We start from the raw sequence: 56,687 nt of genomic DNA, 5'->3' as shown, positions 1-56,687 counted from the left end.
CAAGTCCACCACGGCGTCGCAGGTCGCCGAGTGCGTGGACAGCAATCCCACGCCCGACGGGGACGGGGCCTCGGACTGCGCCCATACGCCGTCGTAGCCGAGCAGTTCCGCCACCGCGTCGCAGGTCGACGGGTGCGCCGTGAGGAGCGCGGCGCCACGGCGGACGTCGGGTGCGGGCTTCGGCCGTGCCGTGGCGAACGGATCCGACTGCGGTATCCGCCACGGCGGTACCCATGTGTCCAGTGCCGCCAGCCGGCCCGGGAAGATGCGACCGGCCTCGCGGATCAGCAGGGGGGCGAGGTCGGACGCGCCCGAGCGCAGGGTGGTGATCAGGAGCGGCAGCCACGGCAGCAGCACCGTGTCCGGCAGCCGCCCGAACGCGTTCGACACCGCCTCCACGACCACGTCCGCCAGCCCCGGCACGGGCTCCAGCGCGTGTACGAAGCCGCTCAGATAGCGCGGATAGGCGGGCACGACCAGCGGATTGTCCAGCAGCTCGTCGCACCGCGCCCGCAGCTCGGCCCGGGACAGTGTGCCGAGCTGCACCTGCGCCGCCCACAGCAGTGCAGTCTTCGACGGCTCGTCGGGGTGCGACTGGGCGACCGCCAGCTCCAGCTGGGTCCGGTCGCAGCCCAGTGAGAGGGCCAGGCTCTCCATGCTGAACAGGAAGCCGAGCATCGCCGCGACCTGCCCGACCGTCGCGTCCTCGTCCCGGAACGCCGTCGGCAGCAGCGTGCAGTAGTGGGCGTAACCCGTCTTGACGAAGGACTCGATCCACGACGGCAGCACCGGCTCGCTGGTGCGGTAGTACGCCAGCAGCGCCCGCACCCGGCGCAGCACCTCCGGCGCGCCGTCCACGCTCCGCTCGGTGGCGAGCAGCTTCAGCGCGTGCGTGCCGAGCTCGTCGGAGAGACGGCGGCTGTTCAAGTACAGGGTCGCGTCCTCGATCGCGGCCAGCACCGTCGCTGTCGTCGCCTGCGCCCCGTACACCTCGCGCCGCAGCCGCTGTTCCAGGACCTGCTCAAGGCTGACACCCTCGTAGCCCAGCTCGATCAATGCCCGCTGATGCGTGCCGAGCGCCAGGTCCCATGACTCCTGGATCGACCGCTCACCGAGCCTGCGCTCACCCATGATCGGCCGTGCCGCACCCTGCGGCATCAGCCTCCGCAGCATCCACAGCACATCGGAACACGCCCGCAGTTCCGGCCGGGACGCCATGTCCAGCAGCGCCCGGCGCACTCCGCGCTGTTCGAGCTTCAGCTCCAGCGGTGCGAGCCGGTCGTACACATCGCGTGCGAGCGGCGGCAGCGAGTCGTAGCCGACCTGGCCGATCCGGTCGCCGCCCATCATGATCTCGACGAGACGCCGCACGTCCCGCCGCCCCGGCACGCTGTCCTTCTCGATGCAGGTGACGGCCGCGTCCTGGAAGTCGTACGGCGTCGGCTTGGCCCGGTCCCGCATGCCGGCGAGCAGGATCGACGTCTCGAAGACGGCGATGGCGTCGGCGGTGGAGGCCAGATAGCCGTTGCGCCGGGCCGCGCGCACGATGTCGACCGACCAGCCGAGCAGTTCGGCCTCGTCCAGAGTGTCGAGCACCGGCGGTCTGCGCAGGAAGCCGGTCAGCTTGTCGGCGGCGACCGCGGACCGCGGCGCCGGGGCAAGGGCGGCGACCGCCGTCTTCTTGGCCGACTTCTTCTTCCCTGCCTGGCCCTCCAGCCGGAACGGCTTCACCCGGGTCCGCTTCAGACTCTTCGCCCACTCGGTCGCCGCGATCGACACCGAGCCCGCGGCGAGCCCGAACTGCGCCTCGATCGCCGCGTGACTGGACGGGATCAGCCCGTACTGCCAGGTGGTGGCGGTCCGTGGACTGATCGTGAACGTGTCCGTGCTGCCGTGCACGCCGAACTCCTCCACGCGGCTCGCCGCGTGGAACGCCCCGCACACATACAGACAGTCGCTCGGATCGGTGCCGCTTGCCGCCAGGTGCTCGCGCATCCGGGTCCACATGTACCGCTCGCGGTCCTCGTCCACCTTGACGCGGGACCCGTCGCCGGGGGCGAGCCGCCGGAACAGGCTGCCGATGAGGAACATGACCTGACGGTAGGTGTCGTGATCGCTGTCCCCGAGCGGGACTTCGACGTACTGGTGCCACCACTCCGACCAGTGCCGCACCTTCCCGTGGCGGAGCAGATGCTCTTCCAACTCCGTGAAGCGCGGCCGCAGGTCGCCGATCTCGACGCCGACGGCCTCGCCGTGCAGCGCAGCCTCGGCGTCTTCCGGAGGGGCGGCCTCCTCCTGCGTGTGCTCGGCTCTCCTGTCCCACTGGAAGACGTGGTCCGAGGACCGGTCGACGAGCACCAGCTCGACGCCCGGGGTGTCCAGGGCGTACGCGATCGCCTGGTACTCGGCGGACGCCTCCGTGACCGGCGCGACGACCGACAGCGGGGCCCAGTCGGCGGGAAAGCCGTCGACGTCGCCTGCGAACGCCTGCACCGCCACCGGCAGTCGGCAGTTGCGCAGCTCGGTCAGGAGCGGGGCCATGTCCTCGCACAACTCCAGGTACACCACCTTGGGCTGCTTCTCGCGCAGCCGGCGGGCCATGGCAAGAGCCGAGGCGGGGGAGTGGTGACAGACGGGGAAGATCTCCAGTGGCTCGCGCACCGCGCGGTCGACGTCGTCGACCATGCCGAGGAGGATGCCCTCCAGGGCGTCGGGCCCGCCCGCGAACGTGGCTGCCGCTTCCTGCAGTTGCCCGCGGAGCGCGGTGAACGACGTGCTCTCCTGGGGGCCGCTCATGACAGAGTGGCGATCGCGTCGCGGCCGCCCTCAAGGAACTCGGGCCAGGAGCCGCCCTCCTCCTTGCTGCGCGGCTCGACGACACCGTGCAGGTACTTGTTGAGAATGGCCAGGTCCTCGGGCTCACGCCGGGTGAGGGAGCCGACGAGGGAGGACGCCAGGGTGCGGGCGGTCAGGGCGCGCTCACCGAAGAAGTTGCTGTGCAGGACGGCGTCCTCCAGCACGCCGATCTGCTCGGCCGTCGACAGCGCGGACTCCAGCTTCTCGTCGTCGCTGCCGGCCGCGGCGGCGGACGCCCGCAGATCGGCGAAGCTCTGGAGCAGCACATCGAGGAGGGTCGGCGGCACGTCGAGGTCGATCGAGTGCCGGCGCAGCAGCTCCTCGGTGCGGAAGCGGACGATCTCCGCCTCGCTCTTCCTGTTCGTCACGACCGGAATGCGGACGAAGTTGAACCGTCGCTTCAGCGCGGACGACAGGTCGTTGACACCCCGGTCGCGGCTGTTGGCGGTGGCGATGATCGAGAAGCCGGGCTTGGCGAAGACGATGTTGTCGTCACCGCCGCCGCTCTCCAGCTCGGGGACGGAGATGTACTTCTCGGAGAGGATCGAGATCAGCGCGTCCTGGACATCGCTCGTGGACCGGGTCAGCTCCTCGAAGCGGCCGATCGAGCCGCCCTCCATCGCGGTCATGATCGGCGAGGGGATCATCGACTCCCGTGACTGGCCCTTGGCGATGACCATCGACACGTTCCAGGAGTACTTGATGTGGTCCTCGGTGGTCCCGGCCGTGCCCTGCACCACCAGCGTCGAATTGCGGGAGATCGCGGCGGACAGCAGCTCCGCCAGCCAGCTCTTGCCGGTGCCGGGGTCACCGATGAGCAGCAGACCGCGGTCGGAGGCAAGGGTGACGATGGACCGCTCGACGAAGCTGCGGTCGCCGAACCACTTCTGCGACACCTCCCGGTCCAGTCCGTCGGCACGCTCGGAACCGAGGATGAACAGGCGGACCATCTTCGGGGACAGCCGCCACGAGAACGGCTTGGGGTTGTCGTCGATCGACTCCAGCCAGTCGAGCTCCTCGGCGTACTTGATCTCGGCAGGGGCGCGCAGCAGGTCTGACATGAAGGGAAAGCCTTTCCGTACGGTGATCACAACGGGACGTGGACGTACGCCGGTTGATCAGGTCAGAAACGTCTTGAGCTCGTGCACGAGCTTCTTGATGTGGCCGGAGATCACCGGCGTACCGAGGTCCTTGAACTTCTCCCGGAACCACGGGTTGACGCTGCCGCGCCCCGAACTGGTCACCGAACCCACCGGGATGAACTTCGCCCCCGAGCGGTGGACGGCGGCCATGCTCTCGAACAGCTCGTCCGTGCGCCATTCGTAGAAGTCGGAGATCCACACCACGACGGTGTTGCGCGGCTCGGCGATCTTCGGCTGGGCGAGTGCCATGGCGACGGTGCCGTCGGTGCCGCCGCCGAGCTTGGTCCGCAGCAGCGTCTCGAACGGGTCGTGCGCCCAGGGCGTCAGATCCAGCGCCTGTGTGTCGTACGCGATGAGGTGGACGTCCACCTTCGGCAGCCCGGCGAAGATGGACGCCAGGATGGTGCAGTTGACCATCGAGTCGACCATCGAACCCGACTGGTCCACGACCACGATGAGCCGCTGAGGTGTCGTCTTGCGGCTGGTGTGCCGGTAGTAGAGGCGGTCGACGTAGAGCCGTTCCCCCTCCGGGTCCCAGTTGGTGAGGTTCTTCCAGATGGTCCGGTCGAGGTCGAGGTTGCGGAAGACCCGCTTGGGCGGCACGGACCGGTCGATGTCACCGACCGTGGCCTTCTCCACCTGGGTGCGCAGCACCTGGGCGACCTCGTCGACGTAACGGCGGATCAGCGACTTGGCGTTGGCGAGGGCGACACCGGAGAGGTTGTCCTTGTCGCGCAGCAACTGCTCGATCAGGGACATGCTCGGCGTCAGCCGCGAGGCGAGCGCGGGGTCGGCCAGCACCTCGCGCAGATGCATGCGCTTGACGAGACCGGCCTCGAGGGAACCGAGCTCCGGCCCGATCTCGGGGATCAGACGGCTCAGGTCGGGCGTGGGTCCGCCGAAGCCGGTTCCGGTGGGGCTGACGCCCGGCCCGCCTCCCGCACGGCCGGCACCGCCACGTCCGCCGCGCAGCTCGCCGGGCCGGCAGCCCAGTGCCCGCTCCAGCCATCCCGCGTCGGACTGCCAGCGCGCCAGCTGCTCGGCGGTGACGGTGCCGGAGCCGGTCGCGAAGACGTTCAGCAGCACCTTCGACACGAGCGCCGCGCGTCGCACCTCGGCGGCCCGGTCACGCTCACCGTCCTCGTCCGGCGCGGGTGCCATCAGTCCGTCGAACTCGGCGGCCAGCTCGGGATGCCGCTGCACGACGGAGTCGACGGACGCCCCCGGGTCGAGCAGCGCGGACGGCAGGCCGATGTCCTCGACCACGGCGAGACTCGCCGACTCCAGTCCTGCCTGCTCCTCGGGGTCGAACAGCCGGGCCAGCAGACGCCAGTACAGCACCTGCCGGCGGTTCTCCTCCGCATCGGGCGCGGGCGCCCCTTCGATGGTCTGCTCGCTCATTTCCGCAGCAGCCTCCCCGCCCGTTCGCGCAGCACGGTGACGGCGTCGGTGGCGGCCTTCTCGGCCCGGACGCCGGCCTTGTCGGTCGTCCCTCCGGCCCAGGCCCCGGCGTGCACGGCGACGGACTTCTTCCGTACGCTCCGCTCGACGGCGAGCGGCTGGACCAGAAACTCCCCGGCGTCCCAGCGGAGCAGCCCGACACACGCGGCGGACGAGGCGACCACCTCGGGCGTGAGCGGTCCGGCGGCCGGAACCCGGTCGGTGTCGACGGCGAGACGCTGCCCTGCCACCTGGAACGCCACCCCGTCCTCGCCCTCCTCCACGGCATACCCCTCCAGCAGGACGGGCACGGCGATACGCGCCGGATGCCGGTCGAGCGGCGCGGTCGGGAAGGCGGCGGCGGTGGGCAGCGCCACCCGCGCGGTGGCGAACACCTCGGCGGGCTCACCCGTACGGGCCCGGGCGTCGTCCCAGATCAGATCGCCCTCACAGGTGACGGGCATCGCGTCGAGCTCCATCGCCCGCCCCTCACTCACCGCGGCCAGCAGGGACATGTGCGGCCGCAAGAGCTGCCACAGCCCGGCGCCGACGACGGTGTCGGGCTTCGGCGCGGACACCGAGGCCCGCACCAGCCGCGGTGTGCCACCGCCCGCCGGTTCGAACACGGCATGGACCTGCGCCTGTACGGCGGTGGCATGCTCCTGCACGTCGACACCGAGCGGCAGCAGACGGCCGGTCGCCTCGGTGACGCCGGGAGCGGAGGCCGCCGCTCCGGGCACCGTCAGCAGCATGGCGCGCGACCACAGATCGGCCCACCGCCGCACCGGAACCCGCTCCAGGGTCGCTCCCGGGCAGGAGGCGGCCAGCTCGGCGGCGAAACCGTCCAGCAGTGTGGCCAGGCGGCGCAGCGCGGCGTCGGGCAGCATCGCGGACACGACGGGCGCCGCCCCGCCGACGAGTTCATGATCGATGCCCTGCCATCCGGCCCGTGCGACGTCGCACAGCCAACTACGCGCTGCGGTCAGCAGATTGACCGCGTGCTCGGCATCGCCGGCCGTGGCGGCGCTCTGTTCGTCCCGGGGCCGCCCGACCGCCTCCTCGACGCGCAGGACCAGCGCGTCGTGCACGGAACCGAGCAGGGCCGTGCGAGCGGCGGCGAGCGCGACGAAGTGATCCTCGCCGGCGGCCCCGGCAGCGGTCTTCTCGGCGGCCTCGGCGACCCGCGCCGCCAGCGGGGAGCCGGCGACGGCCTCGGCGAGCACGGCCAGCCCGTGGGCCTGGGCGGGCTGCGGACGCAGCAGACCGGCGACCAGCACTTCGTCGAAACCGTCCACAGCGGCGAGGACTTCATCGAGCCCGTCGACGGGGTCGGTCAGCAGATCGGCACGCATCAGGCCACCGCCCTCGTCGTCGGGAACCACTGCATCTCGGGCAACGGGGGGGTGCTCGGGGCGAGTTCGAGATACGCCAGATGCCGCAAGAACCGGCTGAACACCTGAGCCGCGGCCGAACTGTCCCCCTGCCCCGGCCGAACGGCGGTCATCGCATCGGTGAGGGAGCCCGCGTCGGCGGACGCGCCGTCGGAGACCTCGACCTTCAGATAGCGGGCCACACGCTCGACGCCGTACTGAAGCACCGCCTCACTGATCAGCGCACGTATGTGGTTGCAGAACCACCCGCGCGCCCCGCCACAGGGACGGTTGTTGTTGGTGCTGCACGCGAAGGCGTACGTCCCCGCCTCGACCGACGACACATACACCCGCCCGATGTCCGACCCACTGGACACCACACCCTGCAACCGTCCGTCGGCCAGCTCCACGAAGGGCACCTTCGCGAGCTTCCGAGGCCGCGCGGACGGCACGACCCGCGCTGTACTCGACTTCTCCCAGACCGACAACGCACCATCTCCCATGCATGCGAAAGGGGATGTCAACGCCAGAGCGGCGCAACGAGATCAAGGTATCGGCACCCACTGACAACGCCGCCGGCACGGGACGACGGCCGTGGACCGACTGAGGGGTCCTGGAAAAATGTGTATGCCTGGGGATCGTGGCCTGGCACGATGAGGCGCCGCACCAATGCGCCTTGCCGCGGGCCGAGGGCCCTGACCGAAGGGGATCCCATGGCGGACTGGATCTACATCCTCAATCCGCGCAAGGACTCGTTGGACGGGGAGCCGTCCGACAAGGAGACGATGCGGCAAGTGGCGGAGGAGGAGCCGGAACTGGAGCTCTGGCTCAGCCGTCGCTACCGAATGCAGCCCGGCGACCGCCTCTGGTTCTTCTTCGCCCAGCCGGAATCGGCGGTCGCCGCGGTGGCCGAGGTCGATGAGGAACCCCGGGCGGACGACGAGGACCCCGACGTTCCCTACCTGGTCGCGGTGACCATGATCACCGAGGCGACGAAGGCGCTGTACCGCGAGCCGGTCAGCCGTGAGGAACTCGGCCTGGGCCAGGTGCGGTCGGTCCAGAAGGTCAAGCCGGAGGCGTTGCCGGTGCTGCTGGCACGGGCGGGGCTGTGAGACAGCCGGGATGAGAGCCGGTGACCGGGATGTGCGTCAGGGCATCTCGGGACGGACGAGTGCCCGTGCGAAGGGTTCACCGGTACGACGCGCGTGGGCCATCCGCTCACGCACCTCCCGCAGAGTGCGCGGGCGGTAACCGGGCCCGCCGCAGCAACTCTTGTGGAACCGGACGCCTGCGTGCAGCAGCACGGACAGGGTCCGCCAGGCCGCGCGGTCACGGAGGGGTGGCGCGGCGAAGGCGGAGCCGACGTGGATCAGCGGCTCCGCACAACGGGGGCAGATCCGCTCCCTGTCCTTGCCGTACGGCTGCTTGTACGAGGCCCGGCAGGGCAGGCAGACGTACGAGGTCTTCGCGTGGGCCATACCGCCAGAGTAGGCGGCCGCCGGCCCGAACTCGACGGAATTTCGGGCCGGGCATCCCGCACGCTTCCCCGTGGCCGTGGCCGTGGCCGTGGCCGTGGCCGTGTCGTGGCCCCGCCGGCCCTCAGGAGCGGCTCGCGCCCTTGACCGCTCGGTCCCGCCAGAGGCAGTAAACGGCGGCCGGGTCGTCCCAGTTACCGCCATGGGATGGCGGCCACGTGGCCATCGACCAGCCGGAACTGCTGCAATGCGACGGACCTGCCCGTCATGCAGCGCGGCCTTCAGCCCCCTGCCGGGGCTGCCGCAGTCGAGGGCCGCCGGGGACCGGGCAGCTCGGCTGACCTGCCGCGTGGTGATCGGACGGTTCGGCTGAGGCGCTACCGTCTTGGCGGCCGGGTCAGCGTGACCGTGATGTCTCGATCTTGAACATCGGGTGCTCCACGCTGTCGCTGAACTCCAGAGCCCCGGGCTGTGTGTCGGGCACCATCAGCACGGTGGTGCCCCGGACGAACTCGCCGGGACGGGGATCCGGTTCGTTGAGCAGGTTCTCCTTCACGAAGCCGAGTTCCGCGCAGTCTCCGCCGATCTCGTGGTCGATCTGCTTGGTCTCTCCGTCCTTTCCGGTCCAGCGTGCCCGCGTCAGCGGCGCGGTGTCGAACTCCTCGATGCTGGTGTTCTTCACCTTGAACTCAAGGCATACGAATGTGTTCTGCGGATCCGCGGTCTCCGGTGACAGGTACTCGCCCTGGGGCAGGACGTCGGCCTGCCGGTAGTCGGTGAGCGTCACTTCGGCCGAGCTGGCCGGGATGTCGAGGATCTCGTTCGGGGCGATCGCGACAGGGAGCGTCTGCCCCTTCTCCAAGGTGCGGACGTGATTCCCGGACGGGGTCGCGACCGTTGCCTCTGTGGCCGCGGATGCCGACGTGGATGTGGTCTGTGCGGATGGCTCCCGCTGCCGCTTCTGGCTCTCGGAGCCATCACCGCCGCAATTCGTCAGAATGCTCGTGACGGCGATACTCGCCACCACGAGAAGAGTCCGGTGACGAAGGGCCTCCAGCCTTCCTCCCATGACGACGCCTCCTTCCGACGTGCGCCCGTCTTGCCACCAGCTTGCGCCCAGCGGCGAGGAACCGCAGGTCGGAGGGCTGGTGATCAGTCCTGGGGAGCTCGTCCTCAGCACCCGCCACGCGTGTCACCGGGAGGCCCGCCGCTCACTCCCCGGCCGCCCGGGAGCGGTGGAGGCGTCGGAGGCCGAGCAGTTCGGCGACGGCCTCCAGCCAGCGGGCCGTCTCCTCGTCGCCGTCGACCCCGTCGGCGGCGGTGGCCGCGGACTCCAGCCACGCCCGCACCATGGACACCGCCTCATCGCCCGGTACCGGCTCACGCAGCTCGGCCGCGTACCGGACACCCCCGCCGCGTACCACCTTGGCCAGGAAGGCCACCGCACGCGGCTGGATGCCGAGCCGGTCCAGCAGGACGGCGGCGCCCACCGCGCCGTCGCCGAAGAGGGCGGTGCGATGCGGCCCGGCGAAGGAGAGACCGTAACGCAGCATCGTCGGGATGTCCGACTGTGCCAGCTCGTCGTCGGTCCGGCCGGGCGGCGAGGTCAGCGGCGCGGACGTCATGGCTTCCTCACGGTGACGGTGTAGGTGTGGATGGTGGCTCGGTACTTCTCTTGGGGAGTGGGGCTGCCGCTGGGGACAGGGGACGGGGTGACGGGACCGCCGGCATCGCCGCCGCCGGCGCAGGCACCGCGCGGGCACTGGATGAGCCGGATCTTCGTCGTGCCGGGACCGACGGCCTTGAAGTCGAAGGAGTCCGTTCCGCTCCCGCTGCCGACCGCGGCGTCGTCGGCCTCGATCTTCTCCCGCTTGTCCGCGTTCCGGACGACGTCAGGGTCTGGCTCCGGCACGGTCAGGTACCACCACTCGCCCATGGCGGTGTCGACGGAAACGGACAGCGTGAACTTCTCCCCGACATCCACCTCTATGTTCTTCTCGTCCAGCTCATAGGTGTCCGGACCCGTGAGGCCGCAGCCCGCGAGCACGGTCATCAGCAGGGCGGGGAGGGCGAGTCGGCGCAGGACGCTGATCATGACGCTCACTTATCGGTCGGCGGGAATGTGGACGCCGTACGCGTCGGGCATCCGGGAGTCGGAGGCCTTGTCCATGTGGCCGTTGACGAAGTCGTCCTCGCTGACCCAGGTCGTCTGGCCCCACGGGTTGTAGATCTGCAGCATGTCGCCCTCCTGGCCGATCACCATCATCTGGTGCCCGTGCCGGCCCTCCTCGTCGTACCCCTCCACGTTGATGGGGACGGGCTTGCCCTCGGCAACGGACCTCTCGATGTCCGGCAGCACGTCACGGCGCGCGTCCGCACCGCGGACCTCCTGGTACTCGTACGCGCTGCCGGTGTGCGGGCTGATCTCGCTGTTGGCGATCTCGTTCTGCCCGTCTCTGTCCATTCCGTCCGGAACATCGGACCACCAGTGCGTGTAGCTGCCGTCGCCTTCCTCGTGCAGGCGCAGCTGTTCGTCGTGGAGACGGTCGCGGAAGGCGTCCGGGTCGTTCTCCTGCCCGGACGGTCCGCCCGTCAACTCCAGCGCATAGACGGGATCGACCATGGCACGGGCGGTCACGGTGCTCGACGGCACACAGGTGTTGCCCTCCTGCGACCACTTCTCGTCGCCGAACCACTGGTAGTCGGTGTTCTTGTTCGACCCGTCCGCATTGAGCCCCTCTGCCGCCTTGCTGTCGCCGGCCGTGACGACCGGGCTGAGGTGCTGCTGAAGCCAGTGCGGGTCCTTGCCGTGGATCTTGTCCTGAAACTGGCCGACCTGGTCCACGTCATAGCCCCCGGCCAGCGCCTTCACCAGATACGCCCGCTCCTGCGGCGTCTTGGCATCGGCGAGCATCCGCTCGAAGCGGGCCTCGTCCCGCGCGTTCATCTTCTCCATGAAACGGCCGGAACGTTCAAGGTCGTTCGCGGTGAGTAGTTCGTTCTGCTCCTGCGGGCCGCCGTACACGCCGACGTCGGCGAGGACGAGGCGGTCGGCGGCGGAGATGTTGTCGGTGTGCATCTGCCCGGCACGGGCCTCGGCCGCGTACTTGTTCAGCTCCCGCGCCGCCACCCGCGCCGCGTCGTCCGCCTCCTGCGCGGCGTAGTAGAGGAAGTTTGCCCCCGTTCCCGCGATCTCCTGGGCCCGCTCGCGGTCGGCTTCCTCGTCGTCCGTCTCGACCATGTCGTCGAAGAAACCGTCGTCACCGCCGAGCATCGTGCGGGCCTTCCGCAACTGCTCACGGCCGTCGTCGTCCTTGGACTGGGCGGAGGTGAGCGCGTCCGAGAGGTCGTAGAGGGCCCTGGACGCCTTCCGGAACGCCTCGGCCATCTGCTCGGCGGAACGGCCGGCCGCCGCCACCACCTCGGCAGCCTTGGCACCGGTGCTGCCCACCCACACCGACGGAAGCCCTGACGCGGCGACCTTCTCGACCCGGTCCCGTACGTCCGCGGCATCGTCGGCGTGGCTCTTGTAGCGCTGGGCGATGGCGTCCAGCGTGCTCGGGGAACCGACCGGCGCGGAGACACCGAGGAGATTGCCGATGGCCTCCAGCACCGCGTTCTTGCTGTCGGCCGCCGCGAGGTCTCCTATGTAACGGTCGATCTTCTGCTTGCGGTCGGTGGTGGATTCGCCTGCGTCGGCCATGTGGTGAGAGCCCCGCTGTCCTTGCTCAGGTGTCAGGTGTGAGGTGTGAGGTGTCAGGTGGAAGCTCGCACCTCGGCCGGGTGCGCGCGGTGGCCGGTGTGTCGAACTGGGCGGCGTGTGCCGGTCCGTCAGTCGAAGTCGGCGAGGCTCGGCGGAGGCGCGCCCGGGGTAAGGCCCCTGGTCGTCCCCGGGTGGGTAGCGGCGGGTGCGGGCATGGTCGTCAGGCCGCCGTCCGCGCCGGCGGAGTGCAGCGCGACGATGGTGTCGTGGTCGGCGCTCTCGTAGTTCCGCTGGGAGACGCCGACCTTGTCCGCGAGTTCGTGCAGCGCGGCTTCCAGCGTCTTTGCCTCGGCCTGCCAGGCGGCGGCGAAGTTGTCGTACGCGGGGCCGGAGTCCGATCCGCCGAGAGCGTCCGGTGCGTAGCACATCTGGTCCTCCACGGCCTTGCGTATGGCGCCGACGTCGTCGCCCGCCCGGTCGAGCTTTCCGGCCTCGCCGTCCATGCCGCTCGCATGGATCCTGTAGCCGTCCGAGCCCGCACCGGTCATGCTCCCCGCCCCCTGATCTGAACGGCCGAACACCCCCGTGGTGGTCCAGGCCTGCTGACCAGGGATGATACCTGATCACATGTCATGAGCATGTAGCGCGCGGAGCCGTGGTCACGACTCGTCTTCGTCCACCAACTCGTTGATGAGCGGGATAAGTAGGGGATGGACGGAGAAGCCGGACGCGGGTCCGGGGCCCGCGTCGTATTCGGCCTTCAGGACCTGGACGGCCGAGTCGGGAATCTTGCCGCGACGGAACTCGCCTGGTTCAAGTCCAGCTACAGCGGCACCCAGGGTGACGACTGCGTCGAAGTTGCCCTCACCGAACAGGCCATCCATGTACGGGACTCCAAGGATGCGACTCGACCGCACTTCGCCGTCGGGCGTGAGGAGTGGTCGCGGTTCGTGGGGTTCGCGGCAGGGGCCTGAGCCGCGTCGTCCCGGCGGTCGCGTGATGACGCGCGCCACCGGGACGCAAGGGGTCAGTGGAGGTCGGGTCCGCCCGCCTCGACTATCTCGTCGAGCAGACTGATCTCCTCATCGGCGTCGTCCGGGACGTCCGGTTCGGCATCGGGAATCGGTCCGGATGCCTCCTCGTCGGCGAGATGCGGGTACTTGTCCAGGAGGAACCGCCGTCGGTACGCCATCTCGGCGGCGTCGACGATCCCCTCCAGAGTGGTCCAGTTGAGGGTGCCTCCGACTGCAATCCCGAATGCGGGTACGGCCTTGCCGAGTCCCTTCTTGGTGAGGCGAAAGCCGAACGCCTTCGCGAACTGCTGGGAGACCTTGGCGACAACGTGCTCGCTCAGATCCTTCCACGCCTTGCCACGGAAGAGTGCCTGGGTGAGCCGCGAGATGTCGGCCATCGCGGCGTTCTTGGCGGTGGCCGAACTCGCCGTCCCGGCGTTGATGACCGACATCACGAAGAGCTTCTCGGCAGGATCTTCGGGGTCGTAGCCGTAGAACAGCGAGACGTGGCCGACGGCGCGGGACGCGAGTCCGAGGACCGCTGCGGAATCGGCGACAAAGGCGCCGGCGATGGCACCTCCCGAAGGCGCTGCCGCTGCGCCGGCGGAGGCGGCGATGACGAGCTGTCCGCCGGAGATCACAAGTCCCGCACCCGCTCCCGAGAGCGCCGCGGCGGCCGGGTAGTACCAGCTCGCCGCCCGTCCACGGACCGCGTCGATCTGCTCGAGGTCGAGGCGGCGCAGGTCGCGCAGCGATGCGACGTCGTGCCCGCGCTTCTTGTGGAGCGCCACCACGCGCTTGGAGGAGAGCCCCGCTCGCGAGACCCGCCCCACCGTGCGGCGCACGGACTGAACGGCGGTGCCGCTCCAGTCCGGGAGGGCGTCGGCGGCGCTGCGAGCCCCGGCGCCGACCTTGTGAGTGCCCTTGGCGACGATTTCCTGTCCACGCGAAACCGCCGACTTGGCCCGTGGGTGGTTCTCCAGTTGCTTGGCGGCACGCTTGCCGAGTTCCGCGACGCCGTTGGCCGCTCGTTCGCCGGCGTTTCTTATGGCTCGTGACAGTGGGCGGCCCTTGAACCGCTGGATGGCACGCCATGCGTCGAGCTCGTAGTCCGAGGGAAGCGGATTGGGCTGCTGCGGGTACTGCGGGTTGCTCATCGTCCGTGGCGCTCCTGTCTCCGGGGCGAGCTGTCAGGCGGGGTGGCGGGGGCCGTGGCCCGGGGGCGGGGTGAGCGGGGACGTGTAGGTCTCGCCGTCGATGCGGGGCTTCTCCAGGGCAGTCCGGCGCCGGCCATGTTACGGAGGTTCGGCGCGACCACGGGGTGGTGATGACCAGTCTTGGTATCGAGAAGGTCCACGAGTGGCTCGATGCTACGAAGGACGGATACGGGGCTCAGGTCGCGGCCCAGTTGGTGCTGATGGGAGTGCACCGTGCCGTCCTGCTCGGCTACGGCCGCGCGGACTTGATCCGACTACTCGACGCGACGGGTGTCAAGGAGCCGTATCAAGGTGAGGGGGGGTGGGGTTGGTCAGCAGTCCCGGAACTCCGGGGACTGGTTCAGCACCTGTGAGCGGACCGACGTGAATCGCGCGTATGTCTCCCCGACTCGCGCCCCGGGGCGGAACGCCGCCACCCGGTGGCAGTTCTGGAAGGCGAGGGTCACGCCGAAGTGGCGCTCCAGGCTGCCGCGGATGGCGTCGCTGGCGAGGGCGCGCAGCAGTTGGCCGCGTTCGTGTTCCGACGGGGGAGGGGTCTGGTTGTCGGTGAAGTCGGCCGAGCCGTCGCGCAGTCGGGCCGCGAGGGAGGCGATCAGGTCGTAGGCATACGGCAGCGAGGTGCGGACCGTGTCCACGAAGTCCTCCTCGCGGATGTCGCCCTGCTCGGCTTCGGCGAGGAGCTTCGGGGAGACGTCGAGAGACATGTGCGTGGGTTCCTGTTCGGGGTGGCGAGGGGGGAGGGGGCGTCAGTGCCGTGGCGGCGGGCCCGGTGCGAAGTCCGGGTCCACCTGGGCGGCCAGGTCGTCGCCCGTCCTGTCGTCGGCCCAGGCGCGGGCGTTGCGCAGATGGAACTCGACGGCGTGGCGGTGAGCCGTCGGCCAGTCCTTGTCGCGGGCGTCCACCGCCTCGCGCAGCACGTTCAGGGCGTGCACGTTGAGGGCCTCCAACTCGCCCTGTTCCCGGCCCTGTTCCGCCGCGCGGACCCAGGAGGACTGCACGAGGTGGGTGAGGAGGTCGTCGCCGACCTCCTGCTTCAGGAAGAGCAGGTCGTCCTCGCAGGTCACCTTGTTGCCGACGACCGCCACGCGGATGCCGAACTCGCGGGCGTGGTCGCGGTACTGGCGGTACACCGAGACGCCCTTGCGGGTGGGCTCAGCCACCAGGAACGTCATGTCGAAGCGGGTGAAAAGGCCCGACGCGAAGGCGTCCGCGCCGGCGGTCATGTCGACGACCACGTACTCGCCGGGGCCGTCGACCAGGTGCCCCAGGTAGAGCTCGACCCCGCTGAGCTTGGAGTGGTAGCAGGCGACTCCCAGATCGCTCTCGTCGAACTCGCCCGTGACCATCAGCGGTACGTCACCGACGCGCCGGACGTGACGTGTGTGCAGTTCGTCGTCGCCCAGTAGGCGCAGCAGGCGGGAGCCGCGGCCCGGCGGTGTGGTTTTGATCATGGCTTCGGCGGAGGCGATGCGCGGGTTGGTGCCACGCAGGTACTCCTTGATCGCGCGGACGTGCGCCCCGAGGGGCGGGGCGTCCGGGGCGGCGCCGGTGTGGCCCAGCGCCTCGGCGAGGTGCTGGTTGATGTCGCCGTCGATGGCCAGCACCGGTGCGCCCGAGCCGGCCAGATGACGGGCGAAGAGCGCCGACAGGGTCGTCTTGCCACTGCCGCCCTTGCCGACGAACGCGATACGCATCAGCGGCCTGCCTTCGGGACCAGGACGCCCTTGTTGAAAATGGATGTCATGTGGCAAGGTTGGTCGCGGTCCATGATCGCTGTCAAATCGCTTGAGCCGTAAGGGGGTGAGGGGTCATGAGGGTCGCCATGATCTTTCCTCGTGCTTAATGCATATGATGTGCAAGTGCATGACTCCAGCATCAGGACGGCTCGCCCGGACGACCTGGACGGTGCGCGAGCCCTGATGCTCGACACCGTCTACCGCGACTTCGGCACCGGCTATGTGCCCCGCTGGCACGCGGACATCATCGATCCGGCCGCCGCCTACCTCGCCTCACCCCGCCACACCCTCGTCGTCGCGCTCGACCCCGGCGGCGTCGTCGTCGCCACGGCCGCGCTCGACTCGCGCGGCCCGGCCCACCCGCCGAACCCGCGCGACCTCGCCGAGCGCTACCCCTCCGGCGCGACCGCGCAACTGCGCCGCGTCTACGTCCGCCCCGAGCACCGCAGACGCGGCCTCGCCCGGCGGCTCGTCCACGAACTGCTGGCCTTCGCGGCGGCCGACGGCGGCTACCGCGCCGTCTATCTGCACACCGACCCGAAGGTGCCCGGTGCCGAGGCCTTCTGGCGCTCGCTCGGCAAGGTCGTGCACGACGAACGCGAAACCACCGACGGCGGCAACGGCGTCGTCCACTTCGAGATACCGATGGAGCGATAGACCCGTGCGACGCCGACTCCGCCCGCTCCTCGCCCTCGTCCTCGCCCCGGTAGTGGCCGGATGCTTCGCCTCCAGCGGCGGCGGCGACTCCGCCGACGGTCCCGGCGCCGGCTCACGCCTGCGCGTCGCCCTCGCCTTCCCGCCCGCCGAGAACCTCTCGCCGTACGGCGCCGACGCCACCATCCTCAGCCGCCTCGGCGTCACCGAGGGCCTGACCTCGCTGGACGCCAACGGCGCCGCCGGCCCCGCCCTCGCCGCCTCCTGGCGCCAGGAGGACGAGAGGACCTGGCTGTTCACCCTGCGCGAGGCCACCTTCCAGGACGGCTCGAAGGTCACCCCGGCCGCCGTCGCCGCCTCCCTCACCCACGCCACCCGGGCGAAGCCCGCCCCGGCCGCCCTCGCCGGAGTCACGCTCACCGCGAAGGCCGAGGGCGGCGACGGCGTACGGATCACGACCGGAGCCCCCGACCCGATCCTGCCGCTGCGGCTGTCCAGCCCCTCCCTCGCCGTCCTCTCCGCCAAGGCGTACCGGGAGAAGGACGACGTCGATCCGGTCGGCACCGCCACCGGACCCTACGCACTCACCAAGGTGATGGGCACCGCCGCCGCCACCCTCGACCGCTACGACGACTACTGGGGCGGACGCGCCCAGGCCACCGGCATCGACGTGAAGTTCGTCGCCGACGGCACCGCACGCGCGAGCGCCCTGCGCACCGACCAGGTCGACCTCGCCGAGGCGATCCCCGTCGCCCAGGCCGCCACCCTCGACAAGGGCACCCGCGAGGCGACCGCGACGACCCGCACCACCAGCCTGCTCCTCAACTCGGAGAAGGGCCCCTTCAAGGACGCCGGGCTGCGGGCCGCCGCCCGCGCCGCCGTCGACACCTCCGCGCTCGCCGAGGACGTCTACGAGGGATACGCCGACGCCGGCACCGGCATCTACGGCCCCGCCGTCACCTGGGCCGCGGGCAAGCGCACCGAGCCGGTCGGACGGGCGACGCCGGAGCGGCCCGACGGGACCCGGATCACCCTCGCCACCTACGACAACCGGCCCGAACTGCCCGAGGTCGCGCAGGTGCTGAAGCAGCAGCTGGAGAAGGCCGGGTTCGAGGTCACGCTGGAGGTGCGCGAGTACTCACGGCTGGAGAGCGACGCGCTGGCCGGCAAGTTCGACGCGTTCGTGCTCGCCCGCAACACCCTCGTCGACACCGGCGACCCCGTCTCCGTCCTCGCCGGCGACTACACCTGCGACGGCGGCTACAACCTCGCCCAGCTCTGCGACAAGGACGTCGACCGGGCCGTCGCCGAGGCCGAGCGCGCCACCGACACCGCCGGACGGCAGGACGCGGCGATGGCCGCCGAGGCCCGCATCCTCGGCACCGACGCAGTCCTCCCGCTGGTCCACCAGCGCATCATCACCGGCGTCGGGACCTCCGTCAGCGGCGCGCTCCTCGACCCGTACGAGCGCACCCTCGTCGGCATCGGCACCCGGCGCTGACCCATGGGGCAGCGCAGTGCCACCTTGTTGTGGCGGGTCGGGATCGCGGCGGTCCTCATCACCGCCATCGGTGTACTGCCCTGGCTGTCGCACACCGACCCGGCGCTCACCGTCCTCAAGGCCCGGTCGGCGGACCGTGACCCGACGCCCGAGGTGCTGGCGGACATCCGTGCCCAACTCGGCCTGGACCAGGGCTCGTTGGATCTTCTCGGAAACTGGCTGGGCGGGCTGTGGCGCGGGGACGCCGGCCGGTCGTGGATCTCCGGCAGCGAGGTCACGCCCGCCGTGCTCCAGGCCCTCGGTGTGTCCCTGCTGCTGATGGCGGTGGCCCTCGCGGTCGCCGTCGGCACCGCCGCGCTGATCTGCGCCCGCACCCTGTGGCTCGGGGCGCGGCGGCGGCTCGACGGTCGGCGGGCCGGAGGCAGCGGCTCCGCGCTCCTCGCCGCACTGCCCGAGTTCCTCACCGCGTCCGTCCTCGCCACCGTCGTAGGTGTGCAGTTGGGGTGGCTTCCCGCGCTCGGCTGGTACGGCTTCCGGTGGACGATCCTGCCCGCCCTCGCCCTCGGCCTGCCCGCCGGGGCCGTCCTCGGCCGGCTCCTCGACGACCTGCTGCCCGGCGCCTTCGCCGAGCCCTGGGCGACGGCCGCCACCGCACGCGGACTGCCCGGCCGCACGGTCGCCCGGCAGGCCCTGCGACGCTGCCTGCCCGGACTGCTCCCCAACACCGGCCTGTTCGTCGTCGGCATCACCGGCGGAGCGGTCACCGTCGAGCAGATCTACGACATCCCCGGCCTCGGCCGCACCACCCTCCAGGCCGCGCTCGCCCAGGACCTGCCCGTTCTCCAGGCCGGCACCATCGCCCTCGTCCTGCTCGCCGCGGTCGCCGCCGGAGCGGCCCACCTGCTCACCCGTCTGCTGATCGGCCCGGCCCTGCGCGACGGCGCGCTGCCGTCCCTGCACCGGCCGGCACCGCCCGCCCACCGCTTGCTGCCCTTCGTCTACGTCGGTCTGCTCGTCACCGTCATCGCCGTCGGCCTGCCCCGCGACCCGCTCGCACTCGACACCGCCGAGCGACTCACGGCGCCGTCCGCCGCGCACCCGTTCGGCACCGACGCCCTCGGCCGGGACATCCTCGCCCGGGTCGCGCACGGCGCCCTCGACACCCTGTTCCTCGCCCTCGCGATCACCGCCGTCACGTTGCTCACCGGGCTGGCGCTCGGCCTGCTGCCACGGCTGTCCGGACCGGTCGTCGACACCGTCACCGCGCTGCCGCCGGTCCTCGTCGCCCTGCTCGTCACCGCGATCGTCGGCAGCGGCAGCAGCACGCCCGCCCTCGCCGTGGCCGCCGTCGCCTGGACGCCGCTCGCCGCCCACACCTCGGCGCTGCTGCGGCAGGAACGCGCCGCGCTCCACCTGACCGCCACCCGCGCGCTGGGCGCCGGCCGCTGGTATCTGCTGCGCCACGAACTGCTCCCCGCCGTGCTGCCGCCCGTCACCCGGCACGCCCTGCTCCGGCTGCCCGGCGTCGCCCTCGCGCTCGCCTCGCTCGCCTTCCTCGGCCTGGGCGCACAGCCACCCTCCCCGGAGTGGGGCCTGCTCCTCGCCGAGAACCAGCCCTACGCCGAGCGCGCCCCCTGGGCGGTCCTCGCCCCCGCCGCCGTACTCGCCCTGCTGGGCGCACTCGCGGTGACAGCGGCCGGAGGGATACGGCGACGCGAGCGCACGGCCGCACCCGAGGTGCCGGACGTGCCCGAGAAGCAGCCGGAACCAAGGGAGTTGGTGACGGCCGGATGAGACCGTCGACGCAGGGCCTCCGCAAGGCGGCTCCGGACCGGCTCCGACTTTCCCCTCTCCTGCGCCTCCTCATCCTCACCCAACTCGCCTTCAACATCGGCTTCTTCGCCGTGCTGCCCTTCCTCGCCGAGCACCTGGGGCAGGCCGTCGGGATGGCGGGGTGGCTGGTTGGGTTCGTGCTGGGGCTGCGGACGTTCAGTCAGCAGGGGCTGTTCGTGGTGGGCGGCGCGCTGGCCGACCGGTACGGCATCCGGCCGGTCGTGCTCACGGGGTGCGTGCTGCGGATCGCCGGGTTCATGTGGCTCGGGTACGCGAGGCAGACATGGGCGGTCATCGGGGCGGTGCTGCTCATCGGGTTCGCCGCCGCACTGTTCTCACCGGCCGTGGAATCCGAGGTGGCCCGCCAGGCCGTGCTGTGGGAGGAGGCGGGCGGCGGCTCGCGCACCCGGGTGCTCGCGCTGCTGACGGTTGCCGGTCAGGCGGGCGCGTTCGTCGGACCGCTGCTCGGCGCGCTGCTCCTGGCGGTGGACTTCCGCACGGTCTGCCTCGCCGGCGCCGGAATCTTCGTCCTCGCCCTCGCCGGACATGCGTGGCTGCTGCCGCAGCACATACCCGGGCGGGGCGGCGTCCGGCTGCGCGGTGGTCTCGGGAAGCTGCTGCGCAACCGCCGCTTCCTCGCCCTGTGCTGCGCCTACGGCGCCTATCTGCTCGCCTACAACCAGCTCTACCTGGCGCTCCCCGACGAAGTGGAGCGCGCCACCGGGTCCCAGTCCGCGCTCGCCTGGCTGTTCGCCCTGTCCTCGCTGCTGGTGGTGATCGCCCAGCTGCCCGTCACCCGCTGGGTGGGGGAGCGGCTCACCCTGCGCCGTTCCATGGCGATCGGTCTGCTGCTCATCTCGGCGGGCTTCGCGGTCGTCGCCGCGGCGCGCCCCGCCGACCGGACGGGTACGTCGGCCCTGCTGCCCGCGGCCGGCTTCGTCGTCCTGCTCACCCTCGGCCAGATGCTCGTCGCACCGGTCGCCCGCGCCTGGATCCCCGACCTCGCCGAGGAGGGCCGACTCGGCCTCTACACGGGCGCGTTGTCCTCGATCTCGGGCCTGATCGTCCTCATCGGGAGCTCAGCGACGGGAACCCTCCTGGACACGGGCTTGCCGGCGGCTGTGCCGTGGCTGGTGCTGGCGGCCGTACCACTGGCGGCGATCGGGGTGCTGCCTCGCCGGCAGGGGCTCGCCACCGCGGTTCAGCAGCGTCCCTGAAGGGGCGCCGGGCCGTGTCGATGTGCGGCTCCGCCGCGGGGCGCGACCAGCCACCACGGTGCCGCGGACGACCGACGGCCGGTCGCGTTCAGGACGCCACCAGTTCCCGCACCTCCGCCACGGAGACGGGCTCCGTGCGGGACGTCCGGTACAGCCACATGATGTCCCGCCCGAACGACCAGACCAAGGCGGCCAGCGCGACCGCGGCCACCGCGAACGTCGCCGCGTACGGGAGATAGCCGGACGCCGCCAGCAGCAGGAACACGCCCTGCATCGCGGCGACCGTCTTACGGGCGGTGCTCGGCGGGAGCGGGGCATTGAGCCAGGGCCACACGCGGGCGGCGGCGACGAAGCCGTAGCGCATCGCGCCGATGAGGAGGACCCAGGGGCCCAGCGACATCGAGACGTACACGCTCAGCACCAGGATCAGGAACGCGTCGACCTCCATGTCGAAGCGTGCGCCGAGCGCCGTGGACGTGCCCGTGCGGCGGGCCACCTTGCCGTCCACGCCGTCGAGGATCAGCGCCACCGCCGTCAGGCCGACGAAGAGCGTGACCGGCGGCGAGCTCTGGAAGGAGTCGGCCACCAGAGCCGTCACACCGCCCACCAGGGTCGCGCGCCCCAACGTCACCCGGTTCGCCGGGCCGAAGGAACGCAGCCCCGACCGGTGCAGGGCCAGCGACAGCAGCGCCCACGTGGCGATGGCGAAGACGAGGCCCGTCAGCCAGCCCGCCGGCCCCAGGCCGATCGCCGATCCGAGCAGAGCCAGCAACAGGATCTGCACGCCCGCTCCCACAGCGGTCTCCTGCTGGACCAGCCTTGCGTCGTAAGTGTTGTTCAGGGCCACCGCACATTCCTCCGGCCAGGTGACAGAGTCGATCAAGGCCGCGTACTGTGCGCGACCTGTGCACACCTCCGTACGTGCACAACTTCACGATCGTTCAGGAGGATCCCGATGAACCGCGCCGCACGTGCGTTCTGGCTCAGCTCCCCGGGCGAGGGAGAGATCCGGGAGACCCCTCTCGCGGAGCCGGGCGACGGTGAGGTTCTGGTCCGGTCGCTGTACTCCGGTGTCAGCCGGGGCACGGAGACACTCGTGTTCCGCGGCGGGGTCCCCGAGAGCCAGCACGCGGCCATGCGGGCACCGTTCCAGGAGGGCGAGTTCCCCGCCCCCGTGAAGTACGGCTATCTCAACGTCGGGGTGGTCGAGGCCGGGCCGACGGCACTGGTCGGCCGTACGGTCTTCTGCCTGTACCCGCATCAGACCCGGTACGTCGTCCCCGCGAGCGCCGTGACCGTCGTACCGGACACCGTGCCCGCCGCGCGCGCCGTCCTCGCCGGCACCGTCGAGACCGCCGTCAACGCCCTCTGGGACGCCGCGCCCCTGGTCGGCGACCGGATCGCCGTGGTCGGCGGCGGCATGGTCGGCTGCTCGGTCGCCGCGCTGCTCGCACGCTTCCCGGGCGTACGGCTCCAACTGGTCGACGCCGATCCCCGCCGGGCCGAGGTCGCCGAGGCCCTCGGCGCCGGATTCGCCACGCCCGAGGACGCGCTCGGCGAATGCGACCTCGTCGTCCACGCCAGCGCCACCGAACAGGGCCTCAACCGGTCGCTCGAACTGCTCCGGGCCGAGGGCACGGTCGTCGAACTCAGCTGGTACGGCGACCGGCGGGTCGCCCTTCCGCTCGGCGAGGCCTTCCACTCGCGGCGGCTCGCCATCCGCAGCAGTCAGGTGGGCACCGTCTCCCCGGCCCGCCGCGCCAGCCGCAGTTACGCCGACCGGCTCGCGCTCGCCCTCGACCTGCTCGCCGACCCCGCACTCGACGCCCTCGTCACGGGGGAGAGCGCTTTCGAGGAGCTGCCCGAGGTGATGCCGAAGCTCGCCTCCGGGGAGATCCCGGCCCTCTGCCACCGCGTCAGGTACACGGACACCCCCTGACGGACTCGTTCATTCCCGGACGACAAGAGCGCCTGACCTGAGAAAAGAGTGAGAGACGGCTGAACACGGGGAAGCGAAGAGCCGTACTACACGACATCCCCGGCAGCGATCAGCGGGGGATGAGGAGCGCACCGCACCTGGAGGGTCGTCCGTTGTTCAGCATCACCGTCCGCGATCACATCATGATCGCCCACAGCTTCCGCGGCGACGTCTTCGGTCCCGCGCAGCGCCTGCATGGAGCGACGTTCCTGGTGGACGCAACGTTCCGGCGCGAACAGCTGGACGACGACAACATCGTCGTCGACATCGGACTCGCCACCCGGGAACTGGGTGCCGTCGTCGGTGAGCTGAACTACAGAAACCTCGACAACGAACCCGACTTCGCCGGGATCAACACCTCCACCGAGTTCCTCGCCAAGGTCATCGCCGACCGGCTCGCCGAGCGGATCGAGAAGGGCGCCCTCGGCGAAGGCGCCAAGGGCCTCGCCGGTCTCACGGTCACGCTGCACGAGTCGCATGTCGCGTGGGCGAGTTACGAGCGTGCCCTGTGACCGACGTGACCCTGGAAAAGAACGTGGCCCGCGACCGGAACGGCGCCCTCGGCAAGAACGTCACCCTGGACAAGACGGAGAAGGTGTCGCTCGGCTATCTGCCGGTGCAGCACTCCGTCCTGAAGAACGCCGAGATCATCCCCATGTCCCTGCGCTCCGTGCACTTCGTCCTGCCGGGCGGCGTCGACGACCTGGCCGCACCGAGCGGCGGCAACGCCTACGACCGGCGGGTGTGTCTGGATCTGCCCGGCTTCGGCTGGCAGGTGCACAAGCACGCGGTGGACGGCAGCTGGCCCCGCCCCGGTGCCGAGGCCCGCGCCGAACTCGCCCGCACGCTGCGGGAGTTCCCGGACGGCACGGTCGTCCTGCTGGACGGGCTGGTCGCGTGCGGCGTGCCCGAGATCATCGTGCCGGAGGCGGAGCGGCTGCGACTCGCCGTCCTCGTCCACCTCCCGCTCGGCGACGAGACGGGTCTGGAACCCGCCGTCGCCGCGGAGCTGGACGCCCGGGAACGCGCCGTGCTGCGCGCGGTCGACGCGGTGATCGCCACCAGCGACTGGGCCGTGCGCCGCCTCGTCTCCCATCACGGCCTGGCCCCCGAGCGCGTCCATGTCGCCGCCCCCGGCGCCGACATCGCGCCCCTCGCCGCCGGCACCGACGGTGTGTCCCGCCTGCTGTGCGTGGCCGCCGTGACACCGCGCAAGGGACAGCACCGGCTGGTGGAGGCGCTGGCCGCGGTGACCGACCTGCCGTGGAGCTGCGTCTGCGTGGGCGGGCTGAACCAGGACCCCGGGTACGTGGCCGAACTGCGGTCCCTGATCGCGAAGCACGGCCTCGAGGACCGGCTGATCCTGGCGGGCCCGCAGGCCGGCGCCGAACTCGACGCCAGCTACAACACCGCCGACCTCATGGTGCTCACCTCCTACGCCGAGACGTACGGCATGGCGGTGACCGAGGCCCTCGCGCGCGGCATCCCGGTGCTGGCGACGGACGTCGGCGGGCTGCCCGAGGCGGTCGGCCGGGCCCCCGACGGCGGTGTCCCCGGCATCCTCGTGCCGCCGGAGAACTCCGCCGCGATCGCCGTCGAGCTGCGCGGCTGGTTCGGCGAGGCGGACGTACGACGCCGGCTGAAGGCGGCGGCCCGCGGACGGCGCGCCGCCCTGAACGGCTGGGCCGGCACGGCCCGCAGCCTGGCCTCGGTCCTGGGCCGGCTGCCGAACGAACCCCGGAGGGCGGCATGAGGAAGACGGCGACGGCACAGGGCGGCGGGACGATTCCGACCCAGCCGGGGCCGCTTGGGGCGACGGACTCGACGCCTCGCGGGGCGGGCGTGGACGAGCAGAGCGGGCCGCGCGACGACATCGTTTCGGTGGAGGGTGACATGGCTGGTGCGTCCGTACCGTCGGCGTCCGATGCCGACGCGGTGATCCTCGGGGCCGGCCCCACCGTCCGGCCCGGTGAGCGGGCCACCCTGCGGCTGCGGGACGCCGGGCCGGACGACCCGCCGCGCTATGCGCCCGAGTGGCTGGAGCTGCGGGAGGGTGCCGATGCCGCCGCGCGGGCGCACGACCTGCTCGACCCGCTGCGGATCCGGCTCGCCAATCTGCCGGCCCGGTCCGGTGGACTGGTCATCCACGACATCGGCTGCGGCACCGGCTCCATGGGCCGCTGGCTCGCGCCCCATCTGGACGGCCCCCAGCACTGGGTCCTGCACGACCGCGACCCCTACCTCCTGCACTTCGCCGCCGTCGCCTCGCCGCGCTCCTCGGCGGACGGCAGCCGGGTCACGGTCGAGACGCGCCGCGGCGACGTGGGCCGGCTCACCCCGGAGGCCCTGCTGGGCGCCTCCCTGGTGACCGCGTCCGCGCTCCTCGACGTCCTCACGGTCGAGGAGATCGGAGCACTCGCCGCCGCCTGTGCGGGCGCGGGCTGTCCGGCGCTGCTGACGCTCTCCGTCGCGGGCCGCGTGGAACTCACCCCGTCCGACCCGCTGGACGACGAGATCGCCGAGGCGTTCAACGCCCACCAGCGGCGCTCGGGCCTGCTCGGCCCGGACGCGATCACGGTGGCGGCCGAGGCGTTCTCCGAGCACGGCGCGACGGTGCAGGTCCAGCCGAGCCCGTGGAAGCTCGGCCCCGGCGAATCGGCGCTCACCGCCCAGTGGCTGCGCGGCTGGGTCGGCGCGGCGGTCGAGCAGCGCCCCGAACTGCGTGAGCGCGCCGACCGCTACCTGACCGAACGCCTCGCCGCCTGCCAGGCCGGCGAACTGCGGGTCGTGGTCCACCACAGCGACCTGCTCGCGCTGTGCCGACCGACGGGCGGAGCGTCATGACCGTGGAGACGGTGACGCGGATCCGCGCCGAGCGACGGGGTCCCGAGCTGCGGAACCGGCGAGCCGGCCGGCAGGGCGAGGCCGCCTCCCGGGGCGAGCGGAACGGACGGGCGGAGCACACGGGTCCGACGGGGCTGGAGGGCTCGGCCGGACGGCCGGACGGCGACGCCACTGAGGCGCTTCGGGCGGGCGTCGCCGTCATCGACGGTCCGGCCGGGACGACGGTCGCCGACCTGCACGAGCCGGTCGTGGCGCCGCACGCTGCCGGGCTCGCCCCGGCGACCCGTCCGGGCCTCCCCGCGGCCTCCCCGGCCCGCATCGGCGTCATCGTCACCGAGCCGCGCGCGACGGCGGACGACCTCGGGTCGCCTGCGACGTCGGACGTCCCCGAGCCGGCCCGTCCCCGTGGCGCCGTCCGCGCCCTCCTCGCCCGCCTCAACACCCCCGCCCTCCGCACCCACCTGGGCACGGCCGTCGGGATCGTCATCCTGGGCGTGCTGTTCTGGCGGCTCGGCACCGGTGTCTTCCTCGACGGGCTGCGGCGGATCGACGTGGCGGCGCTGGCCGGCGGGCTCGGCATCGGGCTCGTCACCACCGTGTTCAGCGCCTGGCGCTGGCAGTTGGTGGCCAGGGGGCTGCGGATCCGGCTGCCGCTGTGGCCCGCCGTCGCCGACTACTACCGGGCCCTGTTCCTCAACGCGGCCCTCCCCGGCGGCGTCCTCGGCGACGTGCACCGGGCCGTGCGGCACGGGCAGAGCGCCGGTGACATGGGACGCGGCGTCCGCGCGGTCGTCCTGGAGCGGACCGCCGGCCAGGTGGTCCTCGCGGCCGTCGGCGCCGTGGTGCTGCTGACCATGCCGTCGCCGGTGCTGGAGCAGGCCCGCGACCTCACCCCGCTCATCCTGTTCGCCGGGGTCGGCACGCTCGCCGTCGTGGCCGCCGTGCGCATGAACCGGGCGCCCTCGCGGCGCGACCGCAGCCGGCCCTCCGCGCTGCGCACGACCCTCGACGAGTCCCGGGAAGCCCTGCTGTCCCGCCGCAACGGCCCGGGCGTCGCCGTCTCCTCGGCCGCCGTACTGGCCGGACACCTCGGGATGTTCGTGCTCGCCGCCCGCGTGGCCGGTTCCGACGCCTCCGTGGCCGCCCTGGTGCCGCTGGCCGTTCTCGCGCTGCTGGCGATGGGACTGCCTCTGAACGTCGGCGGCTGGGGGCCCCGAGAGGGCGTCACCGCCTGGGCGTTCGGGGCCGCGGGGCTGGGTGCGACCACCGGGTTCACGGTCGCCGTCGTGTACGGCGTGCTCAGCTTCGTGGCCGCCCTGCCCGGCCTCGTCGTCCTGGTCGCCCGCTGGTACACCGGGCTGCGCGCGGATTCCGGATCCGCCGTGACCATGGCGGACCCGGAACCCAACGGCTATTTTCAGGCGTCACCCGTGTCCGCTACGGAATCGTCCGCGGAGGTCAGCAGTGACACATACGCGCCGAAGGAATCCGCGAGGCTCGCCAGCAGCCGCTTCCCCTTTTCCGCGGAACCCAGCGAAGGGCGGCCGATGACACCGGAATCGGTATAGGCGGACATACCGACGGTGAGGAGATGACGGCGGTCGTCCGCCACGAAATCGGAAGTCTCATAACCGGGTCGGATCAATTCGGGATGAGCGTGCAGAAGGATGGAGGTCTCGATTTCCCCCGCGTGCATGTCGGTGAGCAGCGAGGTCTCCACCCCCGCCCGCACCCGCGCCGCCTCCCAGTCCTCCGGGGCCGGGAACAGCGCCATTCGCCCACCACGCGCGGAGGACTCCTGAACGACGTTGCCCAGTACGTAGTTTCCGCCGTGTCCGTTGACCACCACCAGGGCGTCGACGCCCGACCGGCGGAGCGAAGCCGCAATGTCCCGTATCACCGCATGAAGGGTCACGGAGGAGATGCTGACGGTCCCCGGCCAGGCCGCGTGCTCGTGCGAGCAGGAGATCGTCACCGGCGGAAGGAGGTGCACCGGATGCGCGGCGGCGAGCTCGCGCGCGATGGCGCAGGCCACCAGCGTGTCGGTCGCCAGCGGAAGGAACGGACCGTGCTGCTCGAAGCTTCCGACGGGCAGGACCGCCACCTGTCGTGAGACGCCCGCCCCTCGGGTCCGTACGTCTTCGGTGGTGTCCGCCGGTACCAGCGAGTGTGCCGCCGGCCGCATTTGCGAACCACTCATCTTTTCACGGCCTTTCGTCTCTGCTTAGGAACTGAAGAATCATGACAGAAAAAATTGGCGTCCTCGGCAAGAAGTCCGCGCAGCGGACGCAGCGTTCCGGTGTGGAACGCGTGGTGAATGCGCCCTTGCCCACCGTGTACGGCGAATTCCGTGCGATCGGCTACCTCGATCACGACCGCGGGGACGAGCAAGTGGCCCTCGTCTACGGTGAGATAGGCACGGACCGGGTGCTGACCAGGCTGCACTCGGAGTGCCTGACCGGTGACGCCTTCGGCTCCCAGCACTGCGAGTGCGGCGACCAGCTGGCGGCCGCCCTGCGCGCGGTGGTCGCCGAGGGCAGCGGCATCGTGGTCTATCTGCGGGGCCACGAGGGCCGCGGCATCGGTCTGCTCGCCAAGCTGCGCGCGATGGCCCTCCAGGCGGAGGGCCTGGACACCGTGGAAGCCAACCTCGCGCTGGGCCTGCCGGTGGACGCCCGCGACTACGGCGTAGCCGCCGGGATCCTGCACGACCTGGACGTGCGCAGTGTCCGCCTGATGTCGAACAACCCGCGCAAGCGCGAGGCGCTGGTGCAGCACGGCATCGAGGTCGCCGAGCAGGTCCCGCTGCTGATCCCGCCGTGCGAGAACAACATCACCTATCTGCGCACCAAGCGGGAGCGCCTCGACCATCACCTGCCCCATCTGGACGCGGTCGGGCAGCTGTCCTGATTGCGGCGAGGCCCGTCCGGACAGGAAGAGGGAATGACCGACGACGTCCTCTTCCTGACCGGAGACCAGGTCTCGCGCCTGCTCGGCCTCGACGCGGCGATCGCCTCGCAGCGCGCGGCCTTCACGGCGCTCGGCGCCGACGCGGCCGACCTGCCCGGGAAGATCATGCACCCGAGCCGCTTCGACGACAGCGTCGTCTTCGCGTACGTCTCCCGGCTGTCCGCGGACACCGGGGCCGTCGCGAAGATCGGCAGCGTCAACCCGGGCAACGCGGCGTCCGGCCTGCCGACCGTCCACGCGGTCATCACCGTGCTCGATCCGGTGACGGGCCGTCTGGCCGCCGTCATGGACGGCACGGCGATCACGACCCTGCGCACGGCCGCCGCGAGCGCCGTCGCGTTCGACGCCCTGGCCGGCCCCGGCAGCGCCGACCTCGCCCTCCTGGGCTCCGGCACCCAGGCCCTGGCCCACGCCCGGGCCGTCGCCCGGGTGCGCGAGCTGAAGTCCGTACGGCTGTGGAGCCCGACCGCGCGCCACCGCTCCCGCGCCGCCGGGGAACTCTCGGCCGAACTGGGCCTCGCCGTCGAGGCGGTCGGCACCGCCGAGGAGGCCGTGACGGGGGCGTCGCTGGTCGCCGCCTGCACGCTCAGCACGACGCCCGTCGTCCAGGGGGAGTGGCTGGCACCCGGGTGCACGGTGGTCAGCGTCGGATCGTTCGAGCCCGGCCGCCGGGAGGTGGACGAGGACGTGCTGCTGCGTGCCGCGAGCGTCGTCGTCGACGACCCGGCCACCGCCGCCGAGCACGCCGGGCCCGTGGTGCACGCGCTGCGCGAAGGGGCGTTGGCCCCGGAGGATCTGGTCGGACTCGGCGCCGTCCTCACCGGGCAGAGCTTCCCGCGATCGGGGCCCGGCGACATCGTCTACTACAACAGCGTCGGCCTCGGCATCCAGGACGCGGCCGCCGCCTGGGCCGTCGTCGAGGCGGCGGGGAAGGCGGGCCGGTGACCGCGCGCGCGACGACAGGAGCCACGACCGAGGGGGTCCGCCCGTGAACACCCACGCCAGTGTCGTCATCGTCGGCGGCGGCGTGATGGGCACCAGCATCGCCTATCACCTCGCCCGCGCGGGCGTACGGGACGTCGTCCTGGTCGAGCGGGACGAACTGGCCTCCGGCTCCACCTCGAAGGCGGCCGGCGGAGTGCGCGCGCAGTTCTCCGACGAGCTGAACATCCAGCTCGGGGCGCGCAGCCTCCAGGCGTTCGCCCGGTTCGGCCTTGAGCTGGGCCACGACATCGGGCTGCACCGGGTCGGCTACCTCTTCCTGCTGTCGACGCCCGAGGAGGTCGCCGGGTTCGAGGCGAGCGTCCGGCTCCAGAACTCCCTCGGCGTGCCCAGCCGGATGATCGACCCCGCCGAGGCACAGCGGCTGTCCCCGCTGATCACCACCGACGGACTGCTGGCGGCCGCGTTCTCCCCGGACGACGGCCACTGCACCCCCGAAGCCGTCGTCCACGGCTACGCGGCCGCGGCCCGTGCGTACGGGGCGCGGATCTTACGCCACAACGACGTCACCGGTATCGAACTGCACGGCGACCGCATCACCGCCGTGACCACGCCCCTGGGCCGGATCACCACCGAGACGGTGATCTGCGCGGCCGGCCCCTGGTCGCGGGCGATCGGCGCGATGGTCGGCGTCGACCTGCCGGTGGTGCCGCTGCGCCGACAGGTCGCGGTCACCGAACCCGTCACCGGACTGCCGCCCCAGCTGCCCATGACCATCGACTTCACCACCAGCCTCTACTTCCACTCCGAGGGCCCCGGCCTGCTCCTCGGCATGTCCGACCCCGACGAGCGGCCCGGCTTCGCCACCGACACCCACGACCGCTGGATCCCCAGGCTCGCCGCCGCCATGGAGCGCCGCGCCCCCGCCCTGCTCGACCTGCGCCGCACCGGAGGCTGGGCGGGCCTGTACGAGGTCACTCCGGACCACAACGCGCTCATCGGCGAGGCGACTTCCGTCTCCCGCTTCCTGTACGCGACCGGCTTCTCCGGCCACGGCTTTCTCCAGGGCCCGGCCGTCGGCGAGGTCGTCCGTGACCTGTACCTCGGCCGCGTACCCTTCGTGGACGTCAGCCCGCTCAGCGCCGGCCGGTTCGCGGCCGACGCCCCGCGCCCGGAGGCCAACCGCGTATGACCGAGCTCCATCTGTGGCCGGTGGTACGGGCTGCCGGACGCCTGGAAGCCGCTGACCTTCGTGCGCGGCACCCTGCGCCTCGAGGGCCGGCCGCGCGCGTGGGACGCCGTCTTCGAGGAGCTGAAGGCGGGCGAAGGGAGGGAGTGGAGTTCACCCTGCGCGTGGACCAGTGACCGGCGTCCGGGTCAGCCCTGCGTCAGGGCCTCATGCACGAGGCGCTTGAGGTCCTGGAACATCGTGTGCGACGTCCTGGGCCGCATCTGCGTCATGAACTGCACCGTCAGATCGTGGCGCGGGTCGACCCAGAACGTGGTCGTCGCCGCCCCGGTCCAGCCGTAGGAGCCGAGCACGGACGGGGCCTTCGTGCGGTCGGGGTCGATCACGACGGAGACGCCCAGGCCGAAGCCGACGCCGTCCTTGCCGGCCTCGTCGTGGGCGGGGCGGCTGCCGAAGGCGCGCATATCGGCGCCGCCCGGAAGCTGGTTGGACGTCATCAGGTCCACCGTCTCGGGGGCCAGCAGCCGGGTGCCGTCGAGTTCGCCGCGGCGGCGCAGCAGCTCCATGAAGCGGTGGACGTCGTGCGCGGAGGCCGCCAGACCGCCGCTGCCGGACAGGAAGCGCGGACGGCCGCCGCGCAGCGGGAGACCGGGGATCGGCTCGATGCCGCCGCCCTCGGTCTCGCCGTACAACTCGGCGAGCCGTACCGCCTGTTCGTCGCTCACCCGGAAACCGGCGTCGGTCATCCCGAGCGGGCCGCAGATCCGCTCGGCGAAGAACTCGTCCAGCGGCTGCCCCGACACCACCTCGATGACGCGGCCCAGGACATTGGTGGCGACCGAGTAGTTCCACTGTGTGCCCGGCTCGAACTGCAGCGGCAGACGCGCGTACACGTCGACCGTGCCTGCCAGGTCGGAGCCCGGCAGCACCGCCGACTCCAGGTGGGCGTCGCGGTACAGGGCGTCGACGGGGTGCGTGTGGTAGAAGGCGAAGGTCAGCCCGGCGGTGTGGGTCATCAGATGCCGGACGGTTATCGGCCCGTCGGCGGGGCGCGTCACCACGTCGGCGCCGGATCCGCTCACGTACACCCGGGGCTCCGCGAAGCCCGGCAGATGCCGGTCCACCGGGTCGTCGAGCGACAGCTTGCCCTCCTCCACCAGCATCAGCGCGGCGACGGAGGTGACCGGTTTGGTCATGGAGTAGATCCGCCACAGCGTGTCGGCCTCGACGGGCAGCCCGGCGGCGAGGTCCCGGTGGCCGTGCGTGGTGAGGTGAGCGACGCGTCCACCGCGGGCGACGGCCACCAGATAGCCGGGCAGCCGTCCCTCGTCGACGTAGTGGGCGAAGTACTGGTCGAGGCGGTCCAGCGCCTTCGCGTCCAGCCCGACCTCACCCGGGTCGACCTCTTGTGTCAGCTGTGCCATCGCTCTCCTCCGAGTACATACGACGAGGGTGCGCTCCGGCATACCCCGCGGGAACGGCCTCTGACCTCATCGTTGCGCAGGAACACGTGTACGGCCCTTCGAATCACCAAGATCGTTCACGGTCGTCTCGCGCCGCCCCGGCAGCGCACGGCCCAGGGCCGCTCCGGCCAGGGCGAGGGCGGCGAGGACCGACAGCGCGGGACCGGGGTTGTCGCCGGTGCCCAGGAGCGCGGTCGCGACCGCCACACCCAGCACCGGTCCGACGTTCATCGCGGTCTGCTGGAGCCCGCCCGCGACCCCGGCGGACTCGGCGGCCGCCTCCCGTACGACGACATGGGTCGCCGCCACCATCACCGTGCCGAAGCCGACTCCCACCAGCGCGAACGCCGTGCACAGCAGGGGGATGGCCGAGGTGCGGGACAGCACGAGGATGCCGAGCGCGAGGAGTGCCGTCGCCGCCGTGGCCGTACGCCGGGCACCGATCCGGCGCAGCAGCACCGCGCACGTCGGCGCCGCCGCCACCATCAGCGCGGCCAGCGGCAGGCTGACCAGGGCACTGCGGAACGGATCCAGACCGAGGGCGTCCTGCAACAGGAACGTGCCCACGAACAGCATGCCGGACAGCGCCGCGGACGCGGTCACCAGCATGCCGAGCGCCGAACGGACGGGCGCCCCCGTCGTCGGCAGCAGCGGGCTCGCGGTGCGGCGCTCGTGGCGGACGAACGCAGTCCCCGTGACCGCTGCCGTCGCGCCGGTCCAGAGCCATCCCGGCAGCGCCACGAGGGCGTGCACCAGACAGGCGAGGGTGAGCGCGAGCAGGAGGGCGCCGAGTAGGTCGAGCCGTGCGGGGTCGGTCGTGCGCGGGGGCCGTACGGTGAGGGCGAGCGTGCCGAGGGCGAGGGCCGGGACGACGTTCAGCAGGAACACCGCCCGCCAGCCGGGCCCGGCCACCAGGGCTCCGCCCAGCAACGGACCGAGGGCGGCCGACACCCCGATCGCCGCCGTCCGTACGGCGATCGGGGTCCGCAGCCGGTCGGGCGGGAACGCCGCCCGCAGCATGCCGAGCGTGGCCGGTTGCAGCAGCGCCCCGAACACCCCCTGGACCACCCGCAGTCCGATCACCCAGCCGACACCGGGGGCCAGGGCGATGCCCGCCGACGCCGCTCCGAAGCCGAGCATGCCGATGCCGAAGAGCCGGTGGTGGCCGTGCCGGTCGCCGAGCCGTCCGGCGAACACCAACAGGCCCGCCACCGCGATGAGATAGCCGGTGCTGGTCCACTGGACCTGGGCGAAGGAGGCGTCCAGGTCGCGCTGGAGGCTGGGCTGGGCGACCGTCAGCACGGTGCCGTCGAACGCGACGATCACCGCTCCCACGACGCTGCTCGCGAGGGTGAGCCGCGGGTTCACTCGCCCTCCGGACCGAGGTGGGCGTCCAGGACCGAGCGCAGCAGAGGCGCGAAGTCGTCGGCGCCGGTGGCGAGTTGGAGGCTGCCCCAGCCCCACAGCTGAGCGATGCCGTGCAGCCCCGCCCACAGCGCGCCCGCGACGAGACGCGCGTCGGTCTCCGGACGCACCCGGCCGACCAGCTCCACGAGCCGGGCGAAGAGCGGAAGGCTGGTGTCCCGCAGCCCCAAGTGCCCGCTCTGCAGCAGATCATGACGGAACATCAGCTCGTACATCCCGCGATCGGTGAGTGCGAACTCCAGGTAGGCCCGCCCCAGCTCGGTCAGCTGCGCCCGGGGCGGCGCGCCGCCGTCCCCGACCGCCGCCGTCGCCCGCGCCCCCAGCTCGTCGAAGCCGCGGCGCGCGATGGCCGAGAGAAGCTCCAGGTGGGTGGGGAAGTAGCGGCGCGGGGCGCCGTGCGAGACGCCGGCGCGGCGGGCGATCTCCCGCAAGGTGAGTGCCTGGACGCCTTCCCGCGCGACAAGCTCCACGCCGACGTCGACCAGCCGCGCCCGCAGTCCCGTGTCCAGGTCCGTGCCCGATGTCCGCCCTGCCTTCATAGACACTGTCTACCATGATCGAGTAGACAGTGTCCACGTCGATCCCGCGGGAATGATCGGCCCACGCGCCAGGGTTGATTCAGACATGACCCAGGACGCCACCCGCAACGCACTGCTCGCGCTCCTCGCCGAGAGCCACGGCGGGGTGCTGGTCACCCTGAAGCGCGACGGCCGCCCGCAGCTGTCGAACGTCAGCCACGCCTACTACCCCGACGAGCGCGTCATCCGCGTCTCGATCACCGACGACCGCGCCAAGACCCGCAATCTGCGCCGCGACCCCAGGGCGTCGTACCACGTCACGACCCCCGACCGATGGGCGTACGTGGTCGCCGAGGGCACGGCCGACCTGTCGCCTGTCGCACAGGACCCGTACGACGCCACGGTCGAAGAACTGGTCCGCCTCTACCGGGACGTCCAGGGCGAGCACCCCGACTGGGCGGACTTCCGCGCCGCGATGGTCCGCGACCGGCGCCTCGCGCTGCGGCTACGGGTGGAGCGGGCGTACGGCGTGCCGAGGAGCGGGGCCTAGGACCTTCCGCCGGATCATGCCGGCGTCGCGGGGTCCCGCGGGCGGGCGGGCCCCGCGTCCCCGGCCGCGGACGCCTCCTTCACCCAGGACTCGAGGCACATGACGAAGTCGGTCGCCGCGTCGGCCCAGTTGAGGTCGGATCTCGCCGCCTCCCAGCCCCGGGCCGCCGCCCGGCGGCGCATGACGCGGTCGGTGCGCAGATGCCGTACGGCCATCGCGGCCGTAGCCGGATCCTCGTAGGGGACGACGAGACCGCAGCCGTAGCGTTCGACCAGCTCGGCCGAGAGCGGGGTGGGCGTGGTGACCACGGGAACGCCGTGCGCCATGTACTCCACGGTCTTGGTGGGCCGCGAATGACGGTAGTTGGGCTGGTCCCGCAGCAGGGAGAGACCGGCCAGGCTGCCCGAGAGCAGGCCGAGGGCACGGTCGTTGGGCAGGTAGCCGTGCCAGCGCAGTACGCCGTCCCGGTCGGCCTCGGTGAGCGCGCCCCGCATGTCGGGGTCGGCCGCGCCGATCACCTCGACCCGCACGTCGGGCGCCAGCAGCCGTGCCGTCTCGATCAGCTCCGGCGCGCCGCGCGCCCGCGAGAGATGACCGAGGTAGACGACCCGGTCGTCACCGGGCGGCTCGGGCGGCTCCGGCGGCACCGTCGCGAGGTTGGCCACCACGGGGTGCGACCGGGCGAAGCGCCGCTGGTAGGCGTCCTCGGCGAGGAGCAACCGCAGATGCCGCTCCGCCAGCCGTTCCGCGGCCCGTACGGCCAGCCGCAGCGGCGGTCGCAGCGGACGGGGCAGCCAACGCTTCATCACCAGCGCCGCGGCCGTGTCCTCGTGCACGTCCCACACGGTCACCGGAACCCGTCCGCCGCGCCGCCAACGGCGCGTCGTGCCGGGCAGGGCGAGCAGCAGCTCCGGGTCGTGCAGCAGAACCAGGTCGGCCTGGGGGCCGCGCTCGGCGAGCAGGGTGCGCGCCGCGCGCAGTGCCGCCCGGCGGTCCCGGCCGGCCGCCCGCGGCAGATCCACACCCTCGACGTTCGGCCGCGGCGGCGTCTCCCGTGCCGCGAAGGGGGCGGCGTACACGATCCGGTGGCCGTGCTCGTGCAGGGCGGCGATCTCCCGGTGCAGGATCCGCGCGTCCTCGGGGTGGTGGACGACGGTGACGACGAGTATCCGCATCGCAGCACGCAACCTTTCGACTGCCCCGAGAACCACGGACCCGGCAGTGGCGGATCCGAGAACGACGGACCCGGCCGGCGACGGACCCCGGAATGACGGATCCGCTAACGACGGACCCTGGACCGGTGGCCCGCGCCGGGCGGACCGGAGAGATCAGGCGATCACAGCACCTCGACCCCGGGCCGGAAGATGCGCCCGCGGGTGTCGAACAGCAGCCGGGCCGCGTCGCCGAGGGCCGGCAGGTCGTAGGCCGAGTGATCCTGGAGCAGAACCGTCAGGTCGTGCTCGCGCGCCGCCGCCATGACGTCGGGGACCCGGGGGATGCTCTCCCCGTCCACGGACCACAGCCGCACATGCGGATCGTGGAAGGAGATCTCGGCCTTCCGCTCCAGCAGCAGCCGCGCCACCGGCAGCGCCGGCGACTCCCGCTGGTCGGCCACGTCGGGCTTGTAGGTGACGCCGAGCAGCAGCACCCGCGAACCGTGCAGCGGCCGGCCGGCGGTGTTGAGGAGGTCCTGGGCGCGACGCACCACGTACTCCGGCATCCGCCGGTTGATCTCCTGGGCGAGCTCCACGAACCGGAACTCGTAGCCGAGGGACGAACGCACCTTGTACGACAGGTAGTTGGGGTCGATCGGGATGCAGTGCCCGCCGACGCCGGGGGAGGGCCGGAACGCCTGGAAGCCGAACGGCTTCGTGCCGGCGCAGCGGATCGCGTCCCACAGGTCGACATGCAACTCGTGGCTGATCACGGCCAGTTCGTTGACCAGGGCGATGTTCACATGCCGGTAGGTGTTCTCCAGCAGCTTGGCCATCTCGGCCTCGCGGGTGCCCTTCGCCTGGACGACGGTGTCGACGAGCTTGCCGTAGAAGGCGACCGCACGGGCCGCGCACGACGGGGTGCAGCCGCCGACCACCTTGGGTGTCGTGCGCAGACCGTGCGCGGTGTTGCCGGGGTCGATCCGCTCCGGCGAGAACGCCAGCGCGAAGTCCACACCGGCCCGCAGCCCCGACTCCTCCAGGAGCGGCCGCACGACCTCCTCGGTGGTCCCGGGATACGTGGTCGACTCCAGCACCACCAGCTGACCGGGCCGCAGCCGCAACGCCACCGTCTTCGTGGCGGCGGTGACCGCGCCGAGGTCGGGACCGCCGTCCTTGCCGAGCGGGGTCGGCACACAGATGACGATCGTCTGCGCACGGGCCAGGCACGCGTCGTCGGTGGAGGCGACGAACCCGGCCCCCCGCATCCGGCGGACGTCCTCGTCGGAGACGTCGTCGACGTGGGAGTGCCCGGTGTTGAGGGCCTCCACGACCCGTGGGTCGCGGTCCAGGCCCAGGACTCTCAGGCCGATCGACGCGGCCTCGCGCGCGAGCGGCAGTCCGACGTAGCCGAGCCCGATCACCGCGAGTTCCACGTGGTCGGGCCGTTCTGTCTCCCCGAGCGCGCTCCCAGGGAGCGGTCGTCTTTCCCCGAGCGGTTCGCTCACTTTCCCGAGCGGTCCGTTCTGTTCGGCCTGCATAGGGACTCACCCCGCATCAAGGCTGCCAAGGGCGCGGTACGCCTCACGGGTTGTGGCGGCGACCCGCTTCCAGGTGCGGTCACGCGCGACGGTCGCGCGGGCGGCTGCTCCCCACTCAGCACGCCGATTTCGACTGTAAAGGACTATTTCCAGCTCATCAGCCCAGGAATGTGGTGATTCGGGCGTGATGAGCCTTCCGTTCACCTCCGATTCGACCAGTTCTCGGAGCGCGGGAAGATCGCTCGCGACCACGGGAACACCGCTCGCCATCGCCTCGACCGGCTTCAGCGGAGTCACCAGACGGCAGACGCGTTCATCGGTCCGCGGCACCGCGAACACGTCCAACGCGGCGTGGAAATCCCGGACTTGGGCGTGCGGCACGCGGCCGGTGAACAGCGCGGTCCCGTCGTCCAGGCCGAGCCGGGCGGCCAGCCGCTCCAGCTCCGGCCGCTGTGGACCGTCGCCGACGATCAACAGCCGCAGCGGTACACCACGCCTGCGCAGCTCTTCACCCGCATGGAGCAATGCGGCGATCCCCTCGTGCGGGGCGAGGGTGCCCACCGTGCCGACGACGAAGTCCTCCGGCGCGATGCCGAGCCGGGCCCGCACGGGCGTCCCGTCCGGCGGCGGGGCGAGGAACGCGTCGTCCACGGCGTTGGGCACGATCAGCACCCGCTCCTGCGGCACCCCGCGGTCCACGATCTCGGCCTTCATCGCCTCGCCCAGCGTCAGCACCAGATCGGCCTCGCGCATGCACTGCGTCTCCAGGGCGCGCCGCGTCCGGTACGTCTCGTCGTCCCGGCTGCGGCCCGGCGCCTGCGTCAGCCAGGTCTCCTCCAGAAAGCCCCGCACCTCGTAGACCACCGGCAGCCCGTAGGTCTCCCGCAGGGCTAGTGCCACCCGCCCGTTGCCGTGGTCGCTCGCGGCGTGCAGCACGGCGGGCCGCAGCCGGTCCACCAGACGGGCGGCGAGCTCGGCGTTGAGCGTGAGCGAGGCGGCCTGGCCGTACGGCAGCCACGGCGGCAGCAGCCGGTGCTGCGGCACCCCGCCCACCAGCTGCTTCGGGCGGGCGTCCAGCACCCCGCCGGTCACCGGGAAGCCGATCCGGGTCACGACATGCGGGTCAAGGCCGGCCGCGAGCTGAGCCTCGGCGAGCTTCTGGGTGCGCACGGTGTAACCGGCGTGCCGGAACGGCAGCCCGTTGGTGACCAGATGGAGCACCCGCCCCGGGACGGGACGGTACGGCAGGCCGTGCGGCGCGGGCACCCGAGCGGCGGAAGGCGCCGCCGTCGGCCCGGCGGCGCGGGCGCGCACCGTCAACCGCTGTTCGAGCGGCCCCAGCCGTCGCCGGGCGGGCCGCGGCAACAGCCGTACGGCGAGCAGTGCGGCCCGCAGCGGATCCTGGCGCAGTTCGCCAACTGCCACCGAGGCGGCCAGACTGAGAGCAAGCAGGACTTTACGGGACATATCGTCACGATATGTCCGCATGCCGAGCAACGACCCGCCAACAGCCACCGTCCCCACGGCACCGGAGGCAACCATTGAACGGCTGCGTACTCCATGTGGTCGGCACCCGGCCGAACTTCGTCAAGGCCGCGCCGGTCGTCGCCGCTCTCGGCGCCGCGGGCTGCGAGCAGGTGCTCGTCCACACCGGACAGCACTACGACGAGCGGATGTCGGACATCTTCTTCCGGCAACTCGGCCTGCCCGAACCCGACACCGACCTCGGCGTCGGCTCCGGCAGCCACGCCCGCCAGACCGCCGACCTCCTGGTGGCCCTGGAGGGTGAACTGACCGCCCGCGCACCCGCCCTCGTCACGGTCTACGGCGACGTCAACTCGACGCTGGCCGCCGCGCTGGTCGCCGCCAAGCTCGGCGTCCCCGTGGCCCATGTGGAGGCCGGCCTGCGCAGCTTCGACATGACGATGCCCGAGGAGGTCAACCGGCGCCTGGTCGACCAGCTCGCCCAGCTGCTGTTCGCCACCAGCCCCGAGGCCGTCGGCCACCTCGCCCGCGAGGGCGTCGCCACCGGGCGCGTGCACCTCGTCGGAAACCCCATGATCGACACTCTGCTCACCCATGTGGAGCAGTTCGACGCCGCGAGCGCCCGCGCCGCCCACGGCCTGCCCGAGCGCTACGGCGTCGTCACCCTGCACCGGCCGGCCAACGTCGACGACCCGGAGGCCGCCGCGGCAGCCGCCCGGGTGCTGACCGAGGCCGCCCGCCATCTCGACCTCGTCGTACCGCTGCACCCGCGCGGGCGGGCGGCGCTGCGGGCCGCGGGCCTCGCCGACGCGCCCGGCATCCACCTCCTCGACCCGCTCGGCTACGTCGAGTTCATGAGCCTGGTGCGCGGAGCCGCCGCCGTGATCACCGACTCCGGCGGCGTGCAGGAGGAGACGACCGTCCTGGGCGTCCCCTGTCTGACCCTGCGCACCACCACCGAACGCCCGGTCACCGTCACCCACGGCACCAACCGGCTCGTCCGGCACGGGGAGCTGGTGCCCGCGCTGCGCAAGCTGCTGGACGGCGGGGGAGCGGCACCCGCCGAGGGACCGCCCCTGTGGGACGGCCGGGCCGGCGCCCGGATCGCCCGCGTGATCACCGGGTGGCTGGAGCGCCATGGCTGACGCGACGGCGACGCACGACGGCACACGCACCTACTGGGAGACCCGCCACGCCGAGCACGACGAGCTCACCTCCGGCGGGCACATCGGACTCGACCGCCCCGGCAACGAGCTCTTCTACGCCCAGCGGCTCGGCACCCTGCTCTCCCTCGTCGGCGACCTCTCCAGCCCGGCCGCCCCGCTGTTCGTGCTGGACGCCGGCTGCGGCAAGGGATACTTCGCCCGGGCCCTGGCCCGCTGCGGCCACCGGGTCGACGCCTTCGACGCCAGCCGGACCGCCGTCGACCACGCCCGCGCCGAGGGCGGCGGCCCGCGCTACGCCGTCGCCGCACTCGACGAGTGGCGGGCTCCCTGGCCATACGACATCGTCGTCTGCGTGGACGTCCTGTTCCACGTGCTCGACGACGAGGAGTGGGCGGCCGGGCTGCGCAACCTCGCCTCCCTCGTCCGCGTCGCCGGGCGGCTGATCGTCACCGACGAGGACACCGCCCACCGCACGCCCCGCGGTGCCTACATCGTGCACCGCCCGCTCACCGCCTACCGCGCCGAACTGGAGCCGCTCGGCCTGCGGCACACCCTCTCCGAGCCGTACGGCTTCCGGGAGAACCGGGTCGGCTTCCACGTCTTCACGAGGACCCGCTGATGCGCCTGACCGACCTGCTCCATCCGCACCTCGACACCGTCACGACGGTGGTGGACGCGACCGGCGGCGGACTGCGCCTGGAGCCCTATCTGCATCTGCCGCCGGGTGTCGCCCTGCGCGCCGACGAGGAACGCCCCGTCACCGAGGGCGAGTTGGCCCTCCTCTCCTACGGACCCCACGCCGAGCTGCACGGCAGCGAGGACGCGCTGCGTGCCGTACTGGCCCGGATGCGGCCCGGTGCGCGCGGACTGATCGTCTTCGGGCACGGCGGCCCGGAGCTCCCCTACCACCGGCTCCTGGACGACCTGGTCGGCCACCGCTGCCAGGTCCTGCGCGCCGCACCCCTCGACTACGTCCATCTGCACGCGGGCGCGGTCATCGCCCGCACCGACGAACTCCTTCCACCGCACGACTTCTTCGGCCGGTCCGTCCCCTCCGACGGCTACGCCACCGCCCTGCGGATCGCCGACGAGTACGTCTTCGCCGACCTCGCCTCCCGGTCCCTGCGCGCCCGGGTGCTCGACCTCGAATCGGCGGCCGAGGACGCCGAACGCACCCGTGAGGCGTCCGGACAGGACGCGCTCGCCGACCGGCTCGCCGCCGCCGTACGGGAGAAGGAGCAGCTCGCCGGCGCGCTCAGGGCCGCCCGGGACCGGGTGGACGTCCTTCAGGCACGGGTGGCCATGCTGGAGGGCTCGACCTCGCTGCGGGTGGGCAAGGCGCTGGTCGCGGCCGCCCGCTCGCCGAAGCGGGGCGCGACACGACTGCCCGGGGAACTGTACGGACTGTGGCGCGGGCGCCGGAGTGCCGCCGGCCGGACGGCCGACAGCGCGAAGAAGGCGCAGGCCGAGCCGGAGGCGCCCCTGGACGACCGGTTCCACCTCGCCCATCGCGCCCTGACCGCGGCACCCCGCGACCGCCTCGTCGTCGCCGGAGTGCTCACCCCCGGCACCGCCGAGGACTTCGCCACGGAAGTCGTGGTCAACCAGCTGCTGCCGCACGACGGACGCCTCCTCGTGCAGCGCACCGACCCCGATGTGCTCGTCGTGCAGCTCAGCGCCTGCACCGGCGACGGACCCTGGTGGCTCACCGGCACCGGGCTCGCCCCCGACCTGGACCGCACCCTCGCCGAACTGCTCGCCGAACAGCGGGCGCTGGGCCGCAGATCCGTACTGTGGCGGGACGGCCCCGCCTCCGCCGCGCCCGGCCTCACCCGGCTCGCCTGGGACGCCGTCCTCGACGCCGACACCGGCGTACGGCTCACCCGGCTCGACCCGGCCGCCGAGGGCCGGGAACGGCTGCGCGAGATCTTCCGCGCCGACAGCACCCGGGTACGGCTGTCCCGGCTCGCGCGGCTCGCCGACGCCCCGGACCCGCTGGACGAGCGGCGCGTCGCCGTGCTCGCCGAGCCACGGGACGGTACCGAAGTCGCCCGCCTCGTCGGCCAGGTGCTCGGCCAGCTGCACCGGCCGGCCGAGGTCGTCGTACCCGATCCGGAGGGCCTCGACGAACTCGCCGCCGCCGGAGTGACGGTACGCCGGGGCAGGCCGCTCGCGCCCTGGGTCGCCGACTGGACCGACCTCACCGAGGACCGGCCCGACACCCTGCTGCTGGACCTGATGTGCGCCCAGGAGTACTCCGGCGCCGACGCGGTGGGCCACACGCCGACCGCCGACGACTACGTCTTCGTACCGTCGCTGCGGCCACTGCTGGTGCGCCGGTCGCTGCACCTGTCCGGTACGGAGCCCGGCAGTTGGGCCGGCCGGGGACACCGACTGTTCGCCGTGCGCGGGAAGGAGCCGTCATGAGCCGTACCCTGCGGGCGCTCGTCTACGGCGACGTCGACCTCAATCTCATCGACGGCTCCGCCGTCTGGGCCCAGTCCACGGTGCAGGCACTGTCCCGGGCGGGCTGCGACAGTCGACTCGTCCTCAAGGCCCCGGTCCGCACCGGCCGGCTGACCGATCCGCTGGCCGAACTGCCCCGGGTCGGCCTGGTCTCCCCGCACGAGGAGCGACTGCTGCCGGGGCTCGCCGACCGGCCGATGTCGCCGGTGCAGGCCTCGCAGGTGCTCGCCCGGCTCGACGAGGACGAGCCCTGCGACCTGCTGGTGCTGCGCGGCCGGCGGCTGGTCACCCGGATCGTCGCCGACGGCCTGTTCGACGGGCGGATCTGGGCCTACCTCACCGACATCCCGCAGTCGGCGACCGAGATGACCGAAGCGGCCCGCGCGGACCTCGTCCGGATCGCCGAGGCCTCGCACCGACTGCTGTGCCAGACCGAGGAGTTGCGCTGCTTCCTGGAGACATGGGTGCCCGAGGCGTGCGGCAAGTGCGTGCTCAGCCCGCCCGCCGTGCCCGAGCCCGGCTTCCCGCTGCCGGACCGGGACGCGCCGCACGATCCACTACGGCTCGTCTACACCGGCAAGTTCGCACCCCGCTGGAACACCCTGCCCATGACCCGGCTGCCGCAGCTGCTCGCCGCACAGGGCATCGCCGCCGAACTGCACACCGTCGGCGACAAGATCCACGACGACCCCGGACACCCCGACTTCCAGGCCGACATGACGCGTGCGCTGGCCGGCACCCCCGGCGTCGTCCATCACGGCGGACAGCCGCGCGAGGAGGCCATGCGCATCGCCGCGGACTGCGACGTCGGCCTCGGCTGGCGCGACCCGGTGCTCGACTCCAGCCTCGAACTCTCCACCAAGGTGCTGGAGTTCGGCGCCCTGGGCCTGCCCGTGGTCCTCAACCGCACCCCTGCCCACGAGGCGCTGCTCGGCACCGACTATCCGCTGTTCGTGCCCGGACGCGCCGAACTCGACGACGCCGCCGAGGCGGTGGCCCGGGTCGCCCGCGAGCCGGAGTCACGGCGGCTGGCCGCCGACCGCTGCCGCGCGGCCGCCCGGCAGTACACCCTGGACGGAGCGTCCGCCCGCTGGCGCGCCCACCTCGACCGGGCCTTCCCCACCGGACCCACCGGGGCGCCGGCCCGCGGGCGCCCGCTGCGGGTCGGCGTCGCCGGGCACGACCTGAAGTTCCTCACCCGGCTGCTCGACCACTTCCGCTCACTGCCCGGTCTGGACGTACGGGTCGACGCCTGGCCGGCGCTCTCCCGGCACGACCCGGACACGAGCCGGGAACTCGCCGACTGGGCGGACGTGGTGGTCGTGGAGTGGTGCGGCCCGGCCGCCGTCTGGTACAGCCGCCACAAGCGGCGCGGCAGCCGGCTGATCGTACGGCTGCACCGGTTCGAACTGGACGCCGGCTGGCCCCGCCAGGTCGACATCGACGCCGTCGACCGGGTGGTGTGCGTCAGCCCGTACTACGCCCGCCGCACCCGTGAGCACACCGGCTGGCCCGCGTCGAAGGTCGTGGTCGTGCCCAACTGGGTCGACACCGACCAGCTCGACCGCCCGAAGGCACCCGGCGCCCACCACCGCCTCGGCATGATCGGCATCGCGCCCAGCCGCAAACGCCTCGACCTCGGCCTAGACGTGCTGGAGGCGCTGCGTGCCCGCGACAGGCGCTGGCATCTGTTGGTCAAGTCCAAGCCGCCGTGGGAGTACTGGTGGATCTGGAACAAGCCCGAGGAGCGTGAGCATTACGAGGGCGTACTGCGCCGGATGCAGACCTCGCCGCTGCTCGAAGGCGCCGTCGTCTTCGACACCTTCGGGCCCGATGTGGCCGGCTGGCTGCGCCGGGTCGGGCATGTGCTGTCCACCAGCGACGACGAGAGCTTCCACCTCGCCCCGGCCGAGGGGATGGCCTCCGGTGCGGTGCCTTCGCTGCTGCCGTGGCCCGGGGCGGACGAGATCTACGACCGGCGGTGGATCCATGACTCGCCCGAGGCGATGGCGGAGGGGATCGCCGTGCTGGAGGAGGACGACTGGCGCTCCGCGGGTGAGCTGGCCCGGCTGCAGGTGAGGGAGGGGTTCTCGCTGGAGCGGGTGGCGCAGACCTGGACGGAGTTGTTGGTGGGCTCGTGATTCGTCCGCGGGCCGGTGGGTGTTGATCGCGCCCACGCGGCGGAGCCGCACATTGATACAGCCCCGCGCCCCTGAAAGACAGGGGCGCGGGACCGCTGTGGATGGATCAGTGACCGGTGCTTTGGCGATGGTCAGGCCGTGACCTTCGCCGGCTGGGGGGCCTGGCTTGCCGTCCGTTCACCCAGTTGCTCCGTCGGGACCTTCGCCGTCTCGCGGGCCGACAGCGCTGCCACCACCGGCGGCACGCACAGCGCGGCAGTGAACAGGGCCACCGCCGACCAGTCGTCGCCGTTCGGGCCGGCGATCTGCGCGGCGAACGTGACCGCGAAACCGGCGACCGCGAAACCGATCTGGGTGCCGATGGCCATGCCGGACAGCCGGACCCGGGTCGAGAACATCTCGCCGTAGAAGGAGGGCCACACGCCGTTCGCCGCGCTGTAGACCACACCGAAGGCGACGATGCCAAGGAGCAGGGTCAGCGGGTAGGAGCCGGTGGAGATCGCCCACAGGTACAGGAACATCGTCACCGCGCTGCCGGCCGCGCCGATCAGATACACCGGGCGCCGGCCGATGCGGTCGGACAGGGTGGCCCACAGCGGGATCGCGGCGAGCGCGACCAGGTTGGCGAGGGCGCCCACCCACAGCATGGCGGACTTGTCCATCCCGACCGAGTCGCTGGTGGCGTACGACAGCGCCCACACAGTGAAGATCGTGCTGACCGAGGCGACCAGCGCACCGCCGATCACCCGCAGCACATCCGCCCAGTGCTCCCGCATCAGCACCGCCAGCGGCAGCTTGACGACGCCCTCGGTGGCGGCCTGCTGCTCGAAGGCCGGGGTCTCGTCGAGCTTGCGGCGGATGACATAGCCGACGACGGCGACCGCGACGCTCATCCAGAACGGCACCCGCCAGCCCCATGACATCAGCTGCTCCTCCGGCAGCGCGGCGATCGGGATGAAGACCAGCGTGGCCAGCAACTGCCCGCCCTGCGTACCGCTCAGCGTGAAACTGGTGAAGAAGCCGCGCCGGTGCGGTGGCGCGTGTTCCAGGGTCATGGAGTTGGCGCTGGCCTGCTCGCCGGCCGCCGAGATGCCCTGGAGCACCCGGCACAGCACCAGCAGGACCGGCGCGAGGGTGCCGACCTGGTCGCGGGTGGGCAGACAGCCGATGAGGAACGTCGATATGCCCATCAGGATCAGCGTGAAGACCATGATCTTCTTACGGCCCACCCGGTCGCCGAAGTGACCGAGGAACAGCGCGCCCACCGGCCGGGCCGCGTACGCCACACCGAACGTGGCCAGCGACAGCAGGGTGGCCGTCGCCGGGTCGGACTCGTCGAAGAAGACCTCCGGGAAGATCAGCGCGGCCGCGCTGCCGTAGATGAAGAAGTCGTAGTACTCCAGGGCGCTGCCGATCCAGGCGGCCATGGCCGCCTTCCGCGGCTGGCCGGCGTGCGTGTCGGGGACGGACACAGGGGTGCTCCTTCGAGAGGACTCCAACGTAGGCGGAGTGAGCGGGAACGGGGAATGTGAGAAGGGGCATGCGCCGGATCGCGGCTAATTAACCCACTGGATAGTTAGTAGCGGATGGCTACGGATGTTGCGCCCGCGTTTCCCGGGTGTCAAGGCCCCGCGTCGTACGACTTCAGTCCGCCGCGCGCTCCGCGGTCAGGTACGCGATCACCATGTCGCCGAGCATCGCGCGGTAGTGCTCGCGCCGGGCCGGATCCACCAGGTCACGGCCGAACAGGGCGCCGAAGGTGTGCCGGTTGGAGACCCGGAAGAAGCAGTAGGAGCTGATCATCGCGTGCAGGTCCACGGCGTCGACATCCGCCGTGAACAGGCCGGACTCCTGCCCCGACTCCAGGATCCGGCGGATCACGTCCAGGGCCGGTGAACCGATCCTGCCGAGCTCCTCGGAGGCGGCGATGTGCTCGGCGCCGTGGATGTTCTCGATGCTGACCAGGCGGATGAAGTCCGGGTGCAGCTCATGGTGGTCGAAGGTCAGCTCGGCGAGGCGCCGGATGGCCGCGACCGGGTCCAGATGCTCGACGTCGAGCTGCTGCTCGGCCTCCCGGATCACGCCGTACGCCCGCTCGAGGACGGTCGTGAACAGCTGCTCCTTGCCGCCGAAGTAGTAGTAGATCATCCGCTTCGTGGTGCGGGTGCGGGCGGCGATCTCGTCCACGCGGGCACCGTCGTAGCCGGCGCGGGCGAACTCCCGCGTCGCGACGTCGAGGATCTCGGCCTTGGTGCGGGCGGCGTCGCGGATCCGCCCGTTGCTGCGTGCCGGCTCTTCGACGCTGGTCATCGGCTTCCTTCGGCGAGGGCGAGCGCGCCTCGGTGGCCCACCCGTGTGCCGGTGATTGTAGAAGCCGGTCGGCTCCGTGTGTCGGGACAGGTCTTCACAAGCCTCGGTGACTGCTGCTATGACTAACTCACCAGTTCGTACATTAGTGAGCCGCTCAGGAGGTCCCACCGGTGGCCAAGGACACCAAGGACTCGCATCTCGTCGGGCTGATCGGCTCCGGCATCGGCCCCTCGCTCAGCCCGGCACTGCACGAGCGCGAGGCCGCCCGGCAGGGGCTGCGCTACCTGTACCGGCTCATCGACATCGACACGCTCGGCGTGCCGCCCGAGGCGGTGGGCGACCTGGTCCGGGCCGCCCGTGACCTGGGCTTCGACGGGCTCAACATCACCCACCCCTGCAAACAGCTCGTCATCGAGCACCTGGACGGGCTCGCGCCGCAGGCCGAAGCGCTCGGTGCGGTCAACACCGTCGTCTTCGAGGACGACGGGCGGGCCGTCGGCCACAACACGGACGTCACCGGCTTCGCCGCGTCCTTCGCGCGCGGGCTGCCGGACGCGCCCCTGGAGCGGGTCGTGCAGCTCGGCGCCGGGGGCGCGGGTGCCGCTGTCGCCCACGCCATGCTGACCCTCGGCGCGGAGCGGGTCACCGTCGTCGACGCGCTGAGCGACCGCGCCGCGAGCCTCGCCGGGGCGCTGAACCGGCACTTCGGTGCGGGGCGCGCTGCCGCGGCGACGCCGGATCGGCTGGCCCGGGTGGTGGGTGCGGCCGACGGCATCGTGCACGCCACGCCCACCGGTATGGCCGCGCATCCGGGGCTGCCCCTCGCCGCGGACCTGCTTCATCCGCGGTTGTGGGTCGCCGAGGTGGTCTATCGGCCGCTGGAGACGGAGTTGCTGCGTACCGCCCGTGCGGTTGGCTGCGCCGCTCTGGACGGGGGCGGGATGGCCGTCTTCCAGGCGGCGGATGCGTTTCGGCTGTTCACGGGGCGTGAGCCGGACGCTGCGCGAATGCTGGCCGATATCGGGGAGCTGGCCGGTGATGTCGACAGCTCGGTGGGCAAGGCCGTGTGACAGCTGCGGGCCGCCTGTGGCTGGTCGCGCCCATGCGGCGGAGCCGCAAATCGGTACAGCCCCGCGCCCCCAAAAAAAGGGGCGTTGTAGTGCCGCGTGTTGAAGGAGCAGGTATGCGTACGTCCATCGCGACCGTCTCTCTGAGCGGGTCGCTCACCGAGAAGCTCACGGCCGCCTCCCGCGCAGGGTTCGACGGCGTCGAGATCTTCGAGAACGATCTCCTCGCGAGCCCTCTCAGCCCGGAGGAGGTCCGTGCCCGATGTGCTGACCTGGGGCTGAGTATCGACCTCTACCAGCCCATGCGGGACATCGAGGCCGTGCCCGCCGAGGAGTTCGCCCGTAATCTGCGGCGTGCCCGGCACAAGTTCGAGCTGATGCGCAGGCTCGGCGCGGACACCGTCCTCGTCTGCTCCAGCGTCCATCCGCTCGCCGTGGACGACGACTCCCTCGCGGCCCGGCACTTGAGCCAACTCGCCGACCTGGCCCAGGAGTCCGGTGTCCGCGTGGCGTACGAGGCGCTCGCCTGGGGCAGGCACGTCAACACCTATACCCACGCCTGGAGCATCGTCGAGGCCGCCGACCACCCCGCGCTCGGCACCTGCCTGGACAGCTTCCACATCCTCTCCCGTGGCTCCGACCCCAAAGGCGTCGCGGACATCCCCGGCGAGAAGATCTTCTTCCTCCAGCTCGCCGACGCCCCGCTGCTCGCGATGGACGTCCTGCAGTGGAGCCGCCACTACCGCTGCTTCCCCGGCCAGGGCGGCTTCGACGTCGCCGGACTCGTCCGCCAGGTGCTGCGCACCGGCTACGACGGCCCGCTCTCCCTGGAGGTCTTCAACGACGTCTTCCGCCAGGCCGAGGCCGGTCCGACCGCCGTGGACGCGCACCGCTCGCTGCTGGTGCTGCAGGAGACGGTCGGCGTCGCAGCCCCGCCCGCGCCCGTCGTCCCCACCGGGGTCGCCTTCGCCGAACTCGTCACACCCGACGCCGAACCGGTCGCCGCCGTGCTCGGCGCCCTCGGCTTCTCCCGCACCGCACGCCATCGCAGCAAGCCGGTCGACCTCTGGCAGCAGGGCGAGGCCCGCATCCTGGTCAATACCTCGGGCGCCGCGCGCCGGACCGGCACCGGCCTCGCCGCGATCGGCCTCGAATCGCCCGACCCGGCCGGCGCCGCCCGCCGCGCCGAGGCCCTCCTGGCGCCCGTTCTGCCCCGCCGCCGAGCCGCGGAGGACGCCCCGCTCGACGCGGTCGCGGCCCCCGACGGCACGGCGCTGTTCTTCTGCGCCACGGACCGGCCCGAACTGCCCAACTGGCGCGCCGACTTCGCCGATGTGGCAGGCGAGTCCGGTGGGGCGGGCGTGCACCGCATCGATCACCTTGCCCTCACCCAGCCCTGGCACCACTACGACGAGGCGACCCTGTTCCACCGCAGCGTCCTCGGCCTGCACGCCCAGGAGAGCGTGGACGTCGCCGACCCGTACGGCCTGATGCGCAGCCGTGCCGTCACCAACGCCGACGGCAGCATCCGCATCGCCCTGGGGGGCGGCGCGGCGCCCACGGACGACACCGTGCACGCCCAGCACATCGCGCTGGCCACGGACGACGTCGTCGCCGCTGCCCGCCGTTTCCGGCAGGCGGGCGGCCGGCTGCTGCCGATCCCCGCCAACTACTACGACGACCTGGCGGCCCGGCACGAGTTCGCCGTCGGCGAGCTGGAGACGTATCGCGAACTCGGCATCCTCTACGACCGTGACGCGCACGGCGAGTTCCGGCACTGCTACACCCTGACCGTCGGCCGCGTCTTCTTCGAACTCGTGCAGCGGGACGGCTACCGGGGTTACGGGGCGCAGAACGCGCCGGTGCGGCTGGCCGCCCAGCACACCGCCCGAGCGGTCATTGGCGGCTGACGGTGCGGGTCACACCGGCGATGACCGTGGTGGCCAGGATCCAGCCGATCAGGACGAGTGCGTACGCCAGGGCCTGCTGCCAGCCCTCCGGGGCGAACGCCGGTTCCTGACCGAACGAGATCACCGGCAGCAGCAGGTCCAGGGTGTAGAACACCGGGTTGAACCCCGGCGCCTCGTCCGCCTTCAGGGCCGGAGGGTGGTGCAGCGCGAACGCCACCGAGCCGGCCGCGAGCAGGGACAGCAGCCAGCCCAGCGCCCGCATCGGCCGGAAGCCGTAGCCGACCGTGGCGTCCTGGACGTGGCCCCACAGCCGGCCGTACCGGGGCAGGGTGCTGCGGTGCCGGCGCTGCTTGGCGAGCTGCACCAGCCGGGCGGCGTGGTCGTCGCCGGTGCGGCGGTAGGCGGCGGTCAACTGCTCGTACCCGTGCGGGTCGAAGTGGTCCGCGTCCCGCTCCAGCATGGGCAGCCGCTGCTCGGGCGGCACATGCGGGGTCAGCGAGGTGTAGGTGAGGTCGAGGAGGCGGACCCGGTCCGGGAGCATCTCCGGTTCCAGGTTGAGGTGTTCTATCTGGGACCGCCGCAGGTTGAGCATCCCCTCGATCTGCGGTCCCTTGCGCAGCCAGAGCTCGCCGATGACGCAGCTGCTCGCCTGCATCGAGGTGCCGCCGGGGTTGGACAACCGGCTGTAGAGCAAGTCGAGCAGACCGGGTATCCGGGCGCCCCGCAGGGCGATCCGGCCGTACACGCTGATGCGCCTGCACATGACGTTGGCGCCCACTGACAGCGCTTCGGCGTGGAGGGCGCGGCCGTTCGGATGCCGCAGCTGGGCCTCCTCCAGCCGCAGCGAGCCGCTGATCGCCGCGCCGTCGAACCGGATCTCGCCCTGCGTGCGCAGCCGCGACGCGCACAGATCCTCGCCGACGGTGACCTGGTGGAGCTGGAGGACCGGATCCTCGGTTCCCTCCGGCGCCGTGATCTCGGCGCCCTCCAGATACAGCGCCCCGGCGATCTGCGCCCCGCCGAGCCGCACCGGCCCACGGAACCGGCAACTCGTCAGCCGTAGCCCCCCGTCGACCCGGACCCGCGCCGCCGCCAGTCCCGGCAGGTCGGACCCGGACAGATTGAGGTACTTCAGCTGGGCGCCGGAGACGTCCGGGACGGCCTCGAAGTGACAATGACTCATCCGCGCGACGCTCTCGATCGTCGCGTACCGCAGATCCAGTACACCGGTGACGCGGGCGCCCGCCACCTTCAGGGCGGCGACCTCGCCGCTCACCTCCGGGCCGTCGAGCAGCAGCGCCCGCAACACCGCGGCGCGGACCGTCCGTTGCGGCCCCCGGCCGTCGCCGTCGGCCGTGCTCCCGTCCTGGGTCGCCCGGAAGTCCACGGCCTCACCCTTGGGATAGGCCTGCCACACCCGCAGTTCGGCCGGCGTCAGATCGTTGATCTCCATCAGCCGGGACTCTGACGCCGGTCGCCGGACCTGTCAACTCGCCGCCCCTCGGGCTCAGGAAGTACCGTTGGACGGCCGCACCGTCCGCCATGGCGCGAACGCGCTCGCGCCGCGCGGCAGCAGCGCCGCCAGCTCCGGGCAGTGCCGCAGGATCACGGAGTTCATACCGCCCCGCTCCACCCAGTCGATGCCGAGCGGCGTGTACACCTCGGGCCGGTAGTCGACGGTGAGGAACCGGTCGGACTGCAGGCGGCGGCTCGCCATCAGGATGAACACCCGGAACGCGGTGTCGCTGAAGCCGAACCCGGTCGGCGGGTTCTCCCCGAACAGCCCCACGACGGTGTCGATCTCGTCGACCGTGCGGTAGACCTCCTTGAGTCGCGCCAGCGTCTCGGTGTTCTCCGTCAGCTCCTCGAAGGAGCGGATGCGCGGCTGGTGCAGCCCCGCCCGGAAGTCGTTGTAGCGGGGGACACCACGCCTCCGGGTCCGGACCAGGTCCACCACCGACAGATCGATGATCTCGCCCTCCCGCTCGAACCGCTGGAGCGAGCGCGGGAAGTTGTGCAGGGTGATCGCGCCGGGGTGGGCGATGCCGAACGAGTACAGGCTGTTCGCCAGTCCCGTCTTGCGGATCCGCGCCTCGGCCGCGCCGCCCTGGATGTCCGGGAAGCCGACCGTCTCCAGCCGCTGCCCGAAGCGGTGCTCGCGCAGCTCGAAGTCGTCCGGGATCAGCGGGTGCATGCGGTAGACGGTGACGAAGTCCTCGGTGAGGGAGTACGGCGCCGTGTGGTGGTCCGGCAGTGTCTTGGGGATGCCGGTGAGCGAGTGGGTCTCGAACAGCCACAGGCCCAGCTGGTTCAGCCAATTGCGCGGCGGGCCCTGCCAGTTGGTGTGCAGCGCGATGTCGATCGCCTCGGTCGCGAGGATCGCCGGGGTCCACTCCACCGTGTGGATCTTCGCGATCAGCGCGGAGACCACCAGCCGGGCCGTCTGGTGGATCCGCTCCTCGCTCATCGCCGGGTACTCGGCCCGCAGCGCTGCACACACCGCGTTGTGCTCCCGCGCGAACAACGTGTGCATCGCGCTGAGCCCCATCCACCAGCTGTCGCTGAAGCCCGTCAGCGGGGTACCGCCGTTGTCGGCGATGGGCAAGTGCCCGTTCTCCAGGCGGAGTTCGGCACGGCCCTCGACCTCGCGCAGGGACCGGGCGGTCCGCTCGTCGGCGCCGTACACCTCGGAGCCGTCCCACCAGTGGGAGGCGGTGTTGCCGAAGAGGAGGGGCGGCCGGCCCGCCACCTCGATGCCCTCGTTGTCCGCGAACCGCATCACGTTCTCGCCCGGCCCGCCCGGAGTGTTGTGCCACGGTCCGCTGCCGGGCGGCAGCGGCACCTCGACGTCGCGCTCGCCGGGCCTGTGACGGCGGTGGTTGACCCAGTCGTGCACCTGGAACTGGATCCAGGCCGCGGCCAGCACGTTCAGCGAGGTCGCCGGCAGGAAGCTCTCCCGGTACAGGAGTTGGCGGCTCACCGTCACCGGATTCGGGGTGTCGAACAGGTCGGGACGGTGGTCCGGCTGGAGATTGCGGCCGAAGGCCGAGCCGACGGCGCCCATCCGCGGCTCCGACAGATCGTTGTACGTGCCGTCGTAGGACCGTTCGCCGCGCAACCGCTCCGGGATCGGCTCCGGCACCCGCTGGGCGCGCGGCGGTGCCTCGCGCGGCTCGGTGTCGATCAGATTCAGACGGCGCAGCACCCGGCGCAGGAACACCAGGTTCAGCAGGCTCAGCCCTACCGGCAGTCGGTGCCAGGGCACCAACCGGTTCAGCAGCCCGAACGCCGCCTCCACCGGTCGGCCCAGCGCCCTGTTGCGCAACGGCTCCTCGGTGACGAACCGCAGCCCGAGCCGGTGCGCGCCGGACGCCTGGTACGCGGCCTTGCGGGCCCGGTTGATGTTGCCGAGCGGGCGGAACTCCTCGGTCGTGTACCAGGGGTTGAAGGCGAGGTCCTCGATCCGGCCGGCGGTCGCGAGTGCCTCGACGGCGTCCAGGTCCTGGCCGGGGATGGTCAGCCGGGCGACCGGGATCGCGGGCGACACGCCCTCCGTCCACTCCACCGACGCGTCCTCGACGGGAGTGCGCCGCTCGTCGACGAAGCGCTGCACGCACAGGTCGTACTCGACCGGTCCCCGCGCCAGCCGGCGGGCGAACTCCCGGTGCAGAAAGTCCGGGTCGCGACGGTCCGGGGTGGGCGCGGGCGGGCTGCCCGGCGCCGGCCGCAGCAGGAACCGTACCGGCCCCGCCTCGCCCCACAGCATCGCGCCACGGCTCCAGTACGTCTCGGTCGCGAGGGAGTCGACGGTGTGCCGCGTCGCCGCCCGCACATTGCGCCGCATCCGGCCGGCGGTCCGCGGCCCCACGGCGAGCGGCAACTTCACAAGCAGCGCGAACGCCTTCTGGAGGGGACTGCGGGCGCCCGTCATCGCCTTGGCGAAGGCCACGAACTCCCGGGCGTTCGCGGCATGCGAGACGGGATGGCTCGTCGCCAGCAGATCGTGGCTCTCCTCGTCCGAGACCCGCACCCTGACGGCCGCGCCGTGCAGATCGGGTGAGCCGTCGCCCTGCCGGATGCCGCTCGCGTTGGACAGCCGTACGGTCGCCGGATATGCGGCGCCGGGCCGGGCGAACCCCACCCGCAGGGCCGCCGGCAGGTCGTCGTGGAACCGCAGCCGCGCGTTCTCCACGGCCACCGGGGCCTTCGCGTGGAAGGCCCGCGCGACCGGGCCGCCACCGGCCCGCCGGTTCCTGGCCTGCACCCGCATCAGCTCGCGGGCCAGCCGCTCGAACACCAGCCGCTCCGCCTGCGGGTGGCCGCCCTCGTATCGTTCGTAGCGCTGCTCGTGCTGCCCTGACTCGGCCATCGGTGGTCTTCCTTCGTACACTCGGGCACGTCAGGCGGACGCCCGTGGGCGGGCACCCTGTATCGGTCCCGCCCACGCCCCAGCATCCCAGCAACCCCACCCGGCCGCATCCGCAGTGCCGGGGAACGCGGCTACTTCGACTCGACGGCGTGTCCGCCGAACTGGTTGCGCAGCGCCGCGACCATCTTCATCTGCGGGGAGTCGTCCTGGCGGGAGGCGAACCTGGCGAACAGGGACGCCGTGATCGCGGGCAGCGGCACGGCGTGGTCGATGGCCGCCTCGACGGTCCAGCGGCCCTCGCCCGAGTCCTGCGCGAAGCCCTTCAGCTTCTCCAGGTGCTCGTCCTCGTCCAGGGCGTTCACCGCGAGGTCCAGCAGCCAGGAGCGGATGACCGTGCCCTGCTGCCAGGAGCGGAACACCTCGCGGACGTTGTCCACCGAGTTGACCTTCTCCAGCAGCTCCCAGCCCTCGGCGTAGGCCTGCATCATGGCGTACTCGATACCGTTGTGGACCATCTTCGAGAAGTGCCCGGCACCGACCCGGCCGGCGTGCACATAGCCGTACGGCCCTTCCGGCTTGAGCGCCTCGAAGATCGGCTCGAGCGGCTCCACGTGCGCCTTGTCGCCGCCGACCATCAGCGCGTAGCCGTTCTCCAGGCCCCACACGCCGCCGGAGACACCCGCGTCGACGAAGCCGATGCCCTTGATGCCGAGTTCGGCGGCGTGCTTCTCGTCGTCCGTCCAGCGGGAGTTGCCGCCGTCGACGACCGTGTCGCCCGGGGACAGCAGGTCCTTGAGCTCGTCGACGACGCCCTGGGTGGCGGTGCCGGCCGGGACCATCACCCACACCGTGCGCGGCGCGTCGAGCTGCTGGACCAGCTCTTCGAGGCTCTTGACGTCGGAGACCTCGGGGTTGCGGTCGTAGCCGATGACGGTGTGGCCGGCGCGGCGGATCCGCTCGCGCATGTTGCCGCCCATCTTGCCGAGACCGATCAGACCGAGCTGCATGTCACTTCACTTCCTTGAGTTCACGGTAGGCGGCCACGAGGGCGGCGGTGGAGGCATCGAGACCGGGCACGTCCGCGCCCTGGGTGAGGGCGGGCTCGACCCGCTTGGCGAGGACCTTGCCCAGCTCCACGCCCCACTGGTCGAAGGAGTCGATGTGCCAGACGGCGCCCTGGACGAAGACCTTGTGCTCGTAGAGGGCGACCAGCTGGCCGAGGACCGACGGGGTCAGCTCACGGGCGAGGATCGTGGTGGTGGGGTGGTTGCCGAGGAAGGTGCGGTGCGGGACCTGTGCCTCGGGCACGCCCTCCGCGCGGACCTCGTCGGCGGTCTTGCCGAAGGCGAGCGCCTGGCCCTGCGCGAACAGATTCGCCATCAACAGGTCGTGCTGCGCCTTGAGTTCGTCGCTCAGCTCGGCGACCGGACGTGCGAAGCCGATCAGGTCGGCCGGGATCAGCCGGGTGCCCTGGTGGATCAGCTGGTAGTAGGCGTGCTGCCCGTTGGTGCCGGGCGTGCCCCACACCACCGGCCCGGTCTCCCAGCCCACGACGTGCCCGTCGCGGTCCACCGACTTGCCGTTGGACTCCATGTCCAGCTGCTGGAGGTAGGCCGTGAACTTCGACAGGTAGTGGCTGTACGGCAGCACCGCATGCGACTCGGCGCCGAAGAAGTTGCCGTACCAGATACCCAACAGGCCGAGGATCAGCGGCGCGTTGCCCTCGGGCGGCGCGCTCCTGAAGTGCTCGTCGACGGTGTGGAAGCCGTCGAGCATCGCCCGGAACTGCGCCGGCCCGATGGCGATCATCAGGGACAGGCCGATCGCGGAGTCGTAGGAGTAGCGGCCGCCGACCCAGTCCCAGAACTCGAACATGTTGTCCGGGTCGATGCCGAACTCGGTGACCTTGCCGGAGTTGGTCGACAGCGCCACGAAGTGCTTCGCGACCGCCTTCTCCTCGCCGCCGAGCCCCGCCACGAGCCAGGAACGGGCCGACGTGGCGTTGGTGATCGTCTCGATCGTGGTGAACGTCTTCGACGCGA

General features: G+C 71.8%; 48 protein-coding genes and 1 pseudogene (2 of these 49 cut by a window edge). 21 read left to right on the top strand and 28 right to left on the bottom strand.

Translation table 11 applies throughout. The annotated features are described in order from the left end of the window. The 5 genes in view from ACFPQ9_RS04065 to ACFPQ9_RS04045 are tightly spaced (at most 57 nt apart) and all read right to left on the bottom strand, a layout consistent with a single transcriptional unit that may run on beyond the window. Positions 1–2,796: the 5' portion of a DUF5682 family protein gene (locus ACFPQ9_RS04065; protein ID WP_380846585.1), read on the bottom strand. 123 nt of this gene lie to the left of the window's left edge; the window shows 2,796 of its 2,919 coding nt (coding positions 1–2,796); it begins with the start codon at positions 2,794–2,796; its stop codon lies beyond the left edge, outside the window. Beyond that, positions 2,793–3,917 (bottom strand): ATP-binding protein, encoded by a 1,125-nt coding sequence (locus ACFPQ9_RS04060; protein WP_380846582.1) that lies wholly within the window; start codon positions 3,915–3,917, stop codon positions 2,793–2,795. The genes ACFPQ9_RS04065 and ACFPQ9_RS04060 overlap by 4 nt, the downstream gene beginning before the upstream one ends. Before the next feature lie 57 nt (positions 3,918–3,974). Further along, the gene (locus ACFPQ9_RS04055; protein WP_380846579.1) at positions 3,975–5,399 is read right to left on the bottom strand and encodes a vWA domain-containing protein; all 1,425 of its coding nucleotides are present in this window, start codon (positions 5,397–5,399) and stop codon (positions 3,975–3,977) included. Next, a complete protein-coding gene (locus ACFPQ9_RS04050) occupies positions 5,396–6,790 on the bottom strand; it encodes a hypothetical protein (protein WP_380846576.1) in 1,395 nt (464 codons plus the stop codon). The genes ACFPQ9_RS04055 and ACFPQ9_RS04050 overlap by 4 nt, the downstream gene beginning before the upstream one ends. Further along, the gene (locus tag ACFPQ9_RS04045) at positions 6,790–7,311 is read right to left on the bottom strand and encodes a hypothetical protein (protein WP_380846573.1); all 522 of its coding nucleotides are present in this window, start codon (positions 7,309–7,311) and stop codon (positions 6,790–6,792) included. Before ACFPQ9_RS04045 ends, ACFPQ9_RS04050 begins: the two co-directional genes overlap by 1 nt. Positions 7,312–7,521: 210 nt before the next feature. On the opposite strand from ACFPQ9_RS04045, the gene ACFPQ9_RS04040 reads away from it, so the two are divergent. Beyond that, positions 7,522–7,920: a hypothetical protein gene (locus ACFPQ9_RS04040; RefSeq protein ID WP_380846571.1), complete on the top strand. Its 399-nt coding sequence runs from the start codon at positions 7,522–7,524 to the stop codon at positions 7,918–7,920. A 36-nt stretch (positions 7,921–7,956) separates the two neighbouring features. On the opposite strand, the gene ACFPQ9_RS04035 is transcribed toward ACFPQ9_RS04040, so the two are convergent. The 6 genes from ACFPQ9_RS04035 to ACFPQ9_RS04010 all read right to left on the bottom strand — a co-directional run bounded on the left by ACFPQ9_RS04035 (position 7,957) and on the right by ACFPQ9_RS04010 (position 12,534). After that, on the bottom strand, positions 7,957–8,286 hold the full coding sequence (locus ACFPQ9_RS04035; RefSeq protein ID WP_380846568.1) for a deoxyxylulose-5-phosphate synthase: 330 nt from the start codon (positions 8,284–8,286) through the stop codon (positions 7,957–7,959). 394 nt (positions 8,287–8,680) lie between these two features. Then, complete coding sequence (locus ACFPQ9_RS04030) at positions 8,681–9,145, bottom strand: DUF4352 domain-containing protein (RefSeq protein WP_380846565.1); 465 nt, start codon at positions 9,143–9,145, stop codon at positions 8,681–8,683. A gap of 349 nt (positions 9,146–9,494) precedes the next feature. Next, positions 9,495–9,908, bottom strand: coding sequence for a hypothetical protein (locus ACFPQ9_RS04025; RefSeq protein WP_380846562.1), 414 nt, complete (start codon positions 9,906–9,908; stop codon positions 9,495–9,497). Beyond that, a complete protein-coding gene (locus ACFPQ9_RS04020; RefSeq protein ID WP_380846559.1) occupies positions 9,905–10,378 on the bottom strand; it encodes a protease inhibitor I42 family protein in 474 nt (157 codons plus the stop codon). The genes ACFPQ9_RS04025 and ACFPQ9_RS04020 overlap by 4 nt, the downstream gene beginning before the upstream one ends. A gap of 9 nt (positions 10,379–10,387) precedes the next feature. Then, positions 10,388–11,986 (bottom strand): peptidoglycan-binding protein, encoded by a 1,599-nt coding sequence (locus ACFPQ9_RS04015; protein WP_380846556.1) that lies wholly within the window; start codon positions 11,984–11,986, stop codon positions 10,388–10,390. Positions 11,987–12,114: 128 nt separating this feature from the next. Continuing rightward, positions 12,115–12,534, bottom strand: coding sequence for a WXG100 family type VII secretion target (locus ACFPQ9_RS04010; protein ID WP_380846553.1), 420 nt, complete (start codon positions 12,532–12,534; stop codon positions 12,115–12,117). 219 nt (positions 12,535–12,753) lie between these two features. Here ACFPQ9_RS04010 and ACFPQ9_RS04005 point away from each other — a divergent pair, with 219 nt between their 5' ends. Further along, positions 12,754–12,960 carry a DUF397 domain-containing protein gene (locus tag ACFPQ9_RS04005; protein ID WP_380848390.1) on the top strand — a complete coding sequence of 69 codons (207 nt, stop codon included), beginning with the start codon at positions 12,754–12,756 and terminating at the stop codon, positions 12,958–12,960. Between the two features lie 53 nt (positions 12,961–13,013). Here the strand turns inward: ACFPQ9_RS04005 and ACFPQ9_RS04000 are convergent, their stop codons facing one another. From ACFPQ9_RS04000 to ACFPQ9_RS03990, 3 genes are all read right to left on the bottom strand, one after another. Beyond that, on the bottom strand, positions 13,014–14,156 hold the full coding sequence (locus ACFPQ9_RS04000) for an EcsC family protein (protein WP_380846550.1): 1,143 nt from the start codon (positions 14,154–14,156) through the stop codon (positions 13,014–13,016). 371 nt (positions 14,157–14,527) lie between these two features. After that, a complete protein-coding gene (locus ACFPQ9_RS03995) occupies positions 14,528–14,920 on the bottom strand; it encodes an SCO5389 family protein (protein ID WP_380846547.1) in 393 nt (130 codons plus the stop codon). Between the two features lie 42 nt (positions 14,921–14,962). Next, complete coding sequence (locus ACFPQ9_RS03990) at positions 14,963–15,910, bottom strand: ATP-binding protein (protein WP_380846544.1); 948 nt, start codon at positions 15,908–15,910, stop codon at positions 14,963–14,965. A gap of 165 nt (positions 15,911–16,075) precedes the next feature. Here ACFPQ9_RS03990 and ACFPQ9_RS03985 point away from each other — a divergent pair, with 165 nt between their 5' ends. The 4 genes from ACFPQ9_RS03985 to ACFPQ9_RS03970 are packed head-to-tail and all read left to right on the top strand — an operon-like array spanning position 16,076 to position 21,157. Continuing rightward, on the top strand, positions 16,076–16,609 hold the full coding sequence (locus ACFPQ9_RS03985; RefSeq protein WP_380846541.1) for a GNAT family N-acetyltransferase: 534 nt from the start codon (positions 16,076–16,078) through the stop codon (positions 16,607–16,609). A gap of 4 nt (positions 16,610–16,613) precedes the next feature. Beyond that, positions 16,614–18,107 carry an ABC transporter substrate-binding protein gene (locus ACFPQ9_RS03980; RefSeq protein ID WP_380846538.1) on the top strand — a complete coding sequence of 498 codons (1,494 nt, stop codon included), beginning with the start codon at positions 16,614–16,616 and terminating at the stop codon, positions 18,105–18,107. A 3-nt stretch (positions 18,108–18,110) separates the two neighbouring features. Then, entirely contained in the window at positions 18,111–19,901 is a 1,791-nt protein-coding gene (locus tag ACFPQ9_RS03975) for an ABC transporter permease subunit (protein WP_380846535.1), read from the top strand. After that, on the top strand, positions 19,898–21,157 hold the full coding sequence (locus ACFPQ9_RS03970) for an MDR family MFS transporter (RefSeq protein WP_380846532.1): 1,260 nt from the start codon (positions 19,898–19,900) through the stop codon (positions 21,155–21,157). Before ACFPQ9_RS03975 ends, ACFPQ9_RS03970 begins: the two co-directional genes overlap by 4 nt. A gap of 88 nt (positions 21,158–21,245) precedes the next feature. On the opposite strand, the gene ACFPQ9_RS03965 is transcribed toward ACFPQ9_RS03970, so the two are convergent. Further along, complete coding sequence (locus ACFPQ9_RS03965; RefSeq protein ID WP_380846529.1) at positions 21,246–22,004, bottom strand: CDP-alcohol phosphatidyltransferase family protein; 759 nt, start codon at positions 22,002–22,004, stop codon at positions 21,246–21,248. 108 nt (positions 22,005–22,112) lie between these two features. On the opposite strand from ACFPQ9_RS03965, the gene ACFPQ9_RS03960 reads away from it, so the two are divergent. The 5 genes and pseudogenes from ACFPQ9_RS03960 to ACFPQ9_RS03940 all read left to right on the top strand — a co-directional run. Next, positions 22,113–23,096, top strand: a complete 984-nt coding sequence (locus ACFPQ9_RS03960) for a dehydrogenase (protein WP_380846526.1) — start codon at positions 22,113–22,115, stop codon at positions 23,094–23,096. A gap of 152 nt (positions 23,097–23,248) precedes the next feature. Then, the gene (locus tag ACFPQ9_RS03955; protein ID WP_093747920.1) at positions 23,249–23,647 is read left to right on the top strand and encodes a 6-pyruvoyl trahydropterin synthase family protein; all 399 of its coding nucleotides are present in this window, start codon (positions 23,249–23,251) and stop codon (positions 23,645–23,647) included. Beyond that, on the top strand, positions 23,644–24,888 hold the full coding sequence (locus ACFPQ9_RS03950; protein WP_380846521.1) for a glycosyltransferase family 4 protein: 1,245 nt from the start codon (positions 23,644–23,646) through the stop codon (positions 24,886–24,888). Before ACFPQ9_RS03955 ends, ACFPQ9_RS03950 begins: the two co-directional genes overlap by 4 nt. Beyond that, positions 24,885–25,979, top strand: a complete 1,095-nt coding sequence (locus ACFPQ9_RS03945; RefSeq protein ID WP_380846518.1) for a class I SAM-dependent methyltransferase — start codon at positions 24,885–24,887, stop codon at positions 25,977–25,979. The genes ACFPQ9_RS03950 and ACFPQ9_RS03945 overlap by 4 nt, the downstream gene beginning before the upstream one ends. Continuing rightward, positions 25,976–27,241: pseudogene (locus ACFPQ9_RS03940) on the top strand (lysylphosphatidylglycerol synthase transmembrane domain-containing protein); the annotation flags it as partial. The gene ACFPQ9_RS03945 and the pseudogene ACFPQ9_RS03940, both read left to right, overlap by 4 nt. A gap of 155 nt (positions 27,242–27,396) precedes the next feature. Here ACFPQ9_RS03940 and ACFPQ9_RS03935 read toward each other — a convergent pair. Beyond that, positions 27,397–28,179, bottom strand: coding sequence for a creatininase family protein (locus ACFPQ9_RS03935; protein WP_380846515.1), 783 nt, complete (start codon positions 28,177–28,179; stop codon positions 27,397–27,399). 41 nt (positions 28,180–28,220) lie between these two features. On the opposite strand from ACFPQ9_RS03935, the gene ribA reads away from it, so the two are divergent. The 3 genes from ribA to ACFPQ9_RS03920 are packed head-to-tail and all read left to right on the top strand — an operon-like array spanning position 28,221 to position 31,083. Beyond that, positions 28,221–28,889 carry a GTP cyclohydrolase II gene (gene ribA, locus ACFPQ9_RS03930; RefSeq protein ID WP_380846512.1) on the top strand — a complete coding sequence of 223 codons (669 nt, stop codon included), beginning with the start codon at positions 28,221–28,223 and terminating at the stop codon, positions 28,887–28,889. Positions 28,890–28,922: 33 nt separating this feature from the next. Beyond that, the gene (locus ACFPQ9_RS03925) at positions 28,923–29,894 is read left to right on the top strand and encodes an ornithine cyclodeaminase family protein (RefSeq protein WP_380846509.1); all 972 of its coding nucleotides are present in this window, start codon (positions 28,923–28,925) and stop codon (positions 29,892–29,894) included. 43 nt (positions 29,895–29,937) lie between these two features. Continuing rightward, positions 29,938–31,083 carry an NAD(P)/FAD-dependent oxidoreductase gene (locus tag ACFPQ9_RS03920; protein ID WP_380846506.1) on the top strand — a complete coding sequence of 382 codons (1,146 nt, stop codon included), beginning with the start codon at positions 29,938–29,940 and terminating at the stop codon, positions 31,081–31,083. A 185-nt stretch (positions 31,084–31,268) separates the two neighbouring features. Here ACFPQ9_RS03920 and ACFPQ9_RS03915 read toward each other — a convergent pair whose 3' ends face one another. The 3 genes from ACFPQ9_RS03915 to ACFPQ9_RS03905 all read right to left on the bottom strand — a co-directional run bounded on the left by ACFPQ9_RS03915 (position 31,269) and on the right by ACFPQ9_RS03905 (position 34,507). Further along, the gene (locus tag ACFPQ9_RS03915; RefSeq protein ID WP_380846503.1) at positions 31,269–32,504 is read right to left on the bottom strand and encodes a serine hydrolase domain-containing protein; all 1,236 of its coding nucleotides are present in this window, start codon (positions 32,502–32,504) and stop codon (positions 31,269–31,271) included. A gap of 66 nt (positions 32,505–32,570) precedes the next feature. After that, complete coding sequence (locus ACFPQ9_RS03910; protein ID WP_380846500.1) at positions 32,571–33,911, bottom strand: MFS transporter; 1,341 nt, start codon at positions 33,909–33,911, stop codon at positions 32,571–32,573. Beyond that, positions 33,908–34,507 carry a TetR/AcrR family transcriptional regulator gene (locus ACFPQ9_RS03905; protein ID WP_380846497.1) on the bottom strand — a complete coding sequence of 200 codons (600 nt, stop codon included), beginning with the start codon at positions 34,505–34,507 and terminating at the stop codon, positions 33,908–33,910. Before ACFPQ9_RS03905 ends, ACFPQ9_RS03910 begins: the two co-directional genes overlap by 4 nt. 85 nt (positions 34,508–34,592) lie before the next feature. On the opposite strand from ACFPQ9_RS03905, the gene ACFPQ9_RS03900 reads away from it, so the two are divergent. Then, positions 34,593–35,036, top strand: a complete 444-nt coding sequence (locus tag ACFPQ9_RS03900) for a PPOX class F420-dependent oxidoreductase (RefSeq protein ID WP_380846494.1) — start codon at positions 34,593–34,595, stop codon at positions 35,034–35,036. A 14-nt stretch (positions 35,037–35,050) separates the two neighbouring features. Here the strand turns inward: ACFPQ9_RS03900 and ACFPQ9_RS03895 are convergent, their stop codons facing one another. The 3 genes from ACFPQ9_RS03895 to ACFPQ9_RS03885 all read right to left on the bottom strand — a co-directional run bounded on the left by ACFPQ9_RS03895 (position 35,051) and on the right by ACFPQ9_RS03885 (position 39,198). Then, complete coding sequence (locus ACFPQ9_RS03895) at positions 35,051–36,211, bottom strand: glycosyltransferase (protein ID WP_380846491.1); 1,161 nt, start codon at positions 36,209–36,211, stop codon at positions 35,051–35,053. 161 nt (positions 36,212–36,372) lie between these two features. Next, positions 36,373–37,626 (bottom strand): nucleotide sugar dehydrogenase, encoded by a 1,254-nt coding sequence (locus tag ACFPQ9_RS03890; protein ID WP_380846488.1) that lies wholly within the window; start codon positions 37,624–37,626, stop codon positions 36,373–36,375. 111 nt (positions 37,627–37,737) lie between these two features. Next, on the bottom strand, positions 37,738–39,198 hold the full coding sequence (locus tag ACFPQ9_RS03885; protein WP_380846485.1) for a glycosyltransferase family 4 protein: 1,461 nt from the start codon (positions 39,196–39,198) through the stop codon (positions 37,738–37,740). 74 nt (positions 39,199–39,272) lie between these two features. Here ACFPQ9_RS03885 and wecB point away from each other — a divergent pair, with 74 nt between their 5' ends. From wecB to ACFPQ9_RS03865, 4 genes are read left to right on the top strand one after another with little or no spacing between them, the layout of a single operon-like run. Then, on the top strand, positions 39,273–40,361 hold the full coding sequence (gene wecB / locus ACFPQ9_RS03880; RefSeq protein ID WP_380846482.1) for a non-hydrolyzing UDP-N-acetylglucosamine 2-epimerase: 1,089 nt from the start codon (positions 39,273–39,275) through the stop codon (positions 40,359–40,361). Next, positions 40,354–41,001, top strand: coding sequence for a class I SAM-dependent methyltransferase (locus ACFPQ9_RS03875; RefSeq protein WP_380846479.1), 648 nt, complete (start codon positions 40,354–40,356; stop codon positions 40,999–41,001). Before wecB ends, ACFPQ9_RS03875 begins: the two co-directional genes overlap by 8 nt. After that, positions 41,001–42,809 (top strand): hypothetical protein, encoded by a 1,809-nt coding sequence (locus tag ACFPQ9_RS03870; protein WP_380846476.1) that lies wholly within the window; start codon positions 41,001–41,003, stop codon positions 42,807–42,809. Before ACFPQ9_RS03875 ends, ACFPQ9_RS03870 begins: the two co-directional genes overlap by 1 nt. Then, positions 42,806–44,989 carry a glycosyltransferase gene (locus ACFPQ9_RS03865; protein ID WP_380846473.1) on the top strand — a complete coding sequence of 728 codons (2,184 nt, stop codon included), beginning with the start codon at positions 42,806–42,808 and terminating at the stop codon, positions 44,987–44,989. The genes ACFPQ9_RS03870 and ACFPQ9_RS03865 overlap by 4 nt, the downstream gene beginning before the upstream one ends. A gap of 131 nt (positions 44,990–45,120) precedes the next feature. Here the strand turns inward: ACFPQ9_RS03865 and ACFPQ9_RS03860 are convergent, their stop codons facing one another. Then, positions 45,121–46,461 carry an MFS transporter gene (locus tag ACFPQ9_RS03860; protein ID WP_380846470.1) on the bottom strand — a complete coding sequence of 447 codons (1,341 nt, stop codon included), beginning with the start codon at positions 46,459–46,461 and terminating at the stop codon, positions 45,121–45,123. Between the two features lie 172 nt (positions 46,462–46,633). Continuing rightward, entirely contained in the window at positions 46,634–47,299 is a 666-nt protein-coding gene (locus tag ACFPQ9_RS03855) for a TetR/AcrR family transcriptional regulator (RefSeq protein WP_380846467.1), read from the bottom strand. 170 nt (positions 47,300–47,469) lie between these two features. On the opposite strand from ACFPQ9_RS03855, the gene ACFPQ9_RS03850 reads away from it, so the two are divergent. Both ACFPQ9_RS03850 and ACFPQ9_RS03845 read left to right on the top strand, forming a co-directional pair. Continuing rightward, on the top strand, positions 47,470–48,369 hold the full coding sequence (locus ACFPQ9_RS03850) for a shikimate dehydrogenase (protein ID WP_380846464.1): 900 nt from the start codon (positions 47,470–47,472) through the stop codon (positions 48,367–48,369). A 113-nt stretch (positions 48,370–48,482) separates the two neighbouring features. After that, positions 48,483–50,276 carry a bifunctional sugar phosphate isomerase/epimerase/4-hydroxyphenylpyruvate dioxygenase family protein gene (locus ACFPQ9_RS03845; protein WP_380846461.1) on the top strand — a complete coding sequence of 598 codons (1,794 nt, stop codon included), beginning with the start codon at positions 48,483–48,485 and terminating at the stop codon, positions 50,274–50,276. Here ACFPQ9_RS03845 and ACFPQ9_RS03840 read toward each other — a convergent pair. The 4 genes from ACFPQ9_RS03840 to pgi all read right to left on the bottom strand — a co-directional run. Then, the gene (locus tag ACFPQ9_RS03840; protein ID WP_380846458.1) at positions 50,263–51,729 is read right to left on the bottom strand and encodes a membrane-associated oxidoreductase; all 1,467 of its coding nucleotides are present in this window, start codon (positions 51,727–51,729) and stop codon (positions 50,263–50,265) included. The two genes, ACFPQ9_RS03845 and ACFPQ9_RS03840, sit on opposite strands and share 14 nt — an antisense overlap. A 54-nt stretch (positions 51,730–51,783) precedes the next feature. Further along, positions 51,784–54,645, bottom strand: coding sequence for a peroxidase family protein (locus tag ACFPQ9_RS03835; protein WP_380846455.1), 2,862 nt, complete (start codon positions 54,643–54,645; stop codon positions 51,784–51,786). 131 nt (positions 54,646–54,776) lie between these two features. Beyond that, complete coding sequence (gene gnd, locus ACFPQ9_RS03830) at positions 54,777–55,652, bottom strand: phosphogluconate dehydrogenase (NAD(+)-dependent, decarboxylating) (protein ID WP_380846452.1); 876 nt, start codon at positions 55,650–55,652, stop codon at positions 54,777–54,779. 1 nt (position 55,653) lies between these two features. Then, positions 55,654–56,687, bottom strand: partial view of a glucose-6-phosphate isomerase gene (gene pgi, locus ACFPQ9_RS03825; protein WP_380848387.1) — the 3' portion only. It continues 619 nt past the right edge of the window; the window shows 1,034 of its 1,653 coding nt (coding positions 620–1,653); its start codon lies off the right edge, out of view; it ends in the stop codon at positions 55,654–55,656.

The sequence above is a fragment of the Streptomyces coerulescens genome, from assembly GCF_042657965.1.
In the GTDB taxonomy this organism is placed as follows: Bacteria; Actinomycetota; Actinomycetes; order Streptomycetales; family Streptomycetaceae; genus Streptomyces; species Streptomyces coerulescens.
This window is presented reverse-complemented; position numbering and strand designations above follow the sequence as displayed.

Bases quoted from the DNA above. Each gene is read 5' to 3' on its own strand.
- ACFPQ9_RS04060 (WP_380846582.1), bottom strand. From the start codon at position 3,917: ATGTCAGACCTGCTGCGCGCCCCTGCCGAGATCAAGTACGCCGAGGAG.
- ACFPQ9_RS04055 (WP_380846579.1), bottom strand. From the start codon at position 5,399: ATGAGCGAGCAGACCATCGAAGGGGCGCCCGCGCCCGATGCGGAGGAG.
- ACFPQ9_RS04050 (WP_380846576.1), bottom strand. From the start codon at position 6,790: ATGCGTGCCGATCTGCTGACCGACCCCGTCGACGGGCTCGATGAAGTC.
- ACFPQ9_RS04045 (WP_380846573.1), bottom strand. From the start codon at position 7,311: ATGGGAGATGGTGCGTTGTCGGTCTGGGAGAAGTCGAGTACAGCGCGG.
- ACFPQ9_RS04040 (WP_380846571.1), top strand. From the start codon at position 7,522: ATGGCGGACTGGATCTACATCCTCAATCCGCGCAAGGACTCGTTGGAC.
- ACFPQ9_RS04035 (WP_380846568.1), bottom strand. From the start codon at position 8,286: ATGGCCCACGCGAAGACCTCGTACGTCTGCCTGCCCTGCCGGGCCTCG.
- ACFPQ9_RS04025 (WP_380846562.1), bottom strand. From the start codon at position 9,908: ATGACGTCCGCGCCGCTGACCTCGCCGCCCGGCCGGACCGACGACGAG.
- ACFPQ9_RS04020 (WP_380846559.1), bottom strand. From the start codon at position 10,378: ATGATCAGCGTCCTGCGCCGACTCGCCCTCCCCGCCCTGCTGATGACC.
- ACFPQ9_RS04015 (WP_380846556.1), bottom strand. From the start codon at position 11,986: ATGGCCGACGCAGGCGAATCCACCACCGACCGCAAGCAGAAGATCGAC.
- ACFPQ9_RS04010 (WP_380846553.1), bottom strand. From the start codon at position 12,534: ATGACCGGTGCGGGCTCGGACGGCTACAGGATCCATGCGAGCGGCATG.
- ACFPQ9_RS04000 (WP_380846550.1), bottom strand. From the start codon at position 14,156: ATGAGCAACCCGCAGTACCCGCAGCAGCCCAATCCGCTTCCCTCGGAC.
- ACFPQ9_RS03995 (WP_380846547.1), bottom strand. From the start codon at position 14,920: ATGTCTCTCGACGTCTCCCCGAAGCTCCTCGCCGAAGCCGAGCAGGGC.
- ACFPQ9_RS03990 (WP_380846544.1), bottom strand. From the start codon at position 15,910: ATGCGTATCGCGTTCGTCGGCAAGGGCGGCAGTGGCAAGACGACCCTG.
- ACFPQ9_RS03975 (WP_380846535.1), top strand. From the start codon at position 18,111: ATGGGGCAGCGCAGTGCCACCTTGTTGTGGCGGGTCGGGATCGCGGCG.
- ACFPQ9_RS03970 (WP_380846532.1), top strand. From the start codon at position 19,898: ATGAGACCGTCGACGCAGGGCCTCCGCAAGGCGGCTCCGGACCGGCTC.
- ACFPQ9_RS03960 (WP_380846526.1), top strand. From the start codon at position 22,113: ATGAACCGCGCCGCACGTGCGTTCTGGCTCAGCTCCCCGGGCGAGGGA.
- ACFPQ9_RS03945 (WP_380846518.1), top strand. From the start codon at position 24,885: ATGAGGAAGACGGCGACGGCACAGGGCGGCGGGACGATTCCGACCCAG.
- ACFPQ9_RS03935 (WP_380846515.1), bottom strand. From the start codon at position 28,179: ATGAGTGGTTCGCAAATGCGGCCGGCGGCACACTCGCTGGTACCGGCG.
- ribA (WP_380846512.1), top strand. From the start codon at position 28,221: ATGACAGAAAAAATTGGCGTCCTCGGCAAGAAGTCCGCGCAGCGGACG.
- ACFPQ9_RS03925 (WP_380846509.1), top strand. From the start codon at position 28,923: ATGACCGACGACGTCCTCTTCCTGACCGGAGACCAGGTCTCGCGCCTG.
- ACFPQ9_RS03915 (WP_380846503.1), bottom strand. From the start codon at position 32,504: ATGGCACAGCTGACACAAGAGGTCGACCCGGGTGAGGTCGGGCTGGAC.
- ACFPQ9_RS03905 (WP_380846497.1), bottom strand. From the start codon at position 34,507: ATGAAGGCAGGGCGGACATCGGGCACGGACCTGGACACGGGACTGCGG.
- ACFPQ9_RS03900 (WP_380846494.1), top strand. From the start codon at position 34,593: ATGACCCAGGACGCCACCCGCAACGCACTGCTCGCGCTCCTCGCCGAG.
- ACFPQ9_RS03895 (WP_380846491.1), bottom strand. From the start codon at position 36,211: ATGCGGATACTCGTCGTCACCGTCGTCCACCACCCCGAGGACGCGCGG.
- ACFPQ9_RS03885 (WP_380846485.1), bottom strand. From the start codon at position 39,198: ATGTCCCGTAAAGTCCTGCTTGCTCTCAGTCTGGCCGCCTCGGTGGCA.
- ACFPQ9_RS03875 (WP_380846479.1), top strand. From the start codon at position 40,354: ATGGCTGACGCGACGGCGACGCACGACGGCACACGCACCTACTGGGAG.
- ACFPQ9_RS03870 (WP_380846476.1), top strand. From the start codon at position 41,001: ATGCGCCTGACCGACCTGCTCCATCCGCACCTCGACACCGTCACGACG.
- ACFPQ9_RS03865 (WP_380846473.1), top strand. From the start codon at position 42,806: ATGAGCCGTACCCTGCGGGCGCTCGTCTACGGCGACGTCGACCTCAAT.
- ACFPQ9_RS03855 (WP_380846467.1), bottom strand. From the start codon at position 47,299: ATGACCAGCGTCGAAGAGCCGGCACGCAGCAACGGGCGGATCCGCGAC.
- ACFPQ9_RS03845 (WP_380846461.1), top strand. From the start codon at position 48,483: ATGCGTACGTCCATCGCGACCGTCTCTCTGAGCGGGTCGCTCACCGAG.
- ACFPQ9_RS03840 (WP_380846458.1), bottom strand. From the start codon at position 51,729: ATGGAGATCAACGATCTGACGCCGGCCGAACTGCGGGTGTGGCAGGCC.
- ACFPQ9_RS03835 (WP_380846455.1), bottom strand. From the start codon at position 54,645: ATGGCCGAGTCAGGGCAGCACGAGCAGCGCTACGAACGATACGAGGGC.
- gnd (WP_380846452.1), bottom strand. From the start codon at position 55,652: ATGCAGCTCGGTCTGATCGGTCTCGGCAAGATGGGCGGCAACATGCGC.